The organism is Chryseobacterium carnipullorum (assembly GCF_003815695.1).
Lineage (GTDB): Bacteria > Bacteroidota > Bacteroidia > Flavobacteriales > Weeksellaceae > Chryseobacterium > Chryseobacterium carnipullorum.
The window spans coordinates 2447990-2505660 of the sequence record NZ_CP033920.1 but is presented as its reverse complement, the minus strand read 5'-3'; the positions used below and the strand labels follow the sequence as shown (position 1 = coordinate 2505660).

The following is a 57671-nucleotide window of genomic DNA, read 5'->3' as shown; positions in this document are numbered from 1 at the left end:
TATTGAATTTCAACAAAGTACAGAAAACTGGCAAAGCCATGAGTATATCACGGATCATCACGGAGTACAAAGTAAAATTCCCGTTTTCATATTTGAAGACCTTTTTTACCGGGAATATTCTGAAACCATGGACTTTGAAAACGATCTCCGGCAGTTGATTGATTTTTATCTGGACCATCAGAAGAAGATCCTTTCTCAGACAAGAATGGCGGTTGATCCTATGATTGTTCATAATCATGACATGGGCAAAGATGAAGTGAATTATATCATCAATCATATTGAAATTACGGGTCTTAGCCGATATGAATTTAAAATTGATTTTGTATTCCTATACGGCTATGTTTACTACAATATCTCTTACTTGTTTCTGTCACCTGAGGACTTTATTATCACCAAAATAGAGCGTAGCTACAATTATTAGATATTTTTAAAACAAATAAGAGAATCAATACGATCTTATCCATAAGTTTTACGCCAGTGTACTGATCAGAAAAACAACATAAGTTTGTCCTCAGAATGATGAATTAGTATATTTACTGTCCAAAATTAATATGAAAAAGACTTCCCAAATCTTATTATTGCTGATCAGCAGTTTTGTATTTCCACAGAAACAGTTTACGATTGAATTGACAGCTCCCGCATTTGAAAAAGATTCTCTGCTTTTAGTTCCTCCTTCCAGCTCCAGAAATATCCTGTCGCTTTACAACCTGAACGTTCAACCTGATAAAAGTGTATCCTCAATCGCAAACGCCAAAGGAGCCCTCATAAGAATTCAACCTCAAAATACAATCAGTGGGACAATTCCCTGTCCTTTGCCTATGATGTTCCTGGCACCAAAGGAAGACGCCAAAAGTTTCAGTCAGTCAAAACTGTTTTTTATTGAAGAAGGTCTTTTAAAAATCAAGATTAATGATCAGGACTTATCATTGGTTTTGTCGGGAGATGCGTCAGTCAATAATGACTATAATACGTTGAAAGAATATTTATTGGAGGCAGACGGAAAACTGAAACCATTCGAAAAAAATGATCCTGCAGATATAGAAAGCAAAGGGAAACTCCTTCAAGCCTATATCAAAAAACATCCCGGATCATACCCTGCTTTTTGGGAAATCGTCAATGATCTTTCAAAATACGGTTTCTATAAAATTTATCTCAATAATCTTCCGTTATTTTCAAACAAGGTAAAAACTTCATCCTGTTTTAAAAACTTCGAAAAGATTCTTTCGCTGGAAAATTCAACTGACGTAGGAGGAAGTTTCCCGGAAATAAATTTTGGTTCTGAAGGTAAAATCACAAAAGCAGGATTCGCAGATTATAAAATCACGCTCGTCGACTATTGGTCTACTGCATGCAAACCGTGTATTCAGGAACTCCCTGAACTTGTTAAAATGTACGAGAAATACAAAGATAAAGGCGTGAATTTCATCAGCATTGCAGACGACAGAACCCAGCAGAGAATCGATCTGGGGCATAAAATATTCAAAGAAAATAAAGTTCTCTGGAAAAATTATTTCGACATCAATAAAGAATTTCCCAGAAAGCTCAACGCTGCGGGTTATCCACTCTTTATACTTGTGGACCGCAACGGAAAGATTATTTCAAGAGAACTGGGCGGACAGGAAAATTTAGAAACCATAATAGAGCAGTATTTAAAATAATTAAGGCTGAAAGGTTTTTCGTTTTCCCGAAGGAAGTATACTTTCAGAAACTTTTAGAATCGAAAATAAAACCATAAACAGACAAACCATATTGATGACCAAAGCTGCTGAGAAAGCCGCATGATAGTCCTGCAGCGAAGGTTTTAATCCAAGGAAATAATAGAAAACACTGCCTACCACAATAATTCCTAAGATCGCAGCCACCTGCTGAAAAGTATTATACACTCCGGAAGCATTTCCTGCAAGTTTTTGTGGAAGTCCGGACAGCGCAATGGTAGCCAGTGACGGAATAATAGAACCGACCCCCAATCCATGAAAAAACAGGAGCAGACAAAGAATGAAAAAAGGGGTTTCCCTGTCAAATAGAAGAATCTGCAAAATAAGAACAGTCATGATCAGGACCAGTCCGGTCACTAAAAACTTTTTACCATATCTTAAAATAAATTTCGCTGAAAACAAAGAAGCCAGGATAAAACCGACTCCCTGAAAAACAATAATTTCTCCTGCATTCAGCGAACCTATCTGCAGCCCGTCCTGGAAAAATAATGACAGGATATAGAAGTAAGAATCCAGCATGATGAAGAAAAAGGAAACTGCCAGAATTCCCAGATTAAAATTTTTGTAGCTGAATAAGGTGAAATCAATCAGATAAGATTTCCCCCGTTTTAACCTCATCTTTTGAATGGCGACAAAAAAGAGTAAAATAACAATCGAAAATATAAGCAATACTATACTCCCGATCTGAATTCCCTGATGTTCAGACAGGGTAAGCGCATAAGTAAAACAGAAAAGTCCCGAAGCTAAAATAATGACGCCAAAGAAATCAAAGGTACTTTTCTCAGCATTAGTTTTAGATTCAGTCAAGATGGCATTGCTAAACCATAAAGCCAGCAGACAGACCGGAATATTGATCAGAAAAATCAGTCTCCAGGATTCTTCTATCAGCGTCATTGAGGAAAAGTAACCGCCAAGAAACTGTCCCAAAATAGTGCCCAGACCAATTGTTATTCCGTACCAACCCATAGCTTTCGTTCTTTCTTCATGACCTGCAAATAAAATCTGTATCATCGAAAGGACCTGCGGAGACATAAGCGCCGCACTGATCCCCTGAATAAACCGAGAGATGACAAGCAGAGCTGCACCGGATGAAACTCCGCAAGCTACTGAACTCAACATAAAAAATACCAGCCCGATCATAAAGATCTTTTTTCGTCCGTACATATCCCCTAACCTTCCGCCTGTAATAAGAAATGAAGCAAAACCAATCAGGTAAGATGCAATCATCAGTTGCATTTCTCCATGGGAAGCATGAAGATCACGCTGAATAGATGGAATGGATACATTGATGATGAAAATATCCATAATCGTCAGGAGCTGACCGGACAATATCACCATCAATTTCAGATTTTTAGAATTCATTTTTATATAGATATATCTATTTATAATTAAGAAAAAAATTTAAGGCAACTGGGCCTCAATTATTTGTTGAATAGCGTTAAAAGAATCGGTATTTTTATCAATTGTGGAAGTCACTACCGCTCCCTCTATCAGCAGGAAGATACTTTCTGTGATTAAATCAGCATTCAGGTCTTTTTTATTCTCTGCATATCCGCCCACCAGTGTTCTGATCATTTCTTTCTGCTTACCCTTATGCTTTTTTGCAAAATCAGAAACAACCGGACTGCTGTCTCCCAATTCAGCAATAATCTTAATGAAATGACAGCCTGCAAACTTTGAGGATTTCTGTAATTTTTTACGGTAATCTATCAAAGAGAGGATTTTATTTTTGGGTTCAGAAATTTGTGCGGTATGGTCTTCAAAACCCTTGAACCATTCCAACTCTTCCTTGATGAGGTATGCCTGAAGAAGATCATTTTTCGAAGTGAAATGATTGTACAGCGATCCTATGGCAATATCCGCTTCAGCAATAATCTGATTAATTCCGGTGGAATTGAAACCCTGTCTGTAAAACAAATCTGAAGCTACCCTGATAATTCTTTCCTTTACCTTTTCTTTTTTCATCACGAAAATTTTTACAAATCTACGCTAAAAATAGATAAGTCTATCTATTTTTTAATTAAATGAAGAATCGTTTAGTTTATTCGATCCAAAAAACAAGTAAGAACCCTATCAAAATATTGCTTCCCTATTTATTTTTACTCCTCATATTAGTACCTTGCAGTCAGTCCAAAAAAGAAATGATGCAACAATCCAATCCGGTCGTCTACTTTGAAATTCCAGTCACTGATATGAAACGTGCCGAGCAGTTTTATACTTCTGTTTTTAATTTCCGTTTTGAACAGGAGAATGTTGATGGTTATGAAATGTTGCTATTTCCATTTGAAGAAAAAAAAAGTGGGATCACGGGAGCTCTGGCCAAAGGGGATGTATACCAACCGACAAAGGATGGTGTTATTATTTATTTTAAAACAGAAAGTATCGAAGAATCCCTGACCAGAGTGCTGAAGAACGGCGGAAAGATCCTTTATCCAAAAAAGATCAATGAACAGTACGGATTTGCGGTCGCTGAATTTGAAGACTCCGAAGGGAACAGAATAGCTCTTCATGAAACCCTTAAAAAATAATTAATCATTGGCTGCATAACATTTTCAGTTATAATGCCTACATATTTCGTATCTTTAGTTACCACATTACAAAAAAAGATCATGTGGTACAAAGCAATGGCAGAAGAACTGTATTTCATCAAAACCAATCCGAATATTGCTAAAATCAATTTGTATAATAAGCTATGCCGTGAAGAGGAAGAAATCATCAGATTTCTTCATGATGATGCTAAGGTAAGTCTTGAAATCATTAAAAATAAAGTCAAAGATTCCATAGACCAGCTTTCCAAAGAAGAACTTACTAGTCTTTTTACCTGGTTTACCAATGCCTATCCCAAGGACAGTGAAGAAGCCAGAACCCAGCTTTTCATTCATGGAATTGATGTTTTCTATGAAATTCCGAAAAAAGAAAATGTACAATCGTTTCAGGATCTTCTTTCGGATTATGAAAATTATTCTAAACAGAATCTGGATTTTATGGTGGATGCCCGGCACTTCAACCAGTTTCTGGTGTATGGTCTGTTTTTTACGGACATCGCGCTGGAAAAAAAAGGAAGCTGTACTGTCCTTTCCCATTATTTAAAAAAGGATTATCCCGCTTTGTATGCTCTTGCAGAAGATCAGTTCCGTACAAAAGGTTCTGAATATAATAATCTTGATCTGCAGCATTATTTCGGGGAACTTTACGATCTTACGAAATACTATAAAGGATCTGTCATCAAGCTTCATATTTCATAAAAGAGGCTTTTTCAAGCCCCTGTAATACTTTTATTCTTCATCAGATAATCCAATGCTTCCTTTACCGCCAGCTCAGGAGCTTTAGGATTGAATCCCAATTCGTTCCGGGCTTTGGAAATGTCAAAATTCTGCTGCAGTCCGGAAAACATCGCAATATCTTTTCTGGTCAGCAAAGGAGGTTTTCCATTGAGTTTAGCTGTCAGTTCCATCATCCCTGCAATGGCGTATAACACTACTTTAGGAACAGAATTAGGCACTTTCAAATTCAGTTCGGGATAAAGTTTGGCGGCTAAAGCAGTGGTATCTGTGATCGTCATGCATGATAGAATATTTTTCGAATATCTTACAAACTTAAACAAAAGAGAAACTGATGTGATGACAACCTGTTTAAATATTTTTTCACCTGTTTATGTAATGTCACCGCATGATGAGGTGTTATGTATAAAAAGCGAATCATGAACCGAAAGATCATTCTTCTTTTAAGCCTTGTCTCATCCTCTTATTTTTTTGCACAAAGCATTGAAGGAACTGTCACCGACCTGCAAAACAAACCCGCACCTGAAACCGAGGTACTGATCATCAAAGCAGACACAAAATTTTCTGCAATCACGGATGAGAACGGAATGTTTAAAATTCCATTAAAAGAAGACGGAAACTATATTCTTGAAATTATCAGAGACGGTGTAAAAACCAATAGCGAAAATATAACGGTAAAAGGAAATTCAAAAAAAAATATTAAGCTCAAAGAAGTCCATGTAGAGAAAAAAATAGAAGGGGTAACACTAACCGCAAGGAAAAAACTGTTTGAAAGAAAAGTAGACCGGTTGGTTTTCAATGTAGAAAATTCTGTAGCTTCTCAGGGAATTGATGCTGTGGAAGCTCTTGCCAAGACTCCCATGGTACGCGCTACAGATGATGCCATCAGTATTGCCGGAAAAAGTAATGTCGCTGTGATGATCAACGACAGACTGCTGAACCTGAACGGACAGGAACTTATCAACTATCTGAAAACGATCCGTTCTGATGATATTCTTAAAATAGAAGTGATTACAACACCCCCTGCAAAATACGAAGCAGAAGGAAAAAGCGGCCTGATTAATATTATCCTGAAGAAAAATACAAATCTGGGCTGGAATGGTTCCCTACAGACTTCAGGAAGTTATTATGGCGGAAGACCAGCAACCTCTACACGAAGCGGTACTACTTTTAACTATCAGGGCGATAAACTGTCCGTTACCGGAAACCTTTCTATAGGGGACAATTACTGGGAAAACCGTTCTTATAATTATCTTACCGGAACTACAGACAACAATTACTGGAAAACCAACAGTACCAGCAGCAACAATTACCGTTATAAAGGCGGTGGGCTAAAGGGAGAATATAAAATCAATGACAAAAATCTGGTAGGAATCAATTACAATTATTCATTCAGTAATCCATTGGAACAGGGCGAAAGCAAGGCCAATATCTTTGATAAGGATGGTTATCTGGATGTTTTCTCGGATTACAGCAACAGAAACCGCAGAAAAGTTCACAATGCATCGGCATTTTATGATGTCAAACTGGATTCTTCGGGAAGTAAGCTGAGCCTGACGGCGAATGTGATGCTCAACAACTCCAATGCGAGAAATTTCTATAATACCATTACTTCTGATGAGGTCTCTACTTTTGCGAATCCAATCAGTAAATACAGGATCTATTCCGGTCAGGCAGATCTGGAGAAAACTTTTGGAAAGGTTAAAACAGAGGCCGGCTTGAAGTATACAAAGATCAAAAACGACTCAGAGTTTAATTTTTTCAATATAGAAGATGATCAGTATATTCTTAATACGAAAAGAACCAATACTTTCTTCTACAACGAGCAGAATTATGCGGCCTACGCCTCAGCCAGCTTTAAGATCAATGATAAACTGGACGCAAAAGCAGGAATTCGCTATGAATATACTACCCTGGAGGGAATTTCCATGAACGATGATTCTTCGGCTAAAATTAAATATGGAAAACTATTCCCGACCGCTTACATCAGCTATAAGCCCAACGAAAATAATGCGTTCTCACTGAACTATTCAAGAAGAATTTCACGTCCCTATTTTGGCAACCTAAATCCGTTTAAGTTCTATGTTTCGGAATTTGAATACAGTACAGGGAATCCGTATCTACTGCCTTCGTTCTCTGATAATTTTGAGTTCGGCTACGTTTTGAATAATAATTTTAATGTCACTCTGTATTATAACTACAATAAAGACAACTGGGACAGAATTCAGGTCGTGGAAGGCAAGTCAAAATACAGCATCGTTAAAAACTTCTACAATCAGGATCAGGCCGGAATCAATATCAGTTATAATTACAACAAGCTGAAGTGGATGGAATCCAATATTTTTGTGAATGGATACTACGCCAAGACAAAATCTTATGATCCTACTGCAGTAGCCGCTGCTGCAGGATACAGTGCCAACTTTAATGTTGACAATAATTTCTTCCTGAATAAAAGCAAAACGCTTACTTTAATGCTTGGGCTTTGGAGCAATCTTCCGAACAGGGACGGAAATACGTATTATTATGCCAATGCTTCGGTGTATACAGGAATGAAACTGAACCTGATGGAGAAGAAGCTTCTGATCAATCTTTATGTCAATGATCTTCTGAATACCAATCGTAACAAAGGGATAGAATATTACCCGAATTATGATGTAGAATATTTCAACAAAGGGATCACGCGAAATATTTATCTTTCTGTAACGTATAAATTCGGAAACAATAATGTGAAGGGAGCTACGAAGGAAGTTAAGTTCGAGGAATCCAGCAGAGCAGGCGGAGGAAATTAAACTTTATTTTATAATTTAGAAGCAGATAAGTTTGACCATGCTGCTACAAAAAATACTGACCGGCAGTTTCCTGATATGTACAGGATTTCTGCTGGTCTCTTGCTTTAAAGAAAAAGAATATAAGCCCAATTTTTTCAACGGAGAATGGCTTTCAGATTCATTAGTTACTAAAGAAAATGACCATTGGCGGGAATTTTTATATTTTCAGAATGGGTATGCAGCACGTACTACCTTTTGGGGTAAACAATATTTACTTAATAAAAATCTCAGAGTAAGAGATTTAAAATTATATGATCGTGGCAAGGCGTTATTCCATATTAAGGTGATCGATTCTAATAGAATCGTAGTGGAAGGAAAAGGGTATTACGGAAGTTTTTTCCGGGATAATTTTCAAATTGGTGATATAAAAAAAGCAATATTCCAGGCAGAAGAAACTGAAAAGCAAAGGAAAAGATTACTTGGAGACTGGAATATGATCAGTTTTAAAACAATTCCCTTATCAAATTCCCTGGAAAATAAAATAATGGCCGGGTATCTACAGGATGAAGAAATCATTGATATTCCTTTAAAGAAGATCAGTTCACTAAATTTTAATTATACTACATTTTCAATTCACACTGCAGCAAAAATTTCAACCTTTGAGTATAGTGCAGAACCGGATGAAATAAAATTCGATTCAGGAGATGCTTTTTATTCATTTAAATATTATTTTCAAAAGGATCAGCTCATTATTAATTATTCAAAAACATTGGGCTTTCTACATATCCTCACATTTGAAAAAGTTCACTAATTTGATTCTAAGAAAATAATAGACCACACCTCCTACCAGATAAGCCACAATATCTAAGATATCACCTGTAAACCTTTCAGAAACCATAGGACACACCACTTCAAAAAGCATAGACAAATAGAATACAGAGGTCAAAATAAATTTAAAATCAGGCTTCCAATGATATCCCCCGACTTTATTCATCAGGTACTCTATAAGATAAGTATACATCGGAACGGTGATGAAATCAGTCAAATGATGGCTGATCACAGGAATAAAAATCCCGCTTTTTCTAAGAAAAATGATCAGAGCCCAGACCGCCAGTCCCAGCAAAAACAAATATGAAATTTTATTTTTCATCACATATGAAGGATTGCCATAATAAATCCGATAATGATCTGCAGTATTTTCACCAAGGTTTCCTGTACCCTTTTTTCTTTTATGGAATATCTGTTTTCAGCAGTTTCGTAATTGAACATTTTTTTTCCTTCCATCCTGATTGATTTTCTAATGCAAATATATCAAAAACTAGAACATTTGTTCTAATTTTGAAATATGATTTAAAGTCTCTTATATTTGATGCATGAAAACCAAGGATAAAATATTATCAAAAGCATTGGAGTTATTTAATGAAAAAGGCTACAATACGATCACAACAAGACATATTGCAGCGGATCTGAATATCAGTGCGGGGAATCTTCATTATCATTTTAAATATTCAGAAGATATTATTAAGATCCTTTTTTCTGAACTGATTCTAAAAATGGACGTTTTACTAAATAATCTCCAGAAAATAGAAAACAAAACGCTGGAAGATCTGTATCATTTTACCTTTTCAACCTATGATGTTTTTTATTCTTTCCGTTTTATTTTCATGAACTTTTTTGATATCCTAAAAAATATCCCGGTCATAGAATCACAGTATGAATCCATCAATATCACCAGAAAGGATGAATTTCAGATTATTTTCAAAGGTTTTCAGAAAAACAATATTTTCAGAGATGATATTCCCGATTTTATCCTGAAAAGCCTTACTACACAGATATTCATCATTGCAGACAACTGGATCATTCACAACAGTCTTGCTTTTAAGATGAACAAAGATGAGGCAGTAAAACACTATGCTTTGATACAGATGAATCTTTTTTATCCCTTACTTACCGTGGAGCAGCAGAAACTGTATGAAGAAAAATACATTCTTGAATCATGATCATCAGAAAAGGAAATATCAGTGACTTGCCGGAAATGCGCAGCCTTTTTACAGAGACCATCACCGCTGTATGTACAAAAGATTATGACACAGATCAGATCGATGCCTGGAAATCCGGAGGTGAAAATGAGGAAAGATGGATGCAGGTGATAGACAAACAATTTGTCATTGTAGCCAAAGTCAACGGACAGATGGCTGGATTCTGTACCCTTGACCGGGGAAATTATATTGATCTGCTTTTCGTTCACAAGGATTTTCAGCATCAGGGAATTGCCCTGAAAATGTATACCTTTATTGAACAGGAAGCGATACTCCGGAAACAAAAAATATTGACTGCTGATGTAAGCAAAACAGCAAAACCTTTCTTTGAAAAGATGGGTTTTAAAATGATCAGGGAACAAACTGTTGATGTAAAAGGAATCGGTCTTACCAACTATAAAATGGAGAAAAAGTTAAATTAATCTGAGTTTGGGATAAGAAAATGAAGCGTTTTTAGAGGATTTTGAATCTAATTATCCGCCACTAATTCACCAGTAATTTGTGAAGCAAAATTCACCATTGACTTATAAAAAATCTTTGTCATGCAGGAATCACAACCGGAATATCACCAGCTTAAAATATCAGTTCCCCAAGAATTTGAAACCGTCTTTACGCATTTTTATTTCGCAGAAAACAAATCTTCCTGTGCAGTAACCAAAACCCTGCTTCCTTCCTACCAGACGATTATGCTTTTTTGCTTCGGAACCAACGCCTGTATGACCACTCAGGAAAACACCAGTGTTGAAGTGGAACAATGTGTAGTTTTAGGCCCGGTACGGCAAGCTTTTGACTATACCTTGCCAACAGGAAGTTCCATTCTGGTCGCCAATTTCAAAAACGATGCATTTTACCGTTTCTTTGGAAAAGCTATGATTTCCCACCAGGGAACTCACCCGGATGAACTTTTAAAGGAGAACTGTTTCACGGAACTCTGGCATCAGCTCTCAAAATTCCCGTCGTCACAGGAAAAAACCAATCATATTCTTGAATTCTGCCGTCCTTACGTTCAGGAACAGGATGAAACAAGCCGATTGCTGAGTAATTTCGAAAACCTCAGCCTGAATCCTGTTAAAACTATTGCAGAACAAACCCATCAGAGTGAAAGAAATATTCAGCTCAAGCAGAAAGAACAATTCGGGTATTCCTATAAAGAACTTGCCCGCTACAGTCGTTTTCTAAAGGCTATTACCCTTATTGAAAAGGAACTTGAAAGAGGCAAAAAAGTAGAATGGTTTACTGTTATTGATGAATGTGGCTATTATGACCAGAGCCAGCTTATCCATGATTTCAAACATTTCATCAGTATTTCTCCTTCCCAGTACATCAAGTTCCAGAAGGAGATCTGCCGTTCCGGATCAGACTAACTGCACTTCGTTTTCTTACAATTTTTGTCATTTCCGCTGCTCTACATTTGTCTTATTAATTTAAACAATAAAACGATGAGACATTTAATCATTTACGCCCATCCCAATGAAAACAGCCTGAATAACCATCTGCTTCAAACCGTTATCGAAAGTCTGGAAAAAGACAATCACGAAACAGAAATAAGAGACCTGAACAAAATTGGCTTTGATCCGGTCTTTTCACTGGAAGATATCCAGGCACAGTTGGCAGGACAGCTTTCTGATGATATAAAAACAGAACAGCATTATATTTTATGGGCAGAACAAATTACTTTTATTTATCCTATTTGGTGGACGGGAATGCCTGCGATTATGAAAGGGTACATCGACCGCGTTTTCAGCTATGGTTTTGCCTACCGCTATGACCACGGGGTACAAAAAGGGCTTTTGAAATGTAAAAAAGCAGTCATTATCAATACCCACGGGAAATCTCACGAGGAATATGAACGTATGGGAATGGATAAAGCACTTACCCTTACTTCAGACAACGGAATTTTTCTCTACAGCGGTTTTGAAATCGTTCAGCATTTCTTTTTTGATAAAGCTGATAAAGCTTCTCCTGAGGAAGTGGAAATATGGAAAGAGCAGATCAGAAATACCTATTCACAACCCGTTTTTAACCTTTAAACTCATCAATAATGGAAAAATTAGCAGCAAAACAGACCGTCGATCCTCTATTATTCAGAACTTATAAGCTGACCAAAAAAAATCATCAAATACGGTTTATTTATAACTATTCTTTATTTTGCCTGTAAGGGATTTATGGCATGGAATTAGCTGCAAAAGCGATAAGTAAAATTGTTTTGAAACCTTTATTTTAAACCATTGGGATTCATAAACTGTTAAAGAACAGTAAGTTTTTTATAAATCTTAACTGATATGGAACTTTACGGCGGGTCTTAGTGGTTTAAATATTGGACCAACATTAAAAAGCTTTTATACTTGCATTATCAATGAAACATTTAAACAGCATATTGCGTCTTCCTTTTTTCAGTGAGTATTACTCCCCGGATCAACGTTCGGGAAGACTTTCTATATCTGTAATTCAATAAGAATAATCTAATATCAATAGAGAGCCCGGACAGCATTGTCCGGGCTTTTTTTGTTTTAAAACCCAATCATTATGATCAGTACATTACAAGAAAACACAGCCATCATTCTTCCGGAAAAAGGTCTGGAACAGAAAATTAAACAGGCTGAAGTGGAAAACAGAAAATTAATAATCAAACTGGGATTTGATCCTACTGCTCCGGATCTGCATCTGGGACACGCCGTCGTGCTTAAAAAACTGAAACAGTTTCAGGATCTGGGACATCAGATTGTGATTGTCGTTGGAAGTTTTACGGCCAGAATCGGTGATCCGACCGGAAAAAACAAGGCCAGAAAGCCCTTGAGTGTTGAGGATGTCCATCACAATGCACAAACTTACATCAATCAGCTTTCTAAGATCATTGAGGTGGAAAAAACGAAAATTGTTTTTAATTCTGACTGGCTGGATGCACTCAGCTTTTCAGAAGTGATCCAGCTGATGTCAAAAGTAACGGTAGCCCAGCTGATGCACCGGAATGACTTCAATAAAAGATTTACGGAAAATACTCCGATTGCGATGCATGAACTCGTATACCCTATTCTTCAGGGCTTCGATTCTGTCCAGATTGAATGTGATATTGAGATGGGCGGAACGGATCAGCTTTTCAACTGCACGATGGGAAGACAGCTTCAGGAAGTTCATCAGATGTCCGCACAGGTGGTGATGTGTATGCCTTTGCTGAAAGGTCTTGACGGTAAGGAAAAAATGAGTAAATCTTTGAACAATACGATCGGTCTGACGGATGAACCGAATGAAATGTTTGGAAAAACGATGTCCATTCCGGACAGCCTTATCGATGAGTTTATTGATCTCGCTTCTGATTTTACTGCTGAAGAAAAGTTAGAGTTAAAATCAAAATTAGAAAACGGTGAAAATCCGATGGATATCAAAAAGAGAGTCGCTAAAAATATCATTACACAATACCATGATCAATCAGCGGCAGGCCTTGCAGAAGAATTTTTCAGCAATCAGTTTCAAAATAAAAACGTTGAAGAGAAAGTGTACAAACCTATTTCTTTAGCCTTATTTCAATCTCAAGAAAATAGAATGAGAGCAGTGGAATTGTGCAGTCAGCTTAAAAGTGACCTCAGCAAATCGGCCATCCGAAGAATGATCCAAAGCGGAGGTATTCAGATTAATCATATCAAGATAACAGATCCTGATCAGGAAATTGAATTGCTCCTACAGACAAAGATCAAAATCGGAAAAAGAGATTTTTTTGAACTGATATAAGCAGAGGTTCTTTTAATATATTTGTTTTCTTAATAAATGGTATGACCACAAAAGAAATTTTCGAAATACTAGAAGAAGAACTCTATCTTACTGTTCGGGATTTTGAGATTGAAGAAGACCGGATTTTCTGGAAAGATGCATTCGGTACCGAAATTGAAATCGATAAGTACAGTACCGCCATCAATAACCAGGGAGTTTTCGCCTGGTGGCAGAGTAACGAAGTGGGACACGAACTGATACGGATAAAAATAAACAGAGATATCATCATCAATTGGCGTCCCCCTATTAATACAATGGGTCAGCCATCATCGGGAGGACATTTACAGTTTTTTGAAAACTTTCTTGTGACCCAATATGTTGATAAGCACGGACAAAGACTTTTTGTTTTCAACATTAATACTTTAAAAGCAGAAGAAATTATTACGAAAGGATTCACTAAAAAAGTAAAATTAAATGGTAATGAGCTGTTTATCAAAGATTCGTTCGAAAATGAATTCATAAAAGTTTCTATTTATCCTGACCGACTGGAAAGAGAAGAGATTGATGAAGCCTATATGAACAGCAGAAATATAAAATTTGATTAAATAATGAGTTATTTTATGGTCGATATTGAATCAGATGGCCCGATTCCCGGAGATTTTTCGATGGTCTGCTTTGGAGCAGTCCTTGTGAATGACGCACTGGATACTACGTTCTACGGGAAACTGAAGCCTATTTCGGAAAAATTCAATCCGGATGCTTTAGCAGTGTCCGGATTCAGCAGAGAAAAAACCATGTGTTTTGATGATCCTAAAGAAGTCATGCTGGAATTCGAAGAATGGATTAAAGAATACTCAAAAGGAAGACCTGTTTTCATCAGTGATAACAACGGTTTCGATTGGATGTTCATCTGCTGGTACTTTCATCATTTTACCGGCAAAAATCCCTTCGGTTATTCATCAAGAAGGCTTTCTGATCTCTATTGCGGACTGGAAAAGAATACTTTCGCCCAATGGAAGCACCTCCGCAAAACAGAACATACGCATAATCCTGTAGATGATGCCAAAGGAAATGCTGAAGTGCTGCTGCATATGAAAAAAGAAATGGGACTGAAAATAAGTTTGAAATAGTTTATACTACAATTAAGTGGGAAGAAATACCGAAATCTATATGTTCGATAAGGAAAAGGCGTCTGTCTATCTTTATGATGATCTGAAGCACAAAAAATTCCATACAAGAACGTTTAAAACATTTCTGGAAGACAGGAAAAAAGAAACAGGCAAGTATGACATTACCCTTGAAAATATATTAGAGAAGGTGAAAAATGACATGAATACCATCACACCCGATGAATTGTTTGAAATCAATCTTTTCCTCATCGAAGAAGTTTATTCAGAATATACTGGGAGAGATGATACCATAAAGGAAAAATATTTTGAGGAATTGTATGACCATTATGGAATTATTCTGCTGTATGAAATTCCTACCTCAACGGTTTGTACCAGCTATATGTTTCAATTTGGAAACTATACCCATTATTTCCCCATTTCTGAATCAGAAAATAGTGATGGCGGTATCAATATGGATTCAACAGACTTTTTAAAATTTAATGATTATACAATCCTTTTGATGAAAATGATCCTGGATAAAAAAATGGACGGATATGAATATGAGTTTACCAAAAGTGAGGAAGACATCATCCAGCGTATAACGGCAGACCAACAAAATAACCTTATATTGCTTAAAGAAATTGAACATGAATGTGATTTTATCAAAGACTGTTCAGCTGATGAAAAAGGGCCTTATGCACAGACCATCTACTATGCTTATGCATTTTTTAAACAGTTCATCGAAATGAAACTGAGAATTAATGCAGATAAAAATCCGAGAATCGTTATCTTAGATTCCTGATCATCATCATCATCAGAAAACCTTGCTTAAAAAATCGGACCTCAACCCACCTTATGAACACGATTATTACCTATAGAAAAGCTTCAGAAAACGACATTGATTATCTTCTTGATCTGAGAACGAAAACCATGAATCCGCATTACGCCAATTCCCATCTTCCAACAGACAGAGAAACAACGCTTCAGCGAATTCTTTATCAGTTTGATAAAGCCCATATCATCCTTTTAAACGATGAACCTGTCGGATTATTGAAGATCAACAGAGGTAATAAAACAGAAGTTTTTCAACTTCAGATCGATCCCACCCAACAGGGAAAAGGGCTCGGAAAAAAAATTTTAAAAGACATTCTTGAAGAAGCGTCTAAAGAAGGTAAAACAGTAGAATTAAGTGTCTTAAAAACCAATAAAGCTCAACATCTGTACACCAGCTTAGGATTCAAAACGGTGGGTGAAGATGAACATTCTTATTTTATGGAATTTCAATAAAAAAGTTATAAAATTTTCAACCACAAAAGTCACAAAAGTTTTTACACTTAAGTTAATTTTAAGTTTAAAACATTACACAAAAGAAGTACACTTAAGTTTTCTAAAAAATCTGTAGATTTTTATCTCATTATTGAATTCTGGGGAATCTGAGAGATCTGCGGGATTTATAGATAATGACTCCATGCTGAGTCATCCCATAACAACTGACGACAAAGGTCATTGGGAGCTGATACTCTCGAAGCCTCTGCCAACTAAAATTATGTCAACCACAAAAGTTTTTACACTTAAGTTAATTTTTAAGTTTAAAACTTTGCACAAAAGAAGTACACTTAAGTTTCTAAAAAATCTGTAGATTTTTTTATGATTTATTCGCTAAAGTGACAAAGATCAGTCTTCCGCCTTCTTCAGCAGACAAAAGTATTTTCTTCCCATCTGTAATTTCTACCATAGATCCGGGCGGAATCTCTTTCTGTTCCGTAACATCTTTCATGGAAGTCAGGCTCTGATTGACCAGCACCCATCTTCCTTCATGAAAAGTAAAATATCCTACAGGCATCTTATCCTGCATCGTAAGATTTTCATTCCGGATCACCTTTCTGGAAACATGCCATTTGAATAAATACTGGTTGTTGTAGACCATCAAACGATGGTTCTCAGGTTTCCATACCTCTTCATCAAATTTAAAGTACAGGTCCAGAACCGGCAGTGTTCCACGATGTGGAGTGCCGCAGAAAGGGCATTTCGGATAGCTGCTGTTGTCGAAGACGTACCATTTTTCAGTACATTCCGGATTGTGGCATGGCTGTACCAAATCCGCTGTCTTCAACAAAGCAGTCTCCCATTCATTGGCTGTCGGCCGTCTAATGGGATCATGAAGTCCGTCTATAAATGCTTTCTTAAAAAGTTCGGACAGATAAGGTCCCGCAGCGGTGTAAGGAATTTTTTTAGGATCACCCCAGAATGCATCCCATTTTCTAAGATGGTCGGCTTTTACTTGATTGGACAGATCCTGGGAATGTTCTACGAATAAAGCTTTTTCACCCATAGAAATTACCTCATCTTTTTCGGAATCCAGATCCCATATTTTCCCTCCTCTCAAAGGATGTCGTCTGAACAGGTACATATAAATCAGCACGGCCAATGCATGCAGATCTGTTTTCTGATTAGGGAGATGCCTTCCCGGATCCTGCATGCTGAGATGCTTGGTCTTTAAAACTTCGGGAGCAATAAAATCTGCCGTTCCTATGACTTCCGGCGGGAAAAGTTTGGGAACAACCAATCCGTCTATATCAATAATGCAGGCAGATTTCGTCACCGGATCTATCAGAATATTGTTGTAGGAAAGATCGGAGTGCGCCAGTCCCATCTGGTGAAGCTTTTTCACGCCTCTGCTGATATTAATAGTGATCTGGAAATAGCTCAGCCAATCCCCAAGTTCAGAAGGATCCAGCCTCAAAGGATACTGCTGATTCCTGAACATGGGAGCCGTAAACCATTTACCCACTTTATCCTGACCCTGAATATTATCGGACCCGATATAGCCTTTCGCAAAGAAGAATTTTTTATGGTAAATAGGAACTACAATTCCCGTCAGTTTGTTCCTTTCTACAATATCGTAAGGCCACCTGAATATTTCGTTCAGAAAATAGTCTGATGAATTACCGTTCCGTATATTTCCAAGATAGGTAGAAACAATCCTCATGATACGCTCCTTCTGCCCCGCGTCCAAAGGATTCCGGTAAAAAGCGACTACATATTCTCTGTCAGGCGAAAAATAAACATCCTTTATACCGCCCCGGATCGGGCTTTCATCTACATATTCATAAGATTTGTTGGGGTCCAGAACGGAAACAACTTTAACGGTCTTTTTCATATTTTAATAGATTATGGCCAGTGTTCGGTCATCGTGATTTCCCCGGCTCCAGAAATCAGTCCATTTCAGAAGTTGCTGATCAATATCGGTATCGTTGATAAAATCTACCTTTGCGCGGTCATCATTATGCCCGTTCAGGTCGCCAAAAAAAGTTTTCCAGCTGTCTGTATCTTCAAGTTTATTTTCCGTTATGAATTTGGGATCGTAAATACCGTCGGTCATCAGGACCAGATAAGAAAAATCATTTATGCAGGTCATTCCAAATCTAGAGCTCATACTATCATTGAAAACCTCGCTCATCGTGATAAATCGGGTGCCGCCACCAAATTCCCCCACATCCATTGTATTCAGCAGCTTCACTTCAGAAAAGTCAGTACTGATTAAATTGATGGGACAGTCTCCTACTCCAAACGTAAGAATGACATATCCAAAATCAAACTTTTTCACTAATGCAAAGATCAGCGTCGTGTGAAGATCTTTGATGGAAAAAGAATTTTCCGTAGCTGTTTTATCCAAAACATGATATACATGCAGAACTCCTTCATAAAGTGACCTTATGATATTCTCTCTGGCTTCAGACCTGATTTCTTCTGAGAGTTTAGAGGTATTGTAAACGATCTCAATATTTTTGCCGATCTCATTTAAAATTTCACTGGAATTGAAGAAACTGTTTACGGAAACAACAACCAGTCTTGAACCTTCTCTGGCCATTACAGCGGAACCTGCACCATCCGCAACAGAAACAATACTCCAGCCTCCGGGAAGTTCATTCACTGCAAAATCATCATCCCTGAATTTCCCTTCATGAGCGTGAGCACGCCCTCTTTTTGATACAACGGTAATTTTTTTATCGGAAAATTTCCCCTGATAAGATGCTTCATCGCGTTTGTAGTAAACATCTTTTGCATCGGACGGAATATTTTTCCATAGATCTTTGGGATCTGCATTCACCAGAAGATGAACTGTTTTGATCTCGGTGTTGTTTTGATCCCGGATATGATAGAATTCAATATCCAGCTCATGCACGCTGCTTGCGTAAGGAATTCCGGATATTTTATTATTATCAAATGTAAGTCCCGTCTCCTGAAGATTTGCGATGCTTTTAATTTTTATGTTCGGAAAGTCGTCCATCTCAAAACTGAATTCATAAAACTGTTTTGAACTGGCATTTTTGAGCACCAGATGGACTTCTTTAAATTCTTCTTTTTCTCTGTAAATAACCGCTTTTTCCATGGTTTGGTTTTTGGTCTGCGAAATAGGATTTTATCTTATTATCCAAGTGTCCTGTTAATATCAAATCCTTCACTCGAAAACCCGTAATAATCGGAAGTTCCGCACCATGGACATTTGTTGTAGCCTTCTCCTTTGAGACAGTGAATTCCACCGCACGAACAGGTTGCCAAAGCGATAGGATTTGCACAGTGTGGACAGGAAGTTCCTCCCTGAAGTTCTTCTATGGATATTTTGAGGTTATTTTTCTGGGAAGAAGAAAGTCTGAAATAGGCTTTTTCATCAATTTTGTAAGCGCCATCCAGTCTGTAATATCTTGTAGACATTCCCGGTATGCCTGATTCGGCGAATGTCTTTTTGAATTTCATTAGATACAGTTTCTCGGTTTCGGAACATTTACCATTCAATACCACAAAGTTATTGTCCGGAAATTTTTGCTCCAATTGAGGATCTACTTTTTCCAGAATAATGGAATCAATTTTTGAAAGATTAATTCCTTCTTTATTGGCTTCTGTAACACTTTGGCTGGTTGTTTTAATGGAATCTGTCACCCATTTGAAAAATTCTTTGTAGGAATTTTCATCAGAGTTATTAAAAAGTAAAACATTATCTGATAAAGTCCCCAGCAGTTTATAGTTGGTATTTTCTCCGATAGATACGGCTATGGTATTGGTTTTCCCGTGATACTTGTTGTTCCATCTTTCAATGGCTTTTGTGGCATCATCGGTAGGAACACCGTCCGTAAAAAGAAAAACGATAGGTTTCCAGTCGCCTTTTCTTTCATAAGTAGTTTTCACGATGTCCCTGTCTATACAGTCCATGACTTTAATAAGGCCTTGAGACAATGAAGTCCCGCTGCCGATAGGGATCTTCGGAGGATAAAAGCTGATGATATCCTGAAGCGGCGTAATGACTTCAGCCTCTCCTGCAAAACCTACAATCGAAATATACACCGTTTCCAGTGAATAGGGATCTTTTTTCAATTCTCTGATGATATTGGCGATACCTTCCTGTACCTGCTCAATAGGTTCTCCGACCATAGATTCGGAGACATCGACTAAAAAATAAATGGGTAGTCTTCTCATGGTTTATCGTAAAGACAAGTGATTTAGATAATAATATTAAGCTCGGAAGGCGGCGGAGGCAGCGGTGTACTTTCTTCCGTTCCCTGTGATTTCCCTCCCATCGTAATGGATGAACTTACCCATTTGAAAAATGAGGAAAGGGTGATGGCATCGGTAGTATCGAGTTTTACCACGTGATCTGTAAGCTCCTTCAGAAACTGTTCATCTGCTTTCGGACCTGCTGCACAACCTACAATAGCACCGAATTCCAGGCTTCTGATCACAGGAATCATTTGTCTGTATTTCTGGATGTCAGAAGGTTTTCCATCGGTAAATATAAAAAGCAGCGGTCTCCAGTCTTCTTTTTCGTCTGAAGAACCTTTGACCAGCTCTTTCTTCACCAGTTCCGAAACCATTTCCAGTGCTGCACCGGTGTGGGTTGGACCACTGTCGGGACAGGTGATTTCCATAGGGTAAAAACTGGCCAGGTCGATCAGCGGAATGATATTTTTAACCTCGCGGTCAAAAGTGATTACACTGAGATGAAGGCTGTCCATGGCCTGAGGATCTGCACGGAGCATGCTTATCAGCCCGTTAAATCCATTATTCAGCGCCTGGATGGGTTCTCCATTCATAGAACCTGAAGTGTCCAGTAAAAAGTAGGCTAATAGTCTCCTGCTCATGATAAGATGGTATTAATTCTGAAGCCGGCAGCGAAAGTTGAAAACTTTCCTGCCGGCTTTTTTAGTTTGATCAATCGTTAAAGTTTAATTGCTGTAGGAATACTGCTTCAGAATCTCAATAAAGTTATCGGTCTGATGCGGTTCTCCAATGGCACGGAATTTCCAGTCGCCATTGTGTCGGTATGCTTCTGCAAAAACCATGGCACATTTCCCGTTCATACTTGCATCTCCTGAAAGACTGTACTTTGTAATTTCTTTCCCTTTGGCATCTACCGCTCTGATAAAGGCATTCTCTATCATACCGAAGTGCTGGTTATTTTGTTTTCCCTGATAAATGGTTACCAGAAATAGTATTTTCTGATAGCTCTCGTCCAATTGGTCAAGTTTCACGATGATCTGCTCATCATCACCGTCTCCTGCTCCGGTTCTGTTATCTCCCGTAAGCCATATATTTCCGCTTGGATGCTGCATAGAATTAAAGAAAACCACATCCCCCTGATAAAGAGCAATCTGTCTTCCTTCATTGGTCTGTACTGTTTTTCCAAGGTTGGCGACCTTACCATTTCCGTCTAAAAGAAAAGCTACTGCATCAAGATCATATTCTGCTTCTTTGCTGAAGAGTTTCCCAAAGAAACCTCCCTGCTTTCTGACATCCCACCCTAAACCGATCGTTACTTTTGAAAGATCGTAAACACTTTCTCCACGGTCATTTTTTCTTAAATCAATCGTCTGCCCTTTCTGTAAATTAATTGCCATAGTTATAGTTTGTGTATTTGAAAATAAAATTATTTAATGATCTGTCCTTTATAGTATTTCTCAAGGAAGAAAGCCAGGTCTGCTCTGTAGCCTATTCCTGATGCTTCAAATTTCCAGCTTCCGTTTCTTTTGTATAATCTTCCGAATTCTACTCCGGTTTCAATAGAGAAATCTTCATCCAGCTCATATTTTGCAATCTCCTGATTGGTGCTGTTATCTACAATTCTGATGTATGAATTTCTTACCTGTCCGAAGTTTTGTTTTCTTCTTTCAAAATCTTCGATGGTGACTACAAAAAGAATTTCTTCTGCTTTAGGATCTACTTTTTCAAGATCTACAATAATGGCCTCATCATCATCCCCGTCACTGTTTTTACCACTCGGATCATCCCCTGTATGGGTGAGGGCACCGTCCGGAGACTGAAGGTTATTATAAAAAACAAAACATTCTTCATTGATTAATTTTCTGTCGGAGTCAATCATGATGGCAGAAGCATCCAGATCGAAGTCGAAACCTGTCCCTTCATTCGGGTCCCAGCCCAGTCCTATCGTCATTTTTGTCAGTCCTATATCGATCTTTTGTCCTTTCTGTAAATTAATTGCCATAGTGTTTTAGATTATTAATTATTTTTTGTTTAAGATAAATTTGATTTGTGAACTGACCAAATTTATTGATAAAAAAATGAATGGCATGCGGTAATGTTTAATTTTAATAGGCTTTTAACATAAGAAAAAGGAATCAAAAAGTTTATCCGGGAGTTTGCTATGTTTTTCAACCATTAAGGACCAATGATTCTTTCTTATCAATTTTCAACATAAAAAAAGTCCAATTAAAAAATCGGACTGATATGAATTGAAAAAGTATTGTTGAATTAATTTTTGATCTCCTGACCTGAAACCGCTTTTTCTCTTGCTTTTGCCAGCATAGGAATAGAAATAAGCCCCATCACCAACATAATGGTAATCTGTAATGGAAGGGAGATAAATGAATACGTCAGTCCCATTTCACCCCCTAGTTCCGCACTTTTCCCCATTGAAATAAAAAGCGCCATAAATCCAAACTTCATAGCCAGATTGAAAGCTCCGATTCCGCCACTGGCAGGAATGATCATCCCCAAAGTACCGACAACGATAATGAAAAAGCCGTCAGCAATGGTGAAATTGGAGGTTTCAGGAAGTGCAAAGCATACGAGATAGGCTGCAAAGTAATAAGAAATCCATATTCCTAACGTATACAGGATAAATTTCCCTTTTTCTTTTAATTTAAATATGGTTGCCAATCCCTCGAAAATCCCGTCAATAAAATTGACGATTTTGCCTAAAAACGGAACTTCTGTAAGTCTCTTTCTAAATACAAAGAACAGAACCATTCCCACTGTGAGTATCAGAAGAATAATCAGAATGTTATTAGGAATCTTAATATCTGAATTTTCATAAAAAGACAGAATTGCTTCATATTTAAAGAGCAGGGTCAATCCCAAAAACCCGAGCATACAGATAAGATCCACCACTCTTTCAAGAATAATCGTCCCAAAAGATTTATCTACGGGAACTTTCTCTACTCCATATAAAGCAGTAGCTCTTGCCACTTCACCACTTCTCGGAATGGTAAGATTCATGAGGTATCCGAATGATATCGACCAGAGTGAATTTGAATTTGAAATTTTATGCCCCATCGGTTCCAGCATCAGGTTCCAGCGGATCGCCCTGAACCAGTAAGCCAGAATCCCAAAAACAGAAGCAAACAGGACCCAGAGATAGTTGGCTTTCGCCAAAGAAGCTTTAATCACCTTAAAATCAAGACCTTTTAAGGCAAGCCATAAAAAAAAGCCTGCAAAAGCAAGCGATATTACTATTGTTAGTATTGATTTTAAAGGATTCTTTGATTTTTTCTCCATGGATCAGGTCAGAAGGTTGGTTTTTTCATCCGGGAAAACAATCTTCGGCTGGAAGACCTGTGCTTCTTCAGGCGTCATCTGTGCATAAGCGATAATGATGATGATATCATCTCTCTGTACTTTTCTTGCAGCAGGACCATTCAGGCATACTTCTCCGGATTTTCTTTTTCCTTTGATAACGTAGGTGTCAAAACGCTCTCCATTGTTGACATTGACGATATAGACTCTTTCTCCCACTACCAGACCGGCGGCTTCTATAAGATCTTCGTCAATCGTTATACTCCCAATATAATTAAGGTCTGAGGCTGTCACCCGTACCCTATGGATCTTAGACTTGAAAACTTCTATTAACATGTTGCAAATTTATTAATAAAAATTAATAAAACAGACATTTGAATTCATTTTAAAACTACCACAGACCCAGCTACTTAATTTTATATTAGACAAGTTTTCAAAGCATTATTTATAAAATATGCAAACATATCCGCAAAAACATTAATAGTTTATACGAAATTCAGGATTTAATAAATACAGGAAATAATATTAAATTTTCGCTAAAGTCAATACTCATAAGCATTTGGCATGATTTTAGTGAGCGGTAACGTAGATTTTACGTGAAAAGTCAAATTATCATATTTTAACTGTTTTCGTCAAAAAGCAAAAAAATTTTATAAGTTTTGATAAAATAATTGCACAATTAGAAAATAGTATTATATTTGCTATAATTACGAACTAACTTAATATTAAAAATTATGAACAAGTCTGAATTAATCGACGCAATCGCAAAAGATGCAGGAATCACTAAAGTTGCAGCTAAAGCTGCTTTAGAATCTTTCATTGGTAATGTAACAACTACTCTAAAGAAAAAAGATGGAAAAGTTTCTTTAGTAGGATTCGGTACTTTCTCAGTAGCTGAGAGAGCTGCCAGACAAGGTATCAACCCTGCCACTAAAAAACCGATCAAAATTGCTGCTAAAAAAGTTGCTAAATTCAAAGCAGGAGCTGATTTATCAAATGCAGTTTCTGGTGCTAAGAAAAAATAATCATTCAGATTATAAAAAATTCACAGGCTGTTTCTTCTGAAGCGGCCTTTTTTATATTTTGTACCTGTGGCTTCGAGTGCCTCAGCCACCTGAGATTCTACAACAATAGAAAGATCAACACTCTTTATTTCTGCTCTATTATCATAATCTTTAAATTTTAGATACAACCTCTGTCATGCTTATCAAGTAAAAGCGAGCCAAAAGCCCGCTTCTACTGAATTATAAATGTCATTTCTGGTAATGATAAAAACCAGCATTCGGTCTAGCTTCTACTTCCTACGGTGCCAGTCTTGAAATCTTCCAGTCCAAATCTTCCAGTTCATAAATAATTCTGTCGTGAAGACGGTTGGGTCTTCCCTGCCAGAATTCAATTTCGTAAGGTTTTGCAATGTATCCTCCCCAGTTGGATGGTCTCGGCACTTCGGTATCTTGATATTCTTTTTCGAGTTCTTTTAATTTTTCCTCAAGAAATTCTTTATTGGGAATGACCTGGCTTTGCGGAGAAACCACTGCTCCCAACTGACTTCCTTTCGGTCTTGAATGAAAATATCCGTCACTAAGATTTTCAGCAATTTTTTCAAGATCCGCTTTAATGATGATTTGTCTTTCGAGATTAGGCCAGAAAAAACTAAGACAGGCTTTATGGCTGTGTTCTATTGCTTTTCCTTTTCTGCTGCTGTAATTGGTATAAAAAATAAACCCTTCATAGGTATATTCTTTGAGCAACACCATTCTTGTTCTCGGACATCCGTCTTCTTCTACCGTAGAAACGGCCATAGCATTGGCTTCAGAGACTGCCGGACTGGCGCTGGCATCTAAAAACCAGTCCCTGAACTGTTCAAAGGGATTTTGTTTGATCTCACTTTCAATAAGTTGGGATTTCTCATACACTTTTCTTTTGTCGTGCAGGTTTTCCATAAATATTTTTTATTAAATTTGAGTATGAATTACTCATACAAAGGTAAAATATTAATTTCCACACCTGACATTTCCGGCGATATTTTTTCGAGGTCGGTGGTGCTGATCGTTGAGCATAACGAAAGCGGTGCATTTGGTTTGATATTGAACAAAAAAACAGCCAGATGAGTAGTAAGTTCAAAAATTTTTTTGACTTCAAAATAGAGGTCTATGACGGTGGTCCTGTAGAAAATGATAAGGTCTTTTTTATTGTTAAAGAAAAGAAAGTGACTGAGATTTATTCTGAGATCAATAAGGAGTTCTATATTACGGAAGATATCGAGAGCATCATCAGCGCAGTCCTCAATAAAGAACTGAGCATTCATGATGTGAAAATATTCTCCGGGTATTCCGGATGGGCCGCAGAACAGCTGAATGAAGAGGTATTGAGGAAAATGTGGACGGTGGTGGATGTATACAATCTTGATTATACCCTTCCCAATGACCAGACGCTTTGGAAATCAATTATGCAGAATCTTGGTGGAGAATATCTGCTTTGGGCCAATTCACCTGAGGACATCTCTCTTAACTAACTGAATTCCCATTTGATACGATAGGAAAACATTAACAAACTTTAAGATTATGTTAACCAATTTTAAAGAAAGAATTCCCGTTATTTGAGAAACCAAAAATCACGACCATGAGAGGAATTAAACTATTCGCTTTATCCGCTTTTTCTGCTTCGTTTTTATCCTTTACTCCTATCCATAAAAAATACATTGTCATCGATGCCGGACACGGCGGAAATGATATGGGAAGTATCTATGGAAAATTCTCGGAGAAAGAAATTACGGTAAATATTGCTAACGAGATTAAGAAACTGAATTAAAATCAGGATCAGTATGAGGTTATTTTAACCAGAGATTCTGATGCTTATCCCACCCTTCAGGAGCGAACAGCGATGATCAACAAGCTGAATCCGGAAATGGTTATTTCTCTTCACATGAATAGCGACCCTCAAAAGGAAAGTACAAAAGAAGGAACTGAAGTGTATATTCAAAGTACCGACGGTTCTAAGAAGCTTGCTGAAAAAATTTCCAAAAAATTTGATGTCCGTAAAATTGAAGAACGCAATCTCCACATGCTTAGAGAAACAAAGGCTCCTACCGTACTGGTAGAACTTGGGTTCATCAACAATACCAAGGACAGAGAGTATGTTACCAGTGAAAAGGGACAAAAAGAAATCGCCCAAAAATTCACAGAGATCATCCGTGAATACTAAATAAAGATACAATTCTGATATCATCAGAAAAAACCCGGTAAAGGACTTGGGTACTTTGTTGTTTACCGGGTTTGTCAATTTTAAAAACTATTCTTCCAGCTTTCCACCATTTCTATAAACCGGGAGCTTTCAAAAGTTTTATTTCTTATTTTACCTACACAAAATATGCCTTTCTCGTCGGAGATCAGTAAAATCTCTTCCGCCTTTTGAGATTCAAAAGCTATAATCTCATGTTCCTGAATATCTGCCAGGTTATTTTTATGTAAAAAAGTAACAAAATTCTCCATCAAAGGAGAGATATAGGCTCCTTCAGACTGTTTCGGAACTTTGATCACATTTCCTTCAAGGAACAACAGGTTTCCGGATGTTGTACGGGCGATTCTTTTATTGGGATTAAGCAGGATCACATCATCGAGATCATTTTCTTCCGCATAGATTCCACCATAGATATTTTCCGGGCTGTGAACCCTGATATTGCTCAACAAATTATTATTGACATTGATTTCCTTGATAAGGTCCATTTCCAGTGGTCTCTGATGAACAGCCAGTACGTCATCTGACTCAGTTACCTCATAAAAATAAGCTACGGAAGATTTTGAAACAGTCACCGCATCATTATTTCTGAAAACCTGAAAATTGATAATTCCATTTTTAATTCCTTTCCCATCGATAACATCTTTGTGAAAAAGCGTCTGAAAAAACTCCAGGGTATAGGTAAGCGGAATATTCATTCTCATTTTTCTCATGGAAGCCATTAAGAAGAAATAGCACTCTTCATCCATGATCAATCCTCCGTTTCTCACGAAGAACGAAACCTTCACTGCGTCGCCTAAAAGGAACGCTCTGTTCTTTACATTTAAACCGTCTGATGTAAAATATTGATTTTCCAATTTTTGATGTGATTTATTTATAAAAAAATAATGAACGATAAATCGTTCATCAGTTTTACCATTTAATCGTGTACGGCTTATGCCGCACCTAATTTTATTCTAAGGTTTTCTATAAGGTTTTCCCAATACAAGGCATTTTCCTCTTCATCTCCTTCTTCACAAAAATCTGTAATATTCAGGGCCAGATCTTCTGTAATATCGTCTACTGTGATCGTCATTTCAAAGAAATTTTTAGTCCCTTCATCTTCTTCCCATCTGAAACGTACGAAACCTTCAGGCTTGTATCTAATCAAAGTGGCCTTTTCAGCAGGTCCTCCACCCCAACTAAAAAAGAAATCATCTCCTTTCTCTGTCACATCATCTGCAAACCATTCAGATAGCCCCTCAGCCGTCGCCAGATATTCATATAAAATCTCTGACAAACAATGCATTGGAAATTCGTAATGGACTTTATGTTTCGCCATATAATCTTTGTTTTTATCGTCCCGCAATATATAAATTAATTTTTTTATTACACAAAAAAGCAATTACTTTTTTAAAGAATCTTCATGATATTTATCACGGGTTTTAAATATATATTGAATATAATTTTCGTACTTAAAGGCACCATGTTATGCATAAAAAAATCCCTCCGAAATTAGACTGCACCCCAAAGTTTAGACAAAATTAAACAATATTATTATATGAAAGAGTTCGGTACTGTACCGGACTCTTTCCTTTTAGATTAAGTCTTATCCTGTCGTTGTTGTAGTAATTAATATATTCCTTTATTTCCTTTTTGAGTTCATCAATTGTTTTAAATTTCTTAGTGTAGAACATTTCAGATTTTAAAGTCCCAAAGAAGTTTTCTATTACCGCATTATCCAGGCAGTTTCCTTTGCGGGACATACTTTGGATAATTCCTTTTTCTTTTAACAGATGCTGATAGGCTTTCATCTGATATTGCCAGCCTTGATCAGAGTGGATAATGAGGTTTTCAGTATTCTTGATTTTTCTAAACCCCTTTTTGAGCATATTTATGACTTGTGCAAAAACAGGTCTTTCCGAGAGATCGTAACTCACGATCTCGCCGTTGTACAGATCAATTATCGGTGAAAGGTATAATTTACTGCCCGAGACGTTAAATTCTGTCACATCAGTGGCCCATTTTCTGTTGGGCAGATCTGCCTTAAAGTTCCTCTCAAGAATATTTGGCGCTATCCTGCCTTGCTCTCCCCGGTAAGATCTGTATTTTTTAACCCTAATGATACTTTTCAATCCCAGGGTCTTCATTAATCTCAATACCGTTTTATGATTGATTATAATTCCTTGTTGTTTCATAACCAAAGTGATACGACGGTATCCCAACCGTCCTTTATGCCTATGATAAATCTGTTTTATCAAAGCTTTTACCTCTCCATATTTATCCTTTTTCTTAAGTACTTTCTGATGGTAATAGAAACTGCTTCTGGCCATACCTGTACAATCCAGAAGGACCGACAGATCATATTTTCGCCTTAATCCTTCGATGGCCTCTGTTTGTTCTTTTTGAGAGTTAAGGCGTCTAACTTTTTTAGAAAATCAATTTCGGCCCGCAGCCTTTCGTTTTCCAATAAAAGTTCTTCTTCTCGGGTTAATGGCTTATCGGACTTTCTTTTCTTACGTTTATAATCGCTCATAATGCGGGGTCTTCCTTTGGGGGTATTCTTTAACCCTAAAATACCACTTTTTTCATAATCCCTTTGCCAACTCAACACAGTAGACTGCGCTGCGATATCGAATCGGATACATGCTTCCCTTTGTGAGAGATGTTCTGTTTCGATGGCTTTCAAAACTTTAATCTTGAAATTCAACGAGTAGCTCCTGTTTTTTCTTGGTTGTAGTCCCAAGGTTCCGTACTTGTTATAAAAACCGATCCACTTGCGCAGATTGCTTTCATTAAATCCTTTCTCTGTTGCTATAGATTCAATCGAACGATGAGAATTTTTGTGAAGTTTAATACATTCTAATTTGAAAGCAACGCTAAATTTTTCTTTTCTATACATAAAAAATGCCCCTAAAAAGTGTCTAACTTTTTGGGGGCAGTCCAAATGGAGAGATTTTATGGTTTAATCTTCGTTCAGAACATCAAGAATAATCTGGCAACCCTCTCGGATTTCTTCCAAGGAAATCGTTAGCGGCGGAGAGATCCTCATGTATTCATTTCTGTAAAGCTGCCAGAATACAATAAGGCCCTTTTCCATGCATTTTTTAGCTACGTTGAGGGTATAGTCGGGTGTCCCTAAATTAACGGCAAGCATCAGGCCTTTTCCATTGATATTTTTAATCTTCGGATGAACAAGAAGTTCTCTGAACAGTTTTTCTTTTTCAGCGGTTTGTTCCATCAGTCCACTTTCCAATACTTCTTTTAAAGTGGCGTGGCTGGCTGCTGCAATCAGAGGGTTTCCTCCAAATGTTGTAATATGTCCCAATTTGGGTGAATGGGACAGTGTTTCCATGATTTCTCTGGAACTCATAAAAGCACCTACCGGCACTCCGCCTCCCATTCCTTTTCCCATGACAAGAATATCGGGAACTATTCCAAAATGTTCAAAGGAGAATAATTTACCGGTTCTTCCGAATCCGGGCTGGATCTCATCGAGGATAAGAAGAGCTCCCACTTCTTCACATCTTTTTTTAAGCTTGATCAGATAATCATCTGCAGGGACTAAAAATCCTGCAGCTCCCTGAATGGTTTCCAGGATAACACAGGCTGTTTTCTCTGTAATTTTATCAAAATCATTTTCATTATTGAATTCAATAAAGCTGATCATCGGTAGCAAAGGACGAAATTCTCTTTTATGGGTTTCATTTCCTGATACGCTCAATGCACCGTGTGTATTTCCATGATACGAGTTTTTAAAGGAAACAATTTCTTCTCTTCCTGTATATCGTTTTGCAAGTTTCAGGCTTCCGTCGATAGCTTCTGCCCCACTGTTGACGAGATAAGTAATCTCCAGAGGATCGGGAGTAGATTCAGTCAGCAGTTTACATAAAGCAATAGGTTTTTCCTGTGCATATTCACCATATACCATAACGTGCAGATATTTGTCTGCCTGTTTTTTGATAGCTTCCACTACTTTAGGATGTGAATGTCCCAAGGTATTGGCAGAAACACCGGCTACAAAATCCAGATATTTTTTTCCATCTGTTCCATAGATATAGCTTCCATCTGCTTTTTCAACTTCAAAACCTGCTGCAAATTTTGTGGTCTGTGCCTGATATATAAAAAAGTCTTTGTGCATTTCCATTGTCTCGAAAATTTTCAGCAAAGCTATAAAACATTCATTAAACGCTAAAATTAAAGAACATAAAAAAAGACCAGTTGCTGCTGGTCTTTTCCTTATTTTTTAACCCGTTTAGGTTTTTTGGATTCTTCTTTTGCTTTTTCTTTATCAATAGCTTCCTGAGCTTTATTAAAGAGATCATTATCTGCAGAATATTTTATTTCTTCATAATTGGGACTGTCCACAAGGATATCCTGCCATTTCCTGATCCGGTCTTTGGTATTCCAGTTGAAATCTGAAAATTTCCTTTTCTCCGGTTCTATTTTACTCATAGGATAGGTATCAGAATTCGCTGCGATGCTGCATGAGATAATCTGCAGTCCGGTTTCCTCAAACAAAGCACCAATGATTCCACAGGTGGAAAGGGTGATCCCTATTCTCTGAGGCTGTTTTGTTTCCTGATCAACGTCATCTACATAGGCGATGGATTGGGCATTCCCTACTACTCTGGCTTCTTTAATCTCGTTATTCTGGTAGTAAACGGTCATGAATTTTCCTTTCACCTGGTTGAACTCATCTTTCAGGTTTAGTGAATCTACTTTGCTTATGGCATAAGCATTTCCGATTACTTTGAGTGAATCTATGTTTTCTGTTTTGGTATTGAAATAGGCTTCAATCTTGTCACCGGTCACCTGTTTTTCACCGCTCCAAAGAATCGGTTTGGTATACATGTGCATGATCCCATCTGTTTCGTTGAAGGCAATGGAGTCTGCCCTACCTTGTGCGTTTGATTTAAAGATACGGCCTTTTTTATACGCTCTTAAAAAGCTTTTCTTTATGGTAATGTCTGCTGAGTCCGGTCTCTGGTAAGAAAGAATCTTTTCTGCGGCAAAATAAATGGAATCTTTTTCCATGATCTTAACAGCATACGGACTTTGGGTCATCATAGCGGAATCTTTCTTTTGAAAAACTTCTCCGTACCCTCCTTTGATGTATCTTCTTTCTAACGGATCATCCAGGGTAACATTCCCGGTTGCTTTACCAAAACCTGTGGTATTATTAAAATACATATCATCACCGGTAAGGATCTTGTCATTGTAAAAGATCTTGGAATTTTTATTCAGGAAAGCCTCCTTGGTTTCCATTCTGTAAGTTCCTTTTTCGGTGTAAATCCGGTTTTTACGGTTGGCGCGGTTGGTAATGGTGGTAGGACCAGAAAATTCAGCTACCTTAGTATTCTGATTCTGTTTGATATTAACTCCCTCTATAATGTAATCCGGATTATCTATTTTAACGTTCCCAACAAAATCTATCATTTTGGTATTGAGAAAATAGGTAGCCGATTTGGTATACATTACATTCTGTGCATCAGAAATGGTTCCTCCGGTATTGAAGTAGGCCTGATTGGCTAACCTGTCATAGTAGAGGATATCTGTTTTGATCGTCTGCTTGGGATCGGTAAGAACGACCTCTTTTTTGGCAACCCCTTTCTGGGTAACTCCGTTATATTCCATCTCCTGGGCCGTAATGACAGAGCCATCTGCGTTTTGAAGCTTTGCATTACCAATAGCTTTTACGAGACTTTGGTCATTGTAAAGAATCACCTCGTCTGCATAGAGAATAGATCCCTGATGCTCTATCTGAACGTGCCCCACCATATACTGGTTGCCCTCGTATTTTGTGTCTTTTTTAAATTCATCGGCATGGATGATCTTTACCTTATCTTCAGGTCTTACTGCGGGTAAAGGTTTTCCTTTATTTTGAATATAAGGATCCATCTGCGTGGTTTTATTGTCCTGTGCAGAACTGAACGCAGAAATAAAAAATAACAGAAAAAGGATTATTCTCATTAATTAATCATTCTTAGTGCCATAGAAATACAGCGAATGCGAATCAATATTTACGCCAAATGCTTCTTCAATTGCTTCTTTAATTCCCTGAATTCTTGGATCGCAGAATTCGATGATCTCTTCAATTTCTTTATCAGAGCCTTTTTTGTAGATCACCAAATGGTCATGCTGTTTGTCAAAATAAGACTTTTCATAAGATGAAGAGGTCAATGTTTTTTCTCCGAACTGATGCTTACGGATCAAACCGGCATCAAGGAAAATTTCAATAGTGTTGTAAATGGTTGCTTTTGAGACATGATATTTCTTCTGCATCATCAAAAGATACAGATCATCCACATTGAAGTGGTGATCCATATTATAAATTTCTTCTAATATCGTATATCGTTCAGGAGTGTTTCTGAAACCCTTTTCTAATAAGTAGTTTCTTAAAACATCCTTAATCAAAGCAATATTTTTTTCTTTTTGTATTGTATCCATCAAAAAAATTATCTACAAATTTATTGATTTTTATTTAAATACACCGCATGGTTTGGTGTCGGGACTTTTAGGAATTATGACGAAAGAAGCCGGATTGCTCAATCTTGGTGTCATAAACCGTCAGTTCTGTGATGGGTGCAGATTCCACTTCTACGTTATGTGATGATACTCCCCACGCTTTAAAGTCATCACTTCCGATGTACTTCACGAAGTTGTAGATATTGAGTATAATCTTCTGTTTAACCGTTAAAAGTATATCGTTAATATATGTATTATCTATAATCACATACTTCAGATCCGGTGGAATATTATGGGCTCTGAGAGAAGGATGGCTGCTTCTTGAAGGAATGGTTCCATCGGCCATAAGATCTTTCAGTACCATATTAAAATAATCATTGATCCTACGGTCTACTTTAAATCCTAAAAGGAAATTGACTTTATAAACAGTTCCGGGCAGAATTTCATCTACAGTATATCTGAAAGTGTATGGATCTTCCTGATTGACAATACTTAATATAAAATAATGATCAGCTCTTTTCGGCTGTTTCTTAATGATGGAATAGATGATTTTGGATTCTACCTCGTCATTTCTTTTGGCTCTGCTCAAATAAGCAAGATTGGTCGCATATTTCGGAATGCTCTCATCCAGCTTCATATCTTTTATGATAGACACGTATTTATCTATTTTCACAAACTGGATAAATCTTGTTTTTATCAGTCTTCCATTATACCATGCATACATAGAGATTCCAATAGAACCAGCCAATACTACGGTGATCCAACCGCCTTCCATGAACTTGATGATGTTTGCGCTAAAGAATCCTAGTTCAATAGACAGATATACCAAAGCAAAGAACAGAATCAATACTTTACTTACTCTATGCTTTAATAACCAGAAAATAAGCAAAATGGTGGTCATCAGCATCGTGACTGTAATGGAAAGTCCATAGGCGGCTTCCATTTTTCCAGACTCTCTGAAATGGAGTACTACAATAATACAAAGGATGAGAAGTCCCCAGTTTATTCTGGGAATATACATTTGCCCTTTCACCCCTGAAGGATAATCGATTTTCTGATTAGGCCACAAGTTAAGAGACATTGCTTCAGAGAAAATGGTAAAAGAACCTGTAATTAAGGCCTGACTTGCAATAATTGCTGCGGCAGTCGCCAAAATTACGCCCGGTACAATCATCCACTCTTCCATGATTCCGAAGAATGGGTTGACTACAGAGAATCCTGGTTTTGCATGATTGGTTAAAAGCCATGCTCCCTGTCCCAGATAATTTAAAATAAGCATGATCTTCACAAAGCCCCAACTTACTCTTATGTTTTTAGCCCCGCAGTGTCCCAAGTCTGAATAAAGAGCTTCGGCCCCGGTTGTACAAAGAAACACAGCACCAAGAATAACAATTGCACTTGGAGAATGAGCAATAAGCTTATAGGCATAATAAGGATTGAAAGATCTCAAAATTTCGAAATTTTCACTCAAATGCATGACTCCTAAACCGCCTAACACAAGGAACCACACCACCATTACCGGTCCAAAAAATTTCCCGATAAAGCTGGTTCCAAACTGCTGTACCACAAAAATGACAATCAGAATTCCGATTGTAATGGGAACTACAGGGGTATGAGGATTATAGATCTCCAAACCTTCAATAGCCGACATCACGGTAAGCGATGGAGTGATCACCCCATCTGCAACGAGTGCTGCTGCGCCTATGATAGCAATAAGATAGAGCCATCCTTTTTTAAGATTTTTAACTAATGAGAACAAAGCCAGAATACCTCCTTCTCCTTTGTTATCTGCTCTTAAAGCAATGATTACGTATTTTATTGTAGTCTGAAGAGTAAGGGTCCAAATAATACAGGAGAGAGCTCCTTCTATGTATTCGTTGAAAGGCATATTACTGCCGCCGTCTCTTGCATTTACAATCGCTTTCATCACGTAAAGCGGTGATGTCCCGATATCTCCGAATACAATTCCGAGAGAGACTAAAACTCCAATAAAAGAAAGTTTTTTTATGTCAAAATGATAACCTTCTTCTGTAACGTCTGCCATGTCAGCTTATTTTTTTTAAACGCGCAAATTTATACTAATTTTATGACGTCAAGAACTATTCTTCATGAATAGAATAAATGAAAAAACTTCCTTTCGGAAGTTTTTCTCTATAACATTTATTTTACGTACATCGCTTTTTTGATTTCCTCCTTCACTTTTTCAAGTTTAGGGAACCATTCTGCAAACAATGCAGCTGAATATGGAGCAGGTGCATCAGGAGTCGTAATTCTCTTGATCGGTGCATCTAAATAATCAAATGCTTTCTGCTGTACCATATAAGTAATTTCAGAAGATACCGAACCAAATGGCCATGCTTCTTCCAGAATTACCAATCTATTTGTTTTTTTAACAGAAGCTAAAACGGTATCAAAATCCAGAGGACGAACGGTTCTAAGGTCAATCACTTCTACAGAGATTCCTTCTTTAGCCATATCTTCAGCAGCCTGAATAGCCAGCTTCATGATTTTACCGAAAGAAACCAAAGTAACGTCTGTTCCTTCTCTTTTGATATCAGCTTTACCTATTGGCAGGTAATATTCTTCTTCAGGAATTTCCATTTTATCTCCATACATCTGCTCAGATTCCATAAAAATAACGGGATCATTATCCTGAATAGCTGTTTTCAACAATCCTTTTGCATCGTAAGGATTTGAAGGAACAACTACTTTCAGACCGGGAACGTTGGCAAACCAGTTTTCAAAAGCCTGAGAGTGGGTAGCTCCCAATTGTCCTGCCGAAGCAGTAGGACCTCTGAAAACGATCGGACAGTTCCACTGACCACCACTCATCTGGCGGATCTTAGCCGCATTATTAATAATCTGATCAATACCTACCAATGAGAAATTGAACGTCATATACTCTACAATTGGTCTGTTACCATTCATCGCAGCCCCTACAGCAATCCCTGTAAAACCAAGCTCAGCAATGGGTGTATCGATTACTCTTTTAGGACCAAATTCATCCAACATTCCTTTTGAAGCTTTATACGCACCATTGTATTCTGCAACTTCCTCCCCCATTAAAAAGATGGATTCGTCTTTACGCATTTCCTCGCTCATTGCTTGTGCAATTACCTCACGAAAAGTATATTCTGCCATATTTATTTGAAAAATTTAGACTACAAAAATAGTGTTTTTTTATTACTAACATAATAAAAAAGGCATCTCATTGAATGAGATACCTGAAATATTAATTGAATTAAAAAGGTTTTTCTTCCGCCTTGCTCAGTTCTCTGTAGTTTTTTCTGAGATCGGACAGAATTTTGCCATACGTTCTTTTATAAATCAGATACAAAAGGTAAAAGCTGACAAGCATACAAAATCCGAACAAAGCATAATTTCCCAATTCAGGATCCATACTTTCGGGATTGGTATGGGTTACAATATGGTGTCCTTTGTTCAATCCATCTTTTGCACCTGCCATAAAATCCTTTGTATATAAATCAAAATGAATCAGGTTATCGAGAATAACCAGAAAAAAAGAAATTCCTGCATACCCGAAGATCAGTTTTCTCAGGTTTAGAATATTTTTCATTAATGATAAGGAATTCTGTCCGGTTTTCAATTTGCGAAACAGCAAAATGGCCAGAATAATAAATCCGGAAAACAGGATGATTCTAAGATAAGGAAATTCTCCATTAATATATCCATACACCGACCACAGTATAATTTCTATTAGACCAATCACCAATAATGTTTTCGCAACAGAAACAGATCTGTGTTTGATCATGGAATAAATTTCGTTTTCAGAATAATTTTTAAACTCTCCTTCATCTTTATTCCATTCTTTTTTCAAAAGTTCCAGTTCTTCCATATTATTTTGTGCTTATTTTGGTTTTCAAATTATTCTTTGCTCTATTCATTTTCACCCTTGCATTTCCTTCACTTATCCCTAGGATCTCCCCGATCTCTTTATACGGCTTATCTTCCAGATACATCATGATCAAAGCTTTTTCAACGTCTGAGAGTTCATGGATGGCTTTGTACATTTTTTTCAGTTTATGTTCATCATCTTCATAGGCTTGATATTCCATTTTCAAAGAGGAGACATCTACATCAGAATACTTCCATTGTTTTCTCTGTGGTTTCCTGAAAAGAGTCATCGCTGTGTTGAGCGCAACCTTGTACATCCACGTCGAAAATTTAGATTCTCCTTTAAACCCGGGAAAGGATCTCCATAGCTGGACGGTAATTTCCTGAAACAGATCTTCATGATCTTCGGTGTTATCTGTATATATCCTGCATATTTTGTGGATAAGCCTCTGGTTGGGCTTAAAAAAATCAACAAAATTTTTCTCCAATTCTGTGTTCATACCTTATGAGTGGGTACTTTTTATTTTCGTTACATATTTTTTGAAAAAAAAATAAAAACGGCATCTCATTGCTGAAATACCGTCTTATACTTGTATTGAAACCTGATTAGTTTACTTTGTCCCAGATTTGAGTTCTTCCAAATACAGAAACCCCCATGTATCCTCTTACATTCAGTTTGTCACCGCTTTTGGTGATGGTACATTTGTAAGTCTTACCTGATTTAGGATCTGTGATCGTCCCTCCTGTAAATTCATCACCCTCTTTTTTCAGACCTCTGATAATCTCCATTCCTAAGATAGGTTTACCTTTTCTGTCGTCTTTACAAGATGAACAGTTTGGATCTGCAGGCTTTATAAGCAACTGAGAAACTTTACCGTAATACTTTCCGTCAGACTTCTTATAGATTTCCACAATAGACTTGGCTTGTTTTGTTTCATCATCGATCGTCTTCCACTTACCTTCAATCTGTGCAAACGATAATACACCAAACAAAGAGAGCACGAATGTTAATAATAATTTTTTCATATTTCTTATAGTTTTAATTTCGATATACGTTTTTTGTTATCTATCTATTGCTAAAAGTATAAATTAAATTTTAAACAGACAAAAACTTTTACTATACAGAGCATATCATAGGCCAAAAAGGGCAAGCAGGTACATAATCCTGTTTGCCCTTTTTTCATTTTAGCGGTTTTGATTATTCAAAAACCAAGATTTTAGATATCGTATTTCAAACATAAGATATACTAATAAAGTTCTTGATGTAAGATTCATGGATCGAACCAGCAACGATCAACCAGCAACAAGACCCTACGACTCTCAAACTTATTTGAGCTTTCTGTTGATCACCCTATCCATATAATCCTGAAACCATGCTTTAGCCGTCAGCATTCCTTTTTCTATTTCAGGAGTTTTCAGTTTGCCTATCTGATTGTTTTCAAATCCAAGATCATTTTTATCATATACTCCGGTAATTTCTTTTCCGTCAAAACGATACATATAGTTTCCTATGATAAACTGTTCCGAACTTCCATCTGAATTAACGATAACAGACGGATATTTTTTATCACTTACTACACTTCTGCCCCAACTTCTAATCGGCTTATTGTACCCGATAAGGTCTGCCAATGTAGGATAAATGTCGATCTGCTGGGCGGTCTCAGGATTTACTCCTTGAAGGTGATAGTCAGGATTTGGAGAATAAAGGATCAGCGGAACAGCAAAACGGTTCATCGCTTTTTCATATTCACCATAAGCTACCTGATTGGTATGGTCTCCTGTGAAAACAAAAATGGTATTATTGAACCATGGCTGTTTTTTAGCAGTTTCAAAATATTTTTTGATTGCATAATCCGTGTACTGTATCGGCTCATGCATTTCTATGGTTCCTTTTTTGAATTTACCATTGTATTTTTCAGGAATTTTAAACGGATGGTGTGATGATGCCGTAAATACCGTTGCCATAAAAGGCTGTTTCTTTCCTACATTCTTTGCAAAATACTGAAGAAACGGTTCATCCCATATAGCCCACATTCCGTCAAAATCTTCATCATGATTGTATTCATTTTTTCCGAAATAATGTTTGAAGCCTAATATATTTCCAAATCCAAGGAAGCCCATCGAGCCGTTTGGAGCGCCATGATAAAAGGAGGTATCATAGCCGAGATCGTTACAAACTGAAACAATAGACTGTATTTTCTGATTGGAATAGGGTGAGCTGGTGAAGGCATCCGTAAGACTCGGAATACCTGCCAATACGCTGCTCATCCCATGAATGGACTGTCTTCCATTGGCAAAAGTATTGGGAAAAATCAAACTCTGGCCGGCAAGGCTGTCGATAAACGGTGTATAGGAAACATAGCCTTTTATATTTTTATCTTTATTAAAAGCTCCTGAGTATTCTCTTCCGAAGGATTCAACAATAAAAATAACGATATTAGGCCGGTTCTCTACCTTCCTGTCATATATTTTATAAGGCTGTACATTGTCGGTAATATATTTCTCATCTACAAAATGAACTTCCTTAAAGTTATTGGTCCCCAATGTTCTGAAAAAAGAAAATGTACTGTTTAAAACTATATTTCCCTGTAGTGGATTCACTACAAAACGGTTGGCATCTACTAAATTAATAGGTCTCGTGCTGTGCTTGAAGTCGCCACGTATTCCTCCAATGACTAAAACAATAGTTCCGCAGAGAACAATGACAGACCAGATAAAGTAGGGAACAAGCTTTAAAGGTTTCTGTTCTGTAATCTTTATTCTTTTATAGAGAAAAACCCAAAGTGCCATTAAAACAACAAACCAGATCAAAACAAAAGGATGCTGTCCTAGAGAAACAGTAAAGACCTTAAAGACATTAGACTCATGTTTCGCCACGTCCAAAGCAGTGGAGGTCAGTCTTGCCTGTGAAAATTTATAATAGATAAAGTCTCCGAAATTCATGGCATAGGCAATTCCGTTGGTGATAAAATACAGCCAGAAAAGTATATTCTGATATCCTTTCTTTGTATTGATCACAACGGGGACAAGGCTTAACAAAATAAATAAAGCATTGACATATAAAATCGCCGTGGTATCAAAGGCGGTTCCATGAAATGCCAGATTGAAATAATCTGAAACGGAATCCACTTTGATGAGTTCTTTATTGAAATACCAAAACAAAAGCCGGGCAATCTGATAAAAAACGTATGCTAAGAAAATCCGGTATAAAAGGACCAGAACTTCTTGTTTTCTAAATTCTTTAAAAAATTTCATTCGGCAAATTTACATCAAAAACCGATTAATGTATTTTTTCCTTCATAATATTTCGGGATAAAATTTGGAAAAACTGTACTTTTGTTGACATGAATTTCATAAAAAATAATCTTGCCAATTTATTGACGCTTGCCAATTTATTTGCGGGCTGTGTAGGTGCGATCCATCTTATTTTAGGAGATTACCAGACCACGGCCATCTGTATCATTCTTTCTTCCATTTTCGATTTTTTTGATGGGTTTGTGGCCCGTGCGGTAAAATCAAACTCCAATCTGGGACTTCAGCTGGATTCTCTGGCGGATATGGTCAGTTTCGGAGTGATTCCGGGTCTTACGATGTATAAAGCTCTGGAGCCATTCGGAAATGAAATCTTTGGACTTCATCTTCCCTTTGACATCCGTTATATTGGTCTTCTGGTAACGGTCTTTTCCTGCCTTAGATTGGCTATCTTTAACCTTGATGAGGAACAGCGTTATTATTTTAAAGGACTGAATACGCCAACCAATACGGTACTGCTTTTTGGATTGTATTATGCTTTCAAGGAAACAGGAAATTTTGGATTTTTATTTGAAAATTCATTGTTTTTAATTGTATTAACGGTTGTTACTTCATGGCTTTTGATCAGCCCGATCAAGATGATGGCGATGAAATTCAAGTCGAAAAAGCTTCAGGACAATTATCCAAAGGCTATTTTATTAGGCGGCGGAATTGCCATTCTGATGATATTTCAGATCGTAGGTATTCCCATGCTGGTTATTTATTATATAGTAGTATCCCTCGTTTTTCAGAGACAACTGAAGTAGACATCAGAGGTGAGATATTAGACATCAAATATAAGACTTTAGAAGCACCAGATTACTGATCATAGAATCCGTACATTTTCAAATTAAAACATTATCAAATTATAGACATGAATTTAAAACTCCATAAACCCCTTTGCATTTTTGACCTTGAAACTACAGGAACCAATATTGGAAAAGATAAGATTGTAGAAATCTGTATTTTAAAAGTCAACCCTGATGCCTCCAGAGAAAGCAAAACATGGCGTGTGAATCCTGAAATGCCAATTCCTAATGAATCCAGCGCGATCCATGGAATTTATGATGAGGATGTAAAAGATGCTCCTACCTTCAGAGATATCGCTCCAAAAGTGATGGAAATGCTTGCAGGAAGTGATTTGGGAGGATTTAATTCCAATAGATTTGACGTTCCGCTTCTGGCAGAAGAACTTCTGAGAGTAGAAATAGATTTTGACCTTAGCAAATTCAGATTGGTAGATGCACAGACCATTTTCCACAAGAAGGAGCCTAGAAATCTGGGAGCAGCCTATCAGTTCTACTGTGGTAAAGTCCTGGAAAACGCTCACTCGGCAGAAGCGGATGTGATGGCTACCTTTGAGGTACTGGATGCGCAGGTTGGAAAATATGAGGATATTCCCAATGAAATAGCGCCTTTAAGTGAGTTTACGTTCCATAATAAGAATGCTGACCTTGCAGGATTTATCGGATACAATGATAAAAACGAGGCTGTTTTCAATTTTGGAAAATATAAAGGACAAGTGGTAAAAGCGGTTTTCCAGAAGGATCTGGGCTATTACGGATGGCTTCAGAATGCTGATTTTCCACTGTATACGAAGAAAGTCTTCACCAAAATTCAATTATCAGGTAAATTTTAAAACATGTCAAATCTCGTTCGTTTCAAATTCTACGAAACCGCCCTTGAAGCTAACAGGGACAAACAGATCCTTTCCGAAAATGGAGTCAATGGCTTTATTGCGAATGAACAGCTGATTCAGTCTGACTGGCTGCTGTCACAAGCTGTAGGCGGTATTCAGTTGCAGGTTTTTGAGGATGATCTGGAAAAGGCAAAACAAATACTACAGGATTATAACGATAATGAAGCATATTCCCTGGAAGTGGAACACACCATCAAAGATCCGGCATTTGACTTTGTCTGTCCAAAATGTGGCTCAAACCATATTTACAGGGATGACCGTGCGACGAGTTTCTTTGGGATCTCGATTTTGTCAAGCCAGAAGTTTGTATGTTATTACTGTGGTAATGAATTTACACATCCATAGAATTAAAGTTTAAAAATATTAATAAATTTCCTCGTCGTTATTGAACAGCTTGTGGATTTACAACCGGATTTCAATGACGGACACCTAAAATAATTAAGAGATATGAAAATCATTTGTATAGGAAGAAACTACAGCGAACATGCGAAAGAATTAGGAAATGAGATTCCTGAAAAACCCGTTATTTTCATGAAGCCTGACACCGCGGTTTTAAAAGGAAATGATTTTTATATTCCTGAATTTTCTAATGACGTTCACTATGAACTGGAAGTGGTTTTAAAGATTTCAAAAGGAGGAAAATACATCCGGAAAGAGGTAGCTCACAAACATTATGAAGAGATCAGCTTAGGAATAGATTTTACGGCAAGAGATCTTCAGAGTGAGCTGAAGTCTAAAGGTCTTCCGTGGGAACTGGCCAAAGGATTCGATGGTTCTGCGGTCGTGGGAAACTTTTTCAAAAAAGAAGATTACAATCTGGATGATTTAGAATTTTCTTTACTGAAGAATAAGGAAGAAGTGCAGGATGGCAACACCAAAGATATGATCTTCAGCTTTGACGATATCATCGCTTTTGCGTCTCAGTATTTTACCCTGAGAGTGGGTGATCTTATTTTTACGGGAACTCCAAAAGGGGTAGGAAAAGTAGAAGAAAATGACGTGCTGGAAGCTTATCTAAAAGATGATAAAATTCTTGATATTCGAATATTATAAGGATTTAACATAAAATTTTGGCAATTTTTTCTTATCTTTAAAATAAACAAAATTAGAGGTCATGATAAATATTGTACTACCCGTAGATTTTGGGGACAAAACGGAACAACTTGTAGAAGGCGCTGTAAAATTCGCAAAACAGTTAAACGGCAAAATCTTTTTGATTCATGTAGCGCCATCAGATATTGGTTTTGCTATCGGTGATATGGGATATCAATATTTTCCTGAAGTAGAAGCCAATGAGATCAGAGCTGAACTGGTAGAGCTGAATAAGATCGAGCAAAGAATCATTGCCCACGACGTGGACTGTGAGCATCTTTTAAAACAAGGAATCGCCAAGGATACTATCCTGGAATATGCAAAGGCTAAAAATGCGGATTATATCGTCATGGGATCCCATGGAAGAAGTGGGATCTATGATGTTTTTGTAGGAAGTTTAACGAAAGGACTTACAAAAGATTCCCATATTCCGGTGTTGGTACTCCCCATCCACGACTAAAAAATACATTTTTAATTGTTAATAAAAAAACCGATCAGACCTGAGTCTCATCGGTTTTTTACTATATAACCAATTAATTAACCTTCTTTTTTATAGATCTTTGGATCGTAGTAAGGGTTCTTCCCCTCAGTTGGAGAATAATAGTCTTTATCTTTATCACCACCTAATGTTACTACCAGTACATAGCACCAGTACGTGAACAATACGCAGCAAACGGCAAATAGAATCCAGTTTAAAACATTTCCAAACGAATCAAAAAAACCGAAGGTCCATTTGAAAACTTTACTTAAGAATAACCAGAAAGACGTCATTATTTTCCTTTTTTAAATTAACTTTGTACAAATTTATAAAAAATGTTTAAATTACTTTCAAAAGAAAGCAATATTTTTTCAATTCCTGTTTATATTGGCTTTCTTCTCTTAGTAGTTATAATATTTAACATACTGAATTTCAACACTTATGAAGCCATCATTGCCGGGATAACTTTTCTGGGAATTGCATTGGGATATTTTTGTTTTCACAGCATTGCGCTCAATTATCAGACACATCTGCCTTTATTTCTGTATACCTTTTTTATTTTCGGACTTTATCCGGGAAACCTGGACATAGGAATTGCTGTTTCACTGCTTACCAATTCTTTTCTTGTTTTGCTGCTCACGAGTGCAGATGAAGACATCAGAAAGAAGTCTTATGTACTGGTAGGAGCCATCGTGGCCTTGAATTTTATTTTCCTGCCAACGACGTGGCCAATGGCGCTTTTCGTGATCATTCACGTGATTGCCACTTCTCAAAAAATAAGTTTAAATCTCTTCAGGTTTCTTTTAGGAACGATATTAATTGCATTCAGCTATTTTTCCATCATGTTCTTTTTCAGTTTTACGACGTGGAATATAGATTATTTCCCGTTTGGAAAAATGAAGCCCATGACGGATTATATTGATCTGTTTCCTTTAATTCCTATTGTCCTGATGCTAATTTATGCAGTATACGACCATTTTAAAAATTACAATAAGAAAAGCCCGATAAGCCGGTATAAATATACATTTCTGCTGGTATTTTCACTGGCCCAGCTGGTGACTATTATTCTGTACATGAATAAAAACTATGAATATTTACTGCTTCTGGCATTCCCATCAAGCATTATCCTGAGCAGGATGATGAGATTTTTGCCTAAATACTGGATGCAGGAGGTAAGCTTATGGCTTATCATTATGAGTTTGATTGCTTTTAAGGCAGGTACGTATTTTAATTTATTTTAAAGATTATGATTCAGATAGACGATAAATTGATTTCAGAGGATATATTTTCCGAAGAATTTGTTTGCAACCTTACGAAATGTAAAGGTGCATGCTGTGTGGAAGGAGATGTAGGTGCTCCGTTGGATAAGGACGAACTTGAGATTTTAGACCGTATTTTTGATAAAATAAAGCCTTATCTTACACAGGAAGGCATCAAAGCGCTTGAAGAACAGGGAACATGGACCACAGATCCGCAGGACGGAATGTACGTAACGCCCATGGTGGAAGACCGCGAATGTGCTTATGTAACTTTCGATGAAAAAGGAATTACAAAATGTGGTATTGAAAAGGCTTATGAGGACGGTGCTGTAGACTGGCAAAAGCCGATTTCGTGCCACCTTTATCCGATCCGTATTACAGAATATTCCACTTTCACAGCGCTTAACTACCACGAATGGAAGGTGTGCAGTGATGCCTGTGCGCTGGGGAAAGAATTGCAGGTTCCTGTCTATAAGTTTCTGAAAACTCCACTGACCAGAAAATATGGTGAGGAGTTCTACGGCGTTTTAAGTGAAGCCGCTGAGGAATGGAAAAAAGCCTATGGCTCTTAAATAAATAAAAACCGCAGACTGATCTGCGGTTTTTTTTATCAATTATTCTGAAAAATATTATTTAACGACTGTTGCTCCTACCACTGCAGGTTTTGCATCAGCTTTTTTAGTATTTTCCCATCCGTCTTCCGGCATCAAGGTCGCTGTGATTTTACCTTTGGCAAGGTATTTTTTAGCCACATCCTGAAGGTCTTTCACGGTAAGCGCTTTTACTTTTTCCTGATAGTTCAGGATGTCATATTTATCGCTGCCATCCAACTGATTTTTAGCAAGAGCACTCATCCAGAACATATTGTCCTTAAGTTCTGTTTTGTTGTCATTGTACTCCCCTTCTTTGTATTTGTCAAGATCTTTTTGCTCAGGACCTTTATCAATAAGTTTCTGAAGCTCAGCCACTGCACTTTTTGTAAGTTTCTCTGCATTTTCAGGTCCACATGGGAAACTGATGCTGAAATTGTATGTACTGTAAGGAATCTTGTTCATACTTCCTCTGGCTCCACCGCCATAAATTCCGCTTTCATCTTCTCTAAGTTTTTCAATTACTTTGATGGTAGCCACTTCTCCAAGAGCTGAAAGAGCTAAAGCTTCTTTTTCATTATAAGGGGTTTCTCCGCTGTAAGAGATGGTGACCATACTCTTAGGGTCTTTTCCTTTTTTATAGACTTTTGAATAATCTCCGGTCATCTGTCTGTATCCGGTATCTTTAAATGTTGTTGTTTTTCCTGATGTCGGAAGTCCACCGATATACTGAAGTACTTGTTCTTTTAATTTTGCTTCATCAATATTTCCTACAAAATAGAACTGGAAGTTTCCGGCATTGGCAAATTTCTCTTTATAGATATCGTACGCTTTTTTATAATCTGTATTCGCCCAGTCTTTTTCCATCGGGAATAATCCGATGAATCTAGGGTTCTTCTGATTCATAAATTTCGCATGCTCATTGGAGAAATAAGCCTGAGGATTAGACAACAGGTTATCCAGCATGGCAGACTGCTTTTCTTTGTAAGCATTGAATGCCGCAGGGTTATAATTTAAACCTGTAAAATAAGCATACGTAAGCTCCATAGCCGTCCCTAAATCTTTCTGGGAAGTTCTTCCTGAAATCCCTTCAAAGTAAGGTCCAATCATAGGATTGACACTCACCTGCTTTCCGGCAAGATAGTTGGTAAGATCTGCTTTTGAGAATCCGCCCACTCCTGCTTCAGATAATGCTCCAAAAGCAAACTGAGTTTTGATAAAGTCTGCATCGGAGATCAGGGAGTTTCCTCCTAAACTTCTTGCAGAAAATACGATTTCGTCATCTTTGAAATCTGTCTTTTTGAAAGTCACTTTAGCTCCGTTGCTTAGCGTCCAGGTTGTTGTTCCCAGTTTAGCATCAGTTTCAGTCTTGGTAATCTTCCCTTCTGATTTGAAAGGTTTTATTAAATTTTTGATGGCTGCTTTTTCTTCGTACGGCTTAAGGTCTGCCATTTTTACAGCTTCGAATGTATTAAGAACCATGGCTTCTGTAGGCATGGTAACGTTGTCTTTCTTTGGCCCGGTCATCACAATCACTCTGCTGTCATCTTTCACCAATTTCTTGATCACGTCGTTGGTCTGTGCGAGAGTAACTTTAGGAAGGAATGATTTTGTATCTTCATATTCCCATGCAATTGCCGGCATCGGTTCCTGCTCGAGAAAGTTTCTTACATATTCGTCTACCAGCATATCACTTTCTGTCTTGTCCCTGTTGTTGTAAGACCTTTCAAGGTTGGACAGCGTCTGTGCTTTCGCTCTGTCCAGCTCAGACTGGGTAAATCCAAATCTTTTCGCTCTTTCTACTTCTTCCAAAAGAACTTTCAGAGCATTCAGCTGATTTCCTTCCTTTACCACAGCAAATCCCTGGAAAGCTTCCTTACTTCTTGCATACGTTCCTCCATGATATACAGATCCGAAGGTAAAAGGTGGATTGTTTGAGTTAATCAGTTCTTTTAATCTGTTATTCAGCATTGCGGTAGAAAGACCTTCTATAATACTCTGGTTGTACTGTTCAACAGTAACATCAGGCTTGTAAGCTTCCGCATCTTTCATAATAAACTGAACCATTGAACTTGTAGCATCAGGATCTGTCTCTATTGCTACTAATGTTTCTTTATGGTTGGGAAGATCAAAGACTTTTCTTTCTTTTGGTTTAGAAGGATTTTTATATTTGCTGAAGTTGTCTTTGATTTTCTTTTCAACTTCGTCTACATTGATATCTCCTACCACTATGATCGCCATGAGGTCCGGTCTGTACCAGTCCTGGTGGAATTTTCTGATGACATCCGGCTTAAAGTCTTCCAGCACCTCTTTTTTACCGATCGGAAGTCTGTCTGCATATTGAGATTGATACAATAGTTTAGGAAGATATTTATCGGCCATTCTTTTGTCAGCGCCAAGACCCAGTCTCAGTTCTTCCAGAACTACCCCTCTTTCTTTGTTGATCTGTTCATCGGAAAGTGTAGCATTAAATGCCCAGTCTTCCATTACTTTCAGACCTGCATCCAGGTTTCCTGGTTTATCCAGCGGAACGGGAAGCATGTATACCGTTTCGTCAAAACTTGTGTAAGCATTCAGGTGCTGTCCGAATTTTACTCCGATAGACTGTAGAAAATCTACCAGTTTGTTGTCCGGAAAATTCTTGGTTCCATTGAAGTTCATGTGCTCCATAAAGTGCGCCAAACCTCTCTGATTTTCATCTTCAAGAATAGATCCTGCATTGATGGCCAGACGGAAATCTACTTTCTTTTCAGGTAATGTGTTTTTTTTGATATAGTACTTCATTCCGTTGGGAAGAGTACCGATTTTCACAGAAGCATCCACGGGGATATTCTGTCCGAAAACATTTGAAGACATCAGGAAGATGACCGCAAATGATGATAAAACTTTCTTCATGTAATTTGAATTTATTTTCGTGCTAAAAATATCAATTATTCACCAGCTGAAGAAGTGTTAAAATTCATATCATAGTTAAATTTGAGTTAAAATTAAAAAGGCAACAAAAAAGCCGGAAAATATCCGGCTTTTGTACTGCAAAATGACAGTTTTTATTTAAAATCAGCATCTGAAACGCCCGTGTTTAAAACAACTTTTGTAGTTTTTATCGTCACTTTCTGCCCTTTTCCTTCAATATCAACTTCGGAAGGGAATTTCAAACCTTCTACAGTCAGATAATCTTTCACAATCACATTCCCCTCTCCTACCGTAGATTTGTATAAAAGGCCGGTTGAGGCATCAAAGTAAAATTTTCCTTTTTCTGAAGATAATACATTATAATCTTTTCCATCCACTTTTTCTACGGTAACCGATTGAAAACCTGCAGGATCAAAGGCCAATGCTTCTACAGTTTTTCCTTTTTTCAGTTCAGCGATATTATCGGCAGGAAAATCAGTTTTCTGGCCTGCTCTTTCTATGTATCCTTTTTCACCGTCAAAAAACTGGGTTACCTTTTGTCCCATTGCGGTTTGTACAGATTTGAATTTATTGCCCTGTTTCATGGTGCTCATGGTAATATCCATCCCCTGAACACTAAGGGTATTGTCTACTACCGTAGATTTTACGGCTTCTAATTTGGCCTTTCCTCCTAAAGCTTTGAAGTAATTATCAATGACTTCTTTGGGTGCAAGTTTAGATTTCACGACTTCCGTCTTTGCGGGAGCTGCGGTGGTCTGCTGAGCTGCTGCCGGTACTGAAAACAATACGGCACAGAAAAACGGAATGATGATCTTTTTCATATCTATAATAAATTTAAGGATGTAAATATATGAATAATGACTGCAACAAATTTAACAAAGTATTTTTACAGGGAATACCGGATCATTCCTGTCCGGATCCATTAAGATTTTTTAAGAAACAAAAATTAATCAAAGAGAATGAGGGAAATAGATACTGCTTCAAACTTAATAACAGGCAGCAGGCAGTAGGAGTCGCCCAAAATAAAAAAACCTCCGATTGCTCGGAGGTTTTCAAATATTTATATCGAAATAAATTATTTCTTAAGTTCTTCTAAAAACTCGTCGTGAGAGATTTTAGTTTCTTTTTTTCCTCCTTTTTCAAGGATTACATCTTTCAGTTTAGCCATCGCTACTTCAGAAGAAATTTGTCTTACCTGCTCCTGGTCTTTCAACATTTCAACAGCGTATTTCTGGATTTCTTCATCCCCTAAGTGGTGGATTCCGTAGATTGCCAACTGGTTTTTCACCAACTGCTCAGCCTGTGCCAATACATCAGCATAGTCTAACTTGATTTCGTTATCAGTCATTAATTTACCTTCAATGATCTGGTATCTTAGCTGACTTTTCTCTGCTTCAAGAATTTCTTTAGCCTGCTCTTCAGACTGAATATTCTGGTTAGAGAATAACAACCATTTTACCAAGAAATCTTCAGGAAGTTTCACTTCTTCTTTTTCAGTAACCTGCTCCAATACTTTATTCACATAGTGAACGTCAGCATTTTGCTGGAAATACTCATCCAATTCAGATTTTACTTTTTCTTTAAGCTCTTCTTCAGAGGTAATAGTTCCTTCTCCGTATACTTTGTCGAATAACTCCTGGTTCAGTTCAGCTAAGTTCAATGCATAGAAATCTTTTACTTTAACTTCTACTTCAGCATGGTGTAGATGCTCAACTTCTTCTTTAGTGAATCCTAATTCTTTAGCCAGTTCTTCGTCACCTGCAAGAGTTTCTTTAGATACTTTTACAGAACCGTCCATTTTCAAAGCTTTTACCAATTTGAAAGCTTCTTTGTTTTCAGCAGTAATGGTAACGTTCTTTGGCTGGTGGTGGTGCTCTCCTTCAGCATCTTCTTCTACAACCTGAGAAATTTCTAAAGCTACATAAGAATCTTTACCGATTTTATCCTGAGGAACCTGCTCCGCAAAACGCTTCTGCATGTTCTCAATGCTCTTTGTGATTTCCTTGTCAGAAGCCTCTACTTTATAGTGAGGAGCTTCATATTTAGCTAAATCTATAGTGAATTCAGGCTCATATCCTACTTCGAAACCAACTTCAATTTGATCAGCGTTGTAGTCCAACTGGTTTACTGGCTGAGGAACAGGCTGTCCAACTAATCTTAACTTGTTGTCGTTAACATAATTGTTCAATGCGTCAGAAACCTGTTTGTTGATTTCTTCGAATGCAATACCTGCTTCATATTGTTTTTTAACCATACTCAAAGGCACTTTCCCTTTTCTGAAACCAGGAACTTGCGCATTTTTAGCATAATTAATCAACTGCTTGTCTACTTTTTCTTTGTAGTCAGATTTTTCCAATGTCACTGTAAGTAATGCACTTACGTCATCATGGTTTTGTGCGGTAACCTTCATTATTGATTAAAATTTTAGGTTGCAAAAATATGAAAATTTTATGAGAATAACCTACTTCTAATCAATTCTTAGTCCTCAAATGTTGATAAATAAAAAACCGCTGAAAATATCAGCGGTTCTATCCTTAGGTAAGTATTTCTAATTACTTAGATTATAAGTAGCTTCTGCGTCAGTTTCTCCTCCTACTACACTTCCCCAGGCCGTTCCAACCTTTGCTTCATTTACACTCTGAGGCTCATGAATAAGGGTTAATTTGAGGAACGGAGAAGTTCCGTCCACCGCTTTTACAACATCCCATTTTGTTTTCAACCCCACTCTTTTTCCATCTTTTCTAAGATCATTTCCGTCCAGTCTGGTAACGGCAATGTTGGATTTCGGAAAGTCGAAAATAAGGAAATGTTCATCTTTAGCTTCTATGATTTCGTTGGTAGCGTCCTCATTTCCGTTTCTGAATTTCGCTTCCACAGTATAGGACTTCCCGTCTTTCAGAGGAATTGTAGGAATACCTCCTGCTCCGATGCTGTAATTATATTCGATCGCCGTAGATCCCGGCGTATCTTCTTTCACCAACAAAATAATATTGGTAAGTTCTTCCTGAGGAAGATCATCTTCTGCTACAGAACCGTCTCTCTGACAAGAAATAACAGTGATTGTAATGAATAAAACAGCTAGTAATCTGATAATATTTTTAGTATTGAATAGTTTGTTCATTTTTAGAATTTTAAGTTTGTAAAGTTGTAATGTAATATTTTTTCTGAATCCTTAGAATTTGTATCTAAAGTTTAAAATAAAGTTTCTTCCTGCCTCATCCGCAAAGAACCTCAAACGGTTCAGGTAATCTCTGTAAGAAGTATTGAAGAGATTGTTGACGATAAGCCCTGCAGAAAGATTTTTGCTGATATTGATTCCCGTTTGCACATTCCAAAGTGAATAACTGTTGGGTGGCGTACTCAAATCAATGGTTTTATCCACCAATTCGCCGTCCACATATACTTCCAGCGGAACATTTCGGACAGGGAATCTGGTTTGTTTCAGAGAGGTTTGATTTTCAACGGTAAAATAGAAGTTATTCCATTTTTCCTTTTTAAACTGTAATGCGTTGGAGAAATTCGGTGGCATCATCAGAATCAAAGGTTCATGGTTGGTATCATCCTGTCCGTGAACGTAACTTCCTTTTCCCACATAGGTAAGGTCATCCGTAAGTTTCCAGTTGATATCAAGGTCTACCCCGTACATCCTGGCATCGATCTGCTGATAGGCCCACTCGGGAAATACCCCTCTGATTGTTCCCTTGATTCCCACAGGAACCTGATTGATAAAGTTTTTAGTGATAAAAAAATAGGGGTTTACAGAAATATTCAGTCCTTTCAAGACATTGAATTTTGAGTCTACTGTTAAGTTAAACTGATGTCCCTCTTCATTTTTCAATGCCATATCTCCGGTTTCGATCACTCCTGCAGAATGGTGTAATCCGTCCGAAAATAACTCTGCAACATTCGGCGATCTGCCCACTTTTGCATAGTTAAATTTCAGATCAAAATTTGATCCCGGGCGGTATTCCAAACCTGCATTAAAGGAAACATTATTGTAATTAAGCTGGGGACGCGTCAGAATTCTGTTTTGGCTTTTCTTCACATAAAATTGAGGATAGGTGTCGGCATATAATTTTTCCCAGTCACTTTGATCGTACCATTTGGTCACATCATAACGGGTGAAATCATATCTTGCGCCAGCCTCGAAATTAAATTTAGAAGAAATCTTATATTTAAATACAGAATAAGCTCCTGCAGAATATTTATCATAATTAGGAATCAAACGTCTTGCTTTTGTCGCAGGATCTGAATAATTGTTTTGAAAACCTGCATCAATTCCTGTTTCCAGAGACCATTTGCCTCTTTCCAATAAATCATTAAGATTAAACTGATGAGTCATCAGCTCTAAATCTAAAGAAGGGATATCATTCAGTTCACCTCTCCGGATATCATATTCCTGTCTGTGATTGTACTGATAACTATAGGTTGCTGACAGTTTTCCAATATTTTCAAATCTTTTAAAAGCTGAAACTTTTGCAATATGATGCTCCACAACCTGTCTTGGATTATCAATATCATAACTGAATTTTCCTGAGTAAACAGGTGGATTTGCCGTCATTGCCCTGTCATAATCCCCGGAAGTAGAAACGTGCGAATCTCTCAAAATTCCTATATTCTGGTTCGTCAGGTAATAGTCAAATGAAATTCCTTTTTCATAACTGTTGTTCTGAACCGTAAAATTGAAAGAAGAAAAATCCATTCCCGTATTCTTCAGATTATAATCGGGAGCACTCTGATCTCCTAATTTTTTGACACTGCCGCGGGATTTCACAGCCCATCCGTTTTTCCAGACTTTAGCAACATCTACATCCAGTCCCAGCCCTCTGCCATTTGAGATCCCTGTAAGTCCGACCGACCCTTTAATCGTGTCTTTTTTAGGAAAAATTTCAGGTTCCAGCACCACCACTCCTCCGATAGCATCACTTCCGTATTTCAATGCAGAAGCTCCTTTGATCACATCGATGTGCTGAAAATTATTAATATCAACATTGGGAGCATGTTCTACTCCCCATTCCTGTTCTGCAAGCTTTACTCCGTTATTCAAAATAGAAATTCTGCTTCCATACAAGCCGTGAATAACAGGTTTTGAAATATTATTCCCTGTTTTTAAAGTGGCAACCCCAGAAATTTTTGATAATATATTCCCCAGGTTATCGGTAGAATTCCTCTCGATTTCAGATCTATCTAAGGTTTTAATGATCAGAGAACCATTAGATTTATGACTCCCATGAATGGTCACCGTTTCTATATCATGGCTGTGGTGCTCTAACTTAATGACCAATTGTAAATCCTGACTAACTTCTATATTTTCAGTATAATCATTACAATCAGGATGTTTGGCAATGAGCGTATATTTTCCCGCAGGAATTTTATTCAGTATAAACTTACCTTTAGTATCGGTTTTAGCAGTAAATCCACCGATATTCACCACCGCATTTTGCAGCATGGTTTTATCGTGAAAATCCTGAACAGTTCCTTCTACCGAATATGATTTTTGTGCACTTATTGACACCAGTCCACAAAAGACCAGCATCAGACTATATATCAATTTCATTGTCTATAGATTGATTGCGTACCTTTTACCGGTACATTTTTTCGTAAAAATTTATTGTGTGGGTTTGTAAGTCAGATTACAGATAAGAGACTTCTACCAATGAATCAATATCAATCCATTCTCAAATATATAAAGCATGCTAGTGCATGAACTTATGTACTCTCCAACTTTGATATCACGGAACTTTCATCCCAAATCATCAATAAGGAAAACATTTGTATTAAAGTCTTTCAGAAAATTCTTCCAGCCTTAAAACTCGTTATTGAACAAGAATCATGTACCTTATTTATCCCAAAACCCGCATCCAACAGCTATCAAACAATAGCTTTAAACCCAAAGTATTGAACTTTAAAATCAATTAAAGCCCATAAAAATCTATGATTTATGAAATTGAGGGAGGCCCCCGAAGCTGAAAAGTGAATTTGGTCTGAGACCATATTTTTTCCTGAACGGCCATCACCTGTTTTACTTCGTGCGTAAAATGTTCGAAAGTAAAATTGTATTCGTCCGGAACCAGTGTATGTCCTGTAGCTAAGAAATGACACGCGAGACAATCGCCGGGCTTTTCTTTAGCCGAAGTTTTGGTCATGGCATGTTCTGTCTTCTTAAGATTGAAACTCTTAAAGTAGTCGACAGCGTCATGGTGGTGAAAACTTTGAGAAAACAGTGCAATGAAGTAAATCCCAAACAAAAGTTTGGAAATAAAGTTCTTCAGATTTCTGCTTTCCTTAAAAATCATTTTGTAAAATTATAAAAATAATTTAAGTTTTAAATTAAGTTTTGGTTAAACACTTCATTAAAACTGTTCAATACGTCGGTAAAAGTAGTTTTTTGTTACAAAAAGATACTTTGACAGAGGTAATTATTTTTTTATTTATTTTTTTTATAGTAAAAAATCCTTCGGCTTCGCTCGGGGTGACATTCCTAATACCAACTGTAATTTACTGTGATAGCCACAAAAATAAAAAACGTATTATTTTAAAACTGTCATCCTGAGCAGAGCCGAAGGATCTATATCTCTTGTTATTTTGTATCATAATTGGATATTCAAGAAGTTGTAAAATGCAAAATATAAGATTTAAATATCCTTGTTATCCGCAAATCAATTTCAATTCCTCCATTCATGAAAATCTGCCATACTTAAGCCAGCTGAGAACCTAAATGCTCCCATTCCTGTAAAGCAACTTCCAGTTCTTCTTTGGTTTTATTATATTTTTCCAAAGTTTCTTCAGTAGGGTTTTCTTTTGTAAAAGTAGCTTCCATAGTTTCAATTTCAGACTCCAGTTCAGAAATTTTTTCTTCTACTTTCTTTAATTTATTCTGAATATTTTTTTGTTCCTTGCTGACAATCGTTGATTTTTCTTCCACCTTCACTTCTTTCGGAGCTGGTTTTGCCTCAACCTTTACATCTTCACTGTGAAGTTTTGCTTTTTCAGCAGAAATTTCTCTAAGCGTTTCCTTTTGTCTGTATTCAAGATATTCGCCAACACTTCCCAGGAATTCTTTCATTCTTCCGTCACGGAATTCATAAATCTTATCACAAAGTCCATCCAGGAATTCTCTGTCGTGAGAAATCACGATCAATGTTCCCTGAAAGTTCTGTAAGGCCAGTTTGATAATTTCCTTAGACTGAATATCAAGGTGGTTGGTAGGCTCATCCATGATCAACGTGTTGAATGGACGAAGCAGTAATTTACAAAGCGCCAGACGGTTTCTTTCTCCTCCGGAAAGCACTTTTGTTTTTTTGGAAACAGCTTCTCCTTGAAATAGGAAAGATCCTAATAAATCTCTTACTCTAGGTCTGGTTTCTTCTGTTGCCGCATCTTCGGCTTCTTCTAAAACGGTTTTATTTGGGGTCAGTACTTCTTCCTGATTTTGGGCAAAGTATCCGATGTTGACGTTATGTCCTAAATTCCAGGTTCCTGAATAATCCTTAATTTCTCCGGCAAGAATTTTCGCCAACGTAGTTTTTCCCTGTCCGTTCTGTCCTAAAAGGGCAATTCTGTCTCCTCTCTGAACAATAAAGTCTACATCATCAAAAATTTGTTTTTTTCCGTATGCTTTTCCTAAATGCTCAGCTTCAAAAATCACTTTTCCGGGAACCATAGATTGTACGAAACGGATGTTGAATTTGGAAACATCTTCATTATCCACTTCAATACGCTCGATTTTATCTAATTTTTTAATAAGGGACTGTGCGAAGGAAGCTTTGGTAGCACTTGCACGGAACTTATTGATGTTATCCTCCATCTGCTTGATCTCTGCATCCTGGTTCTTTTTGGCCCCGATGAGTTTCTCGCGGCGTTCTTCACGCATGATCAGATATTTGGAGTAATTCGCTTTATAATCGTCAACTTTTTTATTATTGATATCGAAAGTCCTGTTGCAGACCGCGGTCATAAACTGCTTATCGTGACTTACCAGAACGATGGCTCCGGGATAGTCTTTCAGGAAGTTTTCCAGCCAGATAATGGATTCCATATCCAGGTGGTTGGTAGGCTCATCGAGAAGCATGATATCATTTTTCTGAAGCAGCAGTTTAGCCAGTTCAATTCTCATTCTCCAGCCTCCGGAAAATTCGTCGGTGATTTTTTGGAAATCATCCGCTCTGAATCCTAAACCGAACAATACTTTTTCCATATCGCCTTCAAGATTGTAAGCGTCATGGTTCATCAGAAGATCGTTCAGCTCTGTCATTTTATTGATCAGATCCGTGTACGCATCACTTTCATAATCTGTTCTTACGGCCATCTGATGATTTACCTCTTCCAGTTCGTTTTTCCAGGCATTGATCTGTTCAAAGGCCTGCATGGTTTCAGCCCATACGGTTCTTCCTTTGACGAAATCCAGATCCTGCTTCAGGAAACCAATGGTAGCACCTCCCTCGCGAACGACAGTTCCTTCGTAGAAATTAATTTCCCCTGAAAGCATTTTCAATAAAGTGGATTTCCCCGCTCCATTTTTTCCCACGAGACCAACTTTGTCATCCTTTTTAATGGTGAAATTGGTATTTTGAAACAGATAGTTTCCCGAATGATGTAATCCTAAACCTTGAACAGAAAGCATTTTATTAAATAAAAATTAGTGATGAATAATGAATTTTCGGGTGCAAAAGTACGGAAAAAGAAATGAATAGGCCAGAAATAAAAACAGACTCCCTGACAGCACGGCTTTTGGAACAACAAAAAGGGATGCCCTGCCAGACATCCCTTCGTAACCTAAATTTAAAACTGAAAAGTACTAACGTTATTTTATCTAATTCTGTTCTGCCGCAAAGGATCTTATCTCTATTGTACGGCTCCAGATATCATTATTCGGAACATTGGTTCCATACAGAAAGTCAGCTACAAAACTGTCTTCAGGGAGGTGCAGTTCAGTAAAAAGTTTGGTATGGATTCCCAGGTCTACAGAGGTACTGCTGGGTACATTCAGACCATTATTGATCAGCTCTGCCTCAATCTCATCTGCCGATCTTTTTAACATATCAGCACTATACATTCCAAAATTGGCTGAAATATGAGTATAATCTGCGAAACCTGAATAATCATACTTAGGTTTCATATCCATTGAAAAACTTTCCACATAGGCTGCAAGGTGGGTATAGAAATCTGAAAGGAAAGTATCATCTGTAATTTCTAACCCTGACCGGGAAAGATCTGTACTGAAAATCCCTGCCATGACATTATTGGTTTCCTGCAACATTACTTTTCCGTATACTCTAGGAAGGGTATTCAAGATCACTTCTCTGGAAACGTAAGCCTGGGAAAGAACAACTCCTTTTTCAATCTGAAATCCGGAAAGCAGGGCGTCCCATATTTTATTTCCTTC

At 37.4% G+C, this 57671-nt stretch carries 59 protein-coding genes and 2 pseudogenes (2 of these 61 running past the window's edge); 25 read left to right on the top strand and 36 right to left on the bottom strand.

What is annotated here, in order from left to right; genetic code table 11:
• Together EG346_RS11430 and EG346_RS11425 are read left to right on the top strand one after the other, a co-directional pair.
• Positions 1-421, top strand: the 3' portion of a protein-coding gene (locus EG346_RS11430; RefSeq protein ID WP_123878734.1) for a hypothetical protein. 29 nt of this gene lie to the left of the window's left edge; only the last 421 of its 450 coding nucleotides appear in the window; the start codon falls outside the window, past its left edge; its stop codon occupies positions 419-421.
• Between the two features lie 130 nt (positions 422-551).
• The gene (locus EG346_RS11425) at positions 552-1658 is read left to right on the top strand and encodes a TlpA family protein disulfide reductase (RefSeq protein WP_123878732.1); all 1107 of its coding nucleotides are present in this window, start codon (positions 552-554) and stop codon (positions 1656-1658) included.
• Here the strand turns inward: EG346_RS11425 and EG346_RS11420 are convergent, their stop codons facing one another.
• A complete protein-coding gene (locus tag EG346_RS11420) occupies positions 1659-3077 on the bottom strand; it encodes an MFS transporter (RefSeq protein WP_123878730.1) in 1419 nt (472 codons plus the stop codon).
• A gap of 39 nt (positions 3078-3116) precedes the next feature.
• Positions 3117-3680, bottom strand: coding sequence for a TetR/AcrR family transcriptional regulator (locus tag EG346_RS11415; protein ID WP_123878728.1), 564 nt, complete (start codon positions 3678-3680; stop codon positions 3117-3119).
• Positions 3681-3856: 176 nt separating this feature from the next.
• Here EG346_RS11415 and EG346_RS11410 point away from each other — a divergent pair, with 176 nt between their 5' ends.
• Positions 3857-4243, top strand: coding sequence for a VOC family protein (locus EG346_RS11410; protein ID WP_228429386.1), 387 nt, complete (start codon positions 3857-3859; stop codon positions 4241-4243).
• A gap of 33 nt (positions 4244-4276) precedes the next feature.
• On the top strand, positions 4277-4960 hold the full coding sequence (locus EG346_RS11405) for a hypothetical protein (RefSeq protein ID WP_228425816.1): 684 nt from the start codon (positions 4277-4279) through the stop codon (positions 4958-4960).
• An 11-nt stretch (positions 4961-4971) separates the two neighbouring features.
• Here the strand turns inward: EG346_RS11405 and EG346_RS11400 are convergent, their stop codons facing one another.
• Positions 4972-5277, bottom strand: coding sequence for a Rossmann-fold NAD(P)-binding domain-containing protein (locus tag EG346_RS11400; RefSeq protein WP_228425814.1), 306 nt, complete (start codon positions 5275-5277; stop codon positions 4972-4974).
• Between the two features lie 138 nt (positions 5278-5415).
• Between EG346_RS11400 and EG346_RS11395 the strand changes: the two genes are divergently transcribed.
• Entirely contained in the window at positions 5416-7785 is a 2370-nt protein-coding gene (locus EG346_RS11395) for an outer membrane beta-barrel family protein (protein ID WP_123878726.1), read from the top strand.
• Between the two features lie 37 nt (positions 7786-7822).
• Positions 7823-8575: a hypothetical protein gene (locus EG346_RS11390; protein ID WP_073335163.1), complete on the top strand. Its 753-nt coding sequence runs from the start codon at positions 7823-7825 to the stop codon at positions 8573-8575.
• Here EG346_RS11390 and EG346_RS11385 read toward each other — a convergent pair.
• Both EG346_RS11385 and EG346_RS25350 read right to left on the bottom strand, forming a co-directional pair.
• Positions 8543-8914 (bottom strand): hypothetical protein, encoded by a 372-nt coding sequence (locus EG346_RS11385; protein WP_123878724.1) that lies wholly within the window; start codon positions 8912-8914, stop codon positions 8543-8545. The genes EG346_RS11390 and EG346_RS11385 overlap by 33 nt on opposite strands.
• Positions 8914-9048, bottom strand: coding sequence for a hypothetical protein (locus EG346_RS25350; RefSeq protein WP_262511530.1), 135 nt, complete (start codon positions 9046-9048; stop codon positions 8914-8916). The genes EG346_RS11385 and EG346_RS25350 overlap by 1 nt, the downstream gene beginning before the upstream one ends.
• An 89-nt stretch (positions 9049-9137) precedes the next feature.
• On the opposite strand from EG346_RS25350, the gene EG346_RS11380 reads away from it, so the two are divergent.
• The 9 genes from EG346_RS11380 (at position 9138) to EG346_RS11340 (ending at position 15904) form a co-directional block, all read left to right on the top strand.
• Positions 9138-9764, top strand: coding sequence for a TetR/AcrR family transcriptional regulator (locus EG346_RS11380; RefSeq protein ID WP_123878722.1), 627 nt, complete (start codon positions 9138-9140; stop codon positions 9762-9764).
• Positions 9761-10225, top strand: a complete 465-nt coding sequence (locus tag EG346_RS11375) for a GNAT family N-acetyltransferase (RefSeq protein WP_123878720.1) — start codon at positions 9761-9763, stop codon at positions 10223-10225. Before EG346_RS11380 ends, EG346_RS11375 begins: the two co-directional genes overlap by 4 nt.
• 120 nt (positions 10226-10345) lie before the next feature.
• Positions 10346-11167, top strand: coding sequence for a helix-turn-helix domain-containing protein (locus tag EG346_RS11370; protein WP_123878718.1), 822 nt, complete (start codon positions 10346-10348; stop codon positions 11165-11167).
• A 75-nt stretch (positions 11168-11242) separates the two neighbouring features.
• Positions 11243-11833 carry an NAD(P)H-dependent oxidoreductase gene (locus tag EG346_RS11365; protein ID WP_123878716.1) on the top strand — a complete coding sequence of 197 codons (591 nt, stop codon included), beginning with the start codon at positions 11243-11245 and terminating at the stop codon, positions 11831-11833.
• 496 nt (positions 11834-12329) lie between these two features.
• Entirely contained in the window at positions 12330-13529 is a 1200-nt protein-coding gene (tyrS, locus tag EG346_RS11360; protein ID WP_123878714.1) for a tyrosine--tRNA ligase, read from the top strand.
• 41 nt (positions 13530-13570) lie between these two features.
• Positions 13571-14113: a hypothetical protein gene (locus tag EG346_RS11355; protein WP_123878712.1), complete on the top strand. Its 543-nt coding sequence runs from the start codon at positions 13571-13573 to the stop codon at positions 14111-14113.
• Between the two features lie 3 nt (positions 14114-14116).
• The gene (locus EG346_RS11350) at positions 14117-14638 is read left to right on the top strand and encodes a 3'-5' exonuclease (protein WP_123878710.1); all 522 of its coding nucleotides are present in this window, start codon (positions 14117-14119) and stop codon (positions 14636-14638) included.
• A gap of 16 nt (positions 14639-14654) precedes the next feature.
• Positions 14655-15419, top strand: coding sequence for a hypothetical protein (locus EG346_RS11345; RefSeq protein WP_073335172.1), 765 nt, complete (start codon positions 14655-14657; stop codon positions 15417-15419).
• Positions 15420-15472: 53 nt separating this feature from the next.
• Positions 15473-15904: a GNAT family N-acetyltransferase gene (locus tag EG346_RS11340; protein ID WP_123878708.1), complete on the top strand. Its 432-nt coding sequence runs from the start codon at positions 15473-15475 to the stop codon at positions 15902-15904.
• A gap of 358 nt (positions 15905-16262) precedes the next feature.
• Here the strand turns inward: EG346_RS11340 and EG346_RS11335 are convergent, their stop codons facing one another.
• The 8 genes from EG346_RS11335 to panD all read right to left on the bottom strand — a co-directional run bounded on the left by EG346_RS11335 (position 16263) and on the right by panD (position 23761).
• Positions 16263-17777: a helix-hairpin-helix domain-containing protein gene (locus EG346_RS11335; RefSeq protein ID WP_123878706.1), complete on the bottom strand. Its 1515-nt coding sequence runs from the start codon at positions 17775-17777 to the stop codon at positions 16263-16265.
• Between the two features lie 3 nt (positions 17778-17780).
• Positions 17781-19010, bottom strand: coding sequence for a PP2C family serine/threonine-protein phosphatase (locus EG346_RS11330; RefSeq protein ID WP_123878704.1), 1230 nt, complete (start codon positions 19008-19010; stop codon positions 17781-17783).
• A 38-nt stretch (positions 19011-19048) separates the two neighbouring features.
• Positions 19049-20092 carry a TerY-C metal binding domain-containing protein gene (locus EG346_RS11325; protein WP_123878702.1) on the bottom strand — a complete coding sequence of 348 codons (1044 nt, stop codon included), beginning with the start codon at positions 20090-20092 and terminating at the stop codon, positions 19049-19051.
• 23 nt (positions 20093-20115) lie between these two features.
• Positions 20116-20754 (bottom strand): vWA domain-containing protein, encoded by a 639-nt coding sequence (locus EG346_RS11320; RefSeq protein WP_073335177.1) that lies wholly within the window; start codon positions 20752-20754, stop codon positions 20116-20118.
• An 84-nt stretch (positions 20755-20838) separates the two neighbouring features.
• The gene (locus EG346_RS11315; protein WP_073335178.1) at positions 20839-21510 is read right to left on the bottom strand and encodes a TerD family protein; all 672 of its coding nucleotides are present in this window, start codon (positions 21508-21510) and stop codon (positions 20839-20841) included.
• A 29-nt stretch (positions 21511-21539) separates the two neighbouring features.
• The gene (locus tag EG346_RS11310; RefSeq protein WP_047450147.1) at positions 21540-22115 is read right to left on the bottom strand and encodes a TerD family protein; all 576 of its coding nucleotides are present in this window, start codon (positions 22113-22115) and stop codon (positions 21540-21542) included.
• A gap of 266 nt (positions 22116-22381) precedes the next feature.
• On the bottom strand, positions 22382-23407 hold the full coding sequence (locus tag EG346_RS11305; protein WP_123878700.1) for a lysylphosphatidylglycerol synthase transmembrane domain-containing protein: 1026 nt from the start codon (positions 23405-23407) through the stop codon (positions 22382-22384).
• A 3-nt stretch (positions 23408-23410) separates the two neighbouring features.
• The gene (gene panD / locus EG346_RS11300; RefSeq protein ID WP_034709952.1) at positions 23411-23761 is read right to left on the bottom strand and encodes an aspartate 1-decarboxylase; all 351 of its coding nucleotides are present in this window, start codon (positions 23759-23761) and stop codon (positions 23411-23413) included.
• Between the two features lie 398 nt (positions 23762-24159).
• Here panD and EG346_RS11295 point away from each other — a divergent pair, with 398 nt between their 5' ends.
• Complete coding sequence (locus tag EG346_RS11295) at positions 24160-24450, top strand: HU family DNA-binding protein (RefSeq protein ID WP_002976900.1); 291 nt, start codon at positions 24160-24162, stop codon at positions 24448-24450.
• 276 nt (positions 24451-24726) lie between these two features.
• Here EG346_RS11295 and pdxH read toward each other — a convergent pair whose 3' ends face one another.
• A complete protein-coding gene (gene pdxH, locus EG346_RS11290; RefSeq protein ID WP_123878698.1) occupies positions 24727-25368 on the bottom strand; it encodes a pyridoxamine 5'-phosphate oxidase in 642 nt (213 codons plus the stop codon).
• A gap of 24 nt (positions 25369-25392) precedes the next feature.
• On the opposite strand from pdxH, the pseudogene EG346_RS11285 reads away from it, so the two are divergent.
• Positions 25393-25940: pseudogene (locus EG346_RS11285) on the top strand (YqgE/AlgH family protein).
• Between the two features lie 107 nt (positions 25941-26047).
• A pseudogene (locus EG346_RS11280) lies at positions 26048-26629 on the top strand (N-acetylmuramoyl-L-alanine amidase family protein).
• An 80-nt stretch (positions 26630-26709) separates the two neighbouring features.
• On the opposite strand, the gene EG346_RS11275 reads toward EG346_RS11280, so the two are convergent.
• From EG346_RS11275 to EG346_RS11215, 13 genes are all read right to left on the bottom strand, one after another.
• On the bottom strand, positions 26710-27519 hold the full coding sequence (locus EG346_RS11275) for an aminotransferase class IV (protein ID WP_123878695.1): 810 nt from the start codon (positions 27517-27519) through the stop codon (positions 26710-26712).
• A 77-nt stretch (positions 27520-27596) separates the two neighbouring features.
• Positions 27597-27983 (bottom strand): START-like domain-containing protein, encoded by a 387-nt coding sequence (locus EG346_RS11270; protein WP_073335235.1) that lies wholly within the window; start codon positions 27981-27983, stop codon positions 27597-27599.
• A 202-nt stretch (positions 27984-28185) separates the two neighbouring features.
• Entirely contained in the window at positions 28186-29028 is an 843-nt protein-coding gene (locus EG346_RS11265; RefSeq protein ID WP_123878693.1) for an IS3 family transposase, read from the bottom strand.
• Complete coding sequence (locus EG346_RS11260; protein WP_073337025.1) at positions 29016-29543, bottom strand: helix-turn-helix domain-containing protein; 528 nt, start codon at positions 29541-29543, stop codon at positions 29016-29018. Before EG346_RS11260 ends, EG346_RS11265 begins: the two co-directional genes overlap by 13 nt.
• 63 nt (positions 29544-29606) lie before the next feature.
• Positions 29607-30782, bottom strand: coding sequence for an aspartate aminotransferase family protein (locus EG346_RS11255; protein ID WP_123882638.1), 1176 nt, complete (start codon positions 30780-30782; stop codon positions 29607-29609).
• Between the two features lie 98 nt (positions 30783-30880).
• The gene (locus tag EG346_RS11250; protein ID WP_123878691.1) at positions 30881-32614 is read right to left on the bottom strand and encodes an OstA-like protein; all 1734 of its coding nucleotides are present in this window, start codon (positions 32612-32614) and stop codon (positions 30881-30883) included.
• Between the two features lie 3 nt (positions 32615-32617).
• Positions 32618-33091: a Fur family transcriptional regulator gene (locus tag EG346_RS11245; RefSeq protein WP_034731532.1), complete on the bottom strand. Its 474-nt coding sequence runs from the start codon at positions 33089-33091 to the stop codon at positions 32618-32620.
• A gap of 67 nt (positions 33092-33158) precedes the next feature.
• A complete protein-coding gene (locus tag EG346_RS11240) occupies positions 33159-35153 on the bottom strand; it encodes a KUP/HAK/KT family potassium transporter (RefSeq protein ID WP_073335185.1) in 1995 nt (664 codons plus the stop codon).
• 116 nt (positions 35154-35269) lie between these two features.
• The gene (locus EG346_RS11235) at positions 35270-36250 is read right to left on the bottom strand and encodes a pyruvate dehydrogenase complex E1 component subunit beta (RefSeq protein WP_034748438.1); all 981 of its coding nucleotides are present in this window, start codon (positions 36248-36250) and stop codon (positions 35270-35272) included.
• A gap of 100 nt (positions 36251-36350) precedes the next feature.
• Entirely contained in the window at positions 36351-36965 is a 615-nt protein-coding gene (locus EG346_RS11230) for a DUF8845 family protein (RefSeq protein ID WP_073335186.1), read from the bottom strand.
• 1 nt (position 36966) lies between these two features.
• Positions 36967-37464, bottom strand: coding sequence for an RNA polymerase sigma factor (locus tag EG346_RS11225; protein ID WP_123878689.1), 498 nt, complete (start codon positions 37462-37464; stop codon positions 36967-36969).
• A 106-nt stretch (positions 37465-37570) separates the two neighbouring features.
• Positions 37571-37990, bottom strand: a complete 420-nt coding sequence (locus tag EG346_RS11220; RefSeq protein WP_123878687.1) for a DUF2147 domain-containing protein — start codon at positions 37988-37990, stop codon at positions 37571-37573.
• A gap of 300 nt (positions 37991-38290) precedes the next feature.
• Complete coding sequence (locus tag EG346_RS11215) at positions 38291-40219, bottom strand: LTA synthase family protein (protein WP_123878685.1); 1929 nt, start codon at positions 40217-40219, stop codon at positions 38291-38293.
• An 89-nt stretch (positions 40220-40308) separates the two neighbouring features.
• Here EG346_RS11215 and EG346_RS11210 point away from each other — a divergent pair, with 89 nt between their 5' ends.
• From EG346_RS11210 to EG346_RS11190, 5 genes are all read left to right on the top strand, one after another.
• Entirely contained in the window at positions 40309-41022 is a 714-nt protein-coding gene (locus EG346_RS11210; protein ID WP_123878683.1) for a CDP-alcohol phosphatidyltransferase family protein, read from the top strand.
• 107 nt (positions 41023-41129) lie between these two features.
• Positions 41130-41894, top strand: coding sequence for a 3'-5' exonuclease (locus EG346_RS11205; protein ID WP_123878681.1), 765 nt, complete (start codon positions 41130-41132; stop codon positions 41892-41894).
• 3 nt (positions 41895-41897) lie between these two features.
• Positions 41898-42299 (top strand): putative signal transducing protein, encoded by a 402-nt coding sequence (locus tag EG346_RS11200; RefSeq protein ID WP_073335192.1) that lies wholly within the window; start codon positions 41898-41900, stop codon positions 42297-42299.
• Between the two features lie 102 nt (positions 42300-42401).
• Positions 42402-43007, top strand: coding sequence for a fumarylacetoacetate hydrolase family protein (locus EG346_RS11195; protein WP_073335193.1), 606 nt, complete (start codon positions 42402-42404; stop codon positions 43005-43007).
• Between the two features lie 61 nt (positions 43008-43068).
• A complete protein-coding gene (locus tag EG346_RS11190) occupies positions 43069-43506 on the top strand; it encodes a universal stress protein (protein ID WP_123878679.1) in 438 nt (145 codons plus the stop codon).
• A gap of 77 nt (positions 43507-43583) precedes the next feature.
• Here the strand turns inward: EG346_RS11190 and EG346_RS11185 are convergent, their stop codons facing one another.
• Positions 43584-43817 (bottom strand): DUF6341 family protein, encoded by a 234-nt coding sequence (locus EG346_RS11185; RefSeq protein WP_073335195.1) that lies wholly within the window; start codon positions 43815-43817, stop codon positions 43584-43586.
• Positions 43818-43859: 42 nt separating this feature from the next.
• Here EG346_RS11185 and EG346_RS11180 point away from each other — a divergent pair, with 42 nt between their 5' ends.
• Both EG346_RS11180 and EG346_RS11175 read left to right on the top strand, forming a co-directional pair.
• Positions 43860-44765 carry a DUF6427 family protein gene (locus EG346_RS11180; protein WP_073335196.1) on the top strand — a complete coding sequence of 302 codons (906 nt, stop codon included), beginning with the start codon at positions 43860-43862 and terminating at the stop codon, positions 44763-44765.
• Between the two features lie 5 nt (positions 44766-44770).
• On the top strand, positions 44771-45355 hold the full coding sequence (locus EG346_RS11175; protein WP_123878677.1) for a DUF3109 family protein: 585 nt from the start codon (positions 44771-44773) through the stop codon (positions 45353-45355).
• A gap of 57 nt (positions 45356-45412) precedes the next feature.
• On the opposite strand, the gene EG346_RS11170 is transcribed toward EG346_RS11175, so the two are convergent.
• The 8 genes from EG346_RS11170 to EG346_RS11135 all read right to left on the bottom strand — a co-directional run.
• On the bottom strand, positions 45413-48268 hold the full coding sequence (locus EG346_RS11170) for a M16 family metallopeptidase (protein ID WP_123878675.1): 2856 nt from the start codon (positions 48266-48268) through the stop codon (positions 45413-45415).
• Positions 48269-48420: 152 nt separating this feature from the next.
• The gene (locus tag EG346_RS11165) at positions 48421-49107 is read right to left on the bottom strand and encodes a hypothetical protein (protein ID WP_073335199.1); all 687 of its coding nucleotides are present in this window, start codon (positions 49105-49107) and stop codon (positions 48421-48423) included.
• 254 nt (positions 49108-49361) lie between these two features.
• Positions 49362-50696, bottom strand: coding sequence for a trigger factor (locus EG346_RS11160; RefSeq protein WP_123878673.1), 1335 nt, complete (start codon positions 50694-50696; stop codon positions 49362-49364).
• Positions 50697-50834: 138 nt separating this feature from the next.
• Positions 50835-51407, bottom strand: a complete 573-nt coding sequence (locus EG346_RS11155; RefSeq protein ID WP_123878671.1) for a hypothetical protein — start codon at positions 51405-51407, stop codon at positions 50835-50837.
• Between the two features lie 51 nt (positions 51408-51458).
• Positions 51459-53843 (bottom strand): TonB-dependent receptor, encoded by a 2385-nt coding sequence (locus EG346_RS11150; RefSeq protein WP_123878669.1) that lies wholly within the window; start codon positions 53841-53843, stop codon positions 51459-51461.
• Between the two features lie 382 nt (positions 53844-54225).
• Positions 54226-54582, bottom strand: coding sequence for a hypothetical protein (locus tag EG346_RS11145; RefSeq protein WP_073335203.1), 357 nt, complete (start codon positions 54580-54582; stop codon positions 54226-54228).
• A gap of 401 nt (positions 54583-54983) precedes the next feature.
• Positions 54984-56909, bottom strand: a complete 1926-nt coding sequence (locus tag EG346_RS11140; RefSeq protein ID WP_123878667.1) for an ABC-F family ATP-binding cassette domain-containing protein — start codon at positions 56907-56909, stop codon at positions 54984-54986.
• Positions 56910-57098: 189 nt separating this feature from the next.
• A protein-coding gene (locus EG346_RS11135) for a T6SS phospholipase effector Tle1-like catalytic domain-containing protein (protein WP_123878665.1) crosses the window boundary here: on the bottom strand, positions 57099-57671 show its 3' end. It continues 768 nt past the right edge of the window; only the last 573 of its 1341 coding nucleotides appear in the window; the start codon falls outside the window, past its right edge — the gene reads right to left on this strand; the stop codon is at positions 57099-57101.

Excerpts from the sequence above, each read along its gene's own strand:
- EG346_RS11235 (WP_034748438.1), bottom strand. The coding sequence starts at position 36,250 with ATGGCAGAATATACTTTTCGTGAGGTAATTGCACAAGCAATGAGCGAG.
- EG346_RS11295 (WP_002976900.1), top strand. The coding sequence starts at position 24,160 with ATGAACAAGTCTGAATTAATCGACGCAATCGCAAAAGATGCAGGAATC.
- EG346_RS11170 (WP_123878675.1), bottom strand. The coding sequence starts at position 48,268 with ATGAAGAAAGTTTTATCATCATTTGCGGTCATCTTCCTGATGTCTTCA.
- EG346_RS11410 (WP_228429386.1), top strand. The coding sequence starts at position 3,857 with ATGATGCAACAATCCAATCCGGTCGTCTACTTTGAAATTCCAGTCACT.
- tyrS (WP_123878714.1), top strand. The coding sequence starts at position 12,330 with ATGATCAGTACATTACAAGAAAACACAGCCATCATTCTTCCGGAAAAA.
- EG346_RS11385 (WP_123878724.1), bottom strand. The coding sequence starts at position 8,914 with ATGAAAAATAAAATTTCATATTTGTTTTTGCTGGGACTGGCGGTCTGG.
- EG346_RS11180 (WP_073335196.1), top strand. The coding sequence starts at position 43,860 with ATGTTTAAATTACTTTCAAAAGAAAGCAATATTTTTTCAATTCCTGTT.
- EG346_RS11250 (WP_123878691.1), bottom strand. The coding sequence starts at position 32,614 with ATGAGAATAATCCTTTTTCTGTTATTTTTTATTTCTGCGTTCAGTTCT.
- pdxH (WP_123878698.1), bottom strand. The coding sequence starts at position 25,368 with ATGGAAAACCTGCACGACAAAAGAAAAGTGTATGAGAAATCCCAACTT.
- EG346_RS11155 (WP_123878671.1), bottom strand. The coding sequence starts at position 51,407 with ATGAACAAACTATTCAATACTAAAAATATTATCAGATTACTAGCTGTT.
- EG346_RS11380 (WP_123878722.1), top strand. The coding sequence starts at position 9,138 with ATGAAAACCAAGGATAAAATATTATCAAAAGCATTGGAGTTATTTAAT.
- EG346_RS11350 (WP_123878710.1), top strand. The coding sequence starts at position 14,117 with ATGAGTTATTTTATGGTCGATATTGAATCAGATGGCCCGATTCCCGGA.
- EG346_RS11375 (WP_123878720.1), top strand. The coding sequence starts at position 9,761 with ATGATCATCAGAAAAGGAAATATCAGTGACTTGCCGGAAATGCGCAGC.
- EG346_RS11330 (WP_123878704.1), bottom strand. The coding sequence starts at position 19,010 with ATGGAAAAAGCGGTTATTTACAGAGAAAAAGAAGAATTTAAAGAAGTC.
- EG346_RS11260 (WP_073337025.1), bottom strand. The coding sequence starts at position 29,543 with ATGTATAGAAAAGAAAAATTTAGCGTTGCTTTCAAATTAGAATGTATT.
- EG346_RS11220 (WP_123878687.1), bottom strand. The coding sequence starts at position 37,990 with ATGAAAAAATTATTATTAACATTCGTGCTCTCTTTGTTTGGTGTATTA.
- EG346_RS11335 (WP_123878706.1), bottom strand. The coding sequence starts at position 17,777 with ATGAAAAAGACCGTTAAAGTTGTTTCCGTTCTGGACCCCAACAAATCT.
- EG346_RS11315 (WP_073335178.1), bottom strand. The coding sequence starts at position 21,510 with ATGGCAATTAATTTACAGAAAGGGCAGACGATTGATTTAAGAAAAAAT.
- EG346_RS11400 (WP_228425814.1), bottom strand. The coding sequence starts at position 5,277 with ATGACGATCACAGATACCACTGCTTTAGCCGCCAAACTTTATCCCGAA.
- EG346_RS11140 (WP_123878667.1), bottom strand. The coding sequence starts at position 56,909 with ATGCTTTCTGTTCAAGGTTTAGGATTACATCATTCGGGAAACTATCTG.
- EG346_RS11195 (WP_073335193.1), top strand. The coding sequence starts at position 42,402 with ATGAAAATCATTTGTATAGGAAGAAACTACAGCGAACATGCGAAAGAA.
- EG346_RS11340 (WP_123878708.1), top strand. The coding sequence starts at position 15,473 with ATGAACACGATTATTACCTATAGAAAAGCTTCAGAAAACGACATTGAT.
- EG346_RS11390 (WP_073335163.1), top strand. The coding sequence starts at position 7,823 with ATGCTGCTACAAAAAATACTGACCGGCAGTTTCCTGATATGTACAGGA.
- EG346_RS11230 (WP_073335186.1), bottom strand. The coding sequence starts at position 36,965 with ATGGAAGAACTGGAACTTTTGAAAAAAGAATGGAATAAAGATGAAGGA.
- EG346_RS11205 (WP_123878681.1), top strand. The coding sequence starts at position 41,130 with ATGAATTTAAAACTCCATAAACCCCTTTGCATTTTTGACCTTGAAACT.
- EG346_RS11325 (WP_123878702.1), bottom strand. The coding sequence starts at position 20,092 with ATGAGAAGACTACCCATTTATTTTTTAGTCGATGTCTCCGAATCTATG.
- EG346_RS11245 (WP_034731532.1), bottom strand. The coding sequence starts at position 33,091 with ATGGATACAATACAAAAAGAAAAAAATATTGCTTTGATTAAGGATGTT.
- EG346_RS11370 (WP_123878718.1), top strand. The coding sequence starts at position 10,346 with ATGCAGGAATCACAACCGGAATATCACCAGCTTAAAATATCAGTTCCC.
- EG346_RS11420 (WP_123878730.1), bottom strand. The coding sequence starts at position 3,077 with ATGAATTCTAAAAATCTGAAATTGATGGTGATATTGTCCGGTCAGCTC.
- EG346_RS11215 (WP_123878685.1), bottom strand. The coding sequence starts at position 40,219 with ATGAAATTTTTTAAAGAATTTAGAAAACAAGAAGTTCTGGTCCTTTTA.
- EG346_RS11305 (WP_123878700.1), bottom strand. The coding sequence starts at position 23,407 with ATGGAGAAAAAATCAAAGAATCCTTTAAAATCAATACTAACAATAGTA.
- EG346_RS11190 (WP_123878679.1), top strand. The coding sequence starts at position 43,069 with ATGATAAATATTGTACTACCCGTAGATTTTGGGGACAAAACGGAACAA.
- EG346_RS11320 (WP_073335177.1), bottom strand. The coding sequence starts at position 20,754 with ATGAGCAGGAGACTATTAGCCTACTTTTTACTGGACACTTCAGGTTCT.
- EG346_RS11145 (WP_073335203.1), bottom strand. The coding sequence starts at position 54,582 with ATGATTTTTAAGGAAAGCAGAAATCTGAAGAACTTTATTTCCAAACTT.
- EG346_RS25350 (WP_262511530.1), bottom strand. The coding sequence starts at position 9,048 with ATGGAAGGAAAAAAAATGTTCAATTACGAAACTGCTGAAAACAGATAT.
- panD (WP_034709952.1), bottom strand. The coding sequence starts at position 23,761 with ATGTTAATAGAAGTTTTCAAGTCTAAGATCCATAGGGTACGGGTGACA.
- EG346_RS11415 (WP_123878728.1), bottom strand. The coding sequence starts at position 3,680 with ATGAAAAAAGAAAAGGTAAAGGAAAGAATTATCAGGGTAGCTTCAGAT.
- EG346_RS11395 (WP_123878726.1), top strand. The coding sequence starts at position 5,416 with ATGAACCGAAAGATCATTCTTCTTTTAAGCCTTGTCTCATCCTCTTAT.
- EG346_RS11150 (WP_123878669.1), bottom strand. The coding sequence starts at position 53,843 with ATGAAATTGATATATAGTCTGATGCTGGTCTTTTGTGGACTGGTGTCA.
- EG346_RS11405 (WP_228425816.1), top strand. The coding sequence starts at position 4,277 with ATGCCTACATATTTCGTATCTTTAGTTACCACATTACAAAAAAAGATC.
- EG346_RS11255 (WP_123882638.1), bottom strand. The coding sequence starts at position 30,782 with ATGCACAAAGACTTTTTTATATATCAGGCACAGACCACAAAATTTGCA.
- EG346_RS11425 (WP_123878732.1), top strand. The coding sequence starts at position 552 with ATGAAAAAGACTTCCCAAATCTTATTATTGCTGATCAGCAGTTTTGTA.
- EG346_RS11225 (WP_123878689.1), bottom strand. The coding sequence starts at position 37,464 with ATGAACACAGAATTGGAGAAAAATTTTGTTGATTTTTTTAAGCCCAAC.
- EG346_RS11355 (WP_123878712.1), top strand. The coding sequence starts at position 13,571 with ATGACCACAAAAGAAATTTTCGAAATACTAGAAGAAGAACTCTATCTT.
- EG346_RS11210 (WP_123878683.1), top strand. The coding sequence starts at position 40,309 with ATGAATTTCATAAAAAATAATCTTGCCAATTTATTGACGCTTGCCAAT.
- EG346_RS11175 (WP_123878677.1), top strand. The coding sequence starts at position 44,771 with ATGATTCAGATAGACGATAAATTGATTTCAGAGGATATATTTTCCGAA.
- EG346_RS11365 (WP_123878716.1), top strand. The coding sequence starts at position 11,243 with ATGAGACATTTAATCATTTACGCCCATCCCAATGAAAACAGCCTGAAT.
- EG346_RS11165 (WP_073335199.1), bottom strand. The coding sequence starts at position 49,107 with ATGAAAAAGATCATCATTCCGTTTTTCTGTGCCGTATTGTTTTCAGTA.
- EG346_RS11185 (WP_073335195.1), bottom strand. The coding sequence starts at position 43,817 with ATGACGTCTTTCTGGTTATTCTTAAGTAAAGTTTTCAAATGGACCTTC.
- EG346_RS11310 (WP_047450147.1), bottom strand. The coding sequence starts at position 22,115 with ATGGCAATTAATTTACAGAAAGGACAAAAGATCGATATAGGACTGACA.
- EG346_RS11270 (WP_073335235.1), bottom strand. The coding sequence starts at position 27,983 with ATGGCGAAACATAAAGTCCATTACGAATTTCCAATGCATTGTTTGTCA.
- EG346_RS11160 (WP_123878673.1), bottom strand. The coding sequence starts at position 50,696 with ATGAAGGTTACCGCACAAAACCATGATGACGTAAGTGCATTACTTACA.
- EG346_RS11200 (WP_073335192.1), top strand. The coding sequence starts at position 41,898 with ATGTCAAATCTCGTTCGTTTCAAATTCTACGAAACCGCCCTTGAAGCT.
- EG346_RS11240 (WP_073335185.1), bottom strand. The coding sequence starts at position 35,153 with ATGGCAGACGTTACAGAAGAAGGTTATCATTTTGACATAAAAAAACTT.